The following is a 41,489-nucleotide window of genomic DNA, read 5'->3' on the forward strand; positions in this document are numbered from 1 at the left end:
CAGCAAGATCAGCATAGCTCTGATATCAAAACCTTGGCAAAAGTAAGTGCTGCCAATACTGATCGTATTGCTAAAAACAAAGCTGAAGCTGATGCAAGTTTTGAAACGCTCACCAAAAATCAAAATACTTTGATTGAGCAAGGTGAAGCATTGGTTGAGCAAAATAAAGCCATCAATCAAGAGCTTGAAGGGTTTGCGGCCCATGCAGATATTCAAGATAAGCAAATTTTACAAAACCAAGCTGATATCACTACCAATAAGACCGCTATTGAACAAAATATCAATAGAACTGTTGCCAATGGGTTTGAGATTGAGAAAAATAAAGCTGGTATTGCTACCAATAAGCAAGAGCTTATTCTTCAAAATGATCGATTAAATCGAATTAATGAGACAAATAATCGTCAGGATCAGAAGATTGATCAATTAGGTTATGCACTAAAAGAGCAGGGTCAGCATTTTAATAATCGTATTAGTGCTGTTGAGCGTCAAACAGCTGGAGGTATTGCAAATGCTATCGCAATTGCAACTTTACCATCGCCCAGTAGAGCAGGTGAGCATCATGTCTTATTTGGTTCAGGTTATCACAATGGTCAAGCTGCGGTATCATTGGGCGCGGCTGGGTTAAGTGATACAGGAAAATCAACTTATAAGATTGGTCTAAGCTGGTCAGATGCAGGTGGATTATCTGGTGGTGTTGGTGGCAGTTACCGCTGGAAATAAAGCCTAAATTTAACTGCTGTATCAAAAAATATGGTCTGTATAAACAGACCATATTTTTATCTAAAAAAATTATCTTAACTTTTATAAAGTATTATAAGCCAAAGCTGAGTAATAATAAGAGATGTTAAAATAAGAGATATTAAAACTGCTAAACAATCGGCTTGCGACGATAAAATAAGATACCTGGAATGGACAGCCCCAAAACCAATGCTGAGATGATAAAAATCGCCTCAAAAAAATGACGCATCATAACGATAAATAAATCCATATCAAATCCAAAATAGCCAATTTGTACCATGCTAACCATGGCTTTATAGGCAGCGATTCCCGGCATCATACAAATCAAGCTAGGTACAATCAAGGCTTTAGGTGGCAGGCCATGACGCTGAGCAAAATGTACACCCAAAAAGCTACCCGCCATCGCCCCAAAGAATGTTGCCACAACCAAATGCACACCAAAAATTACCATCACTTGTTTTAAACCAAAACCAAGTGCTGTTACCATCATGCAATGCATGATGTATTGCTTTGGCAATGTAAACATTAAACACCAGCCCACAGTAATGATACATGACAATACAATTGTTTGGATAATCTCGATAATGCCCATCATAGCCCCCAATGTGGAATTCTAAGAAAAATCAAGGTCATCACAATCCCAACACAGGCTGATAGGGTCAGCATGGTTGCAAACATCCATCGACCTACGCCCATATTCATATAGCCTTTTAAGATATCCGATAACGCATTAATAATAGGAAAGCTTGGTACAAGTAATAGCACACTGGCGGCGACAGCAATGTCAGCATTAGTACCTAAATTTAAAAAATATGCCAAAGCTGCCAATAAAGTTGCGGTAAATGCCGTTATCATAGCGACGACAAAAGGATTAAAATGTTGCTTTAAAAGATACATACGCAATCGCATCGCAACAAAACTGGCAATAAAAGTAATCAGAGCAATCACCAATGTTGCACCGTTTAAATAGGCAAAACTGGCACATGATACGCCCACAAAAAATGATACCAAATGATTAGAATAGACAGTTTGGTAGATGGCATCAAACCCTTGTTCTACGCTACTGATACATGCGTCATGGCTTTGGGTGTTTAAACAATGGGATTGATTGGCTTGATGATTTTCGGCACTTAAGATAATTTGTTGAATTTGTACTAAGATACTGACATTAATGCCTTGATGAACGGTATTTCTCACCGTTGTGATACAGCGACCTTGATATAAAGTGGTTAAGGTGACCGCATTAAATGACAAACCGCACTCAACACCATCAATCCCAAGTGCCGCCCCAAGCCGCTTTGTTAAATCAACCACCACCACAGACTCTGCACCATATTGCATGAGTAGTAAAGCACAGCGGATACATAAACGAGTGATTCGTTGTTGCTGAGCATAGTTTAGGCGGCTGGGATGCGTATCAAATAAAATACTGGGCATCTCGTCGGCCAAATTAATCATTGGGTGACTTTTGGTGGCTTGAATGGTTGGCATAAAATCACTTAAATTCTAAATTCAATGAAGCCGATGAAATAGCCAATTTTAGGACGCATTCATTGGCTTTAGCACCCGAATTGGCAAAAAAATACTTGCACCATGCCAGCGGTTTGACACAGCACAGTCGCCGCCTTTTCCTGCCAATCAATGCCAAATAAGCCGTACCATCTTTGGTGTACAGGTATGAACCTTCGCCACGCACAAAACTGATGGGTTGGCGGACATAAGTGGGTATGATGTGACTGTTCATGGCATATCCTTATGTTGACTTGAATGATTAATTAATAGTCTGTAACTTCATGATATTCAGGCGATGGCAGTTCATCACCTGCAATCAAATACTCATCAGACGCCCATGCACCCAAATCAATGAGCTTGCAGCGTTTTGAACAAAATGGACGGTTTGGGTTGTCAGACCATGTGGTTACTGCTTGACATAGTGGGCAAGGGTGGGTTATTTGGTTCATTTAATAGGTATAAGATAAAAATAAATTGTATTTTATCATAATTTGGCAAAACTAAGCAGCCAAATACTCAAGTAACTGATATGATGAGATAAAATGTGTACAAAAGTGTCGCCGAATACCAGTGGTAACCAGACTTGACGCCACTTTTACCATGGATTGTTCTTTTTATATGATAAAGTTCGTAAATAAGACATGACAGAAGTATTAAAGCAAGCTATAATCCCATGTGATTATTTTAAAATAAGACTAAAAACTGCAACAGCAGGTGAATTATCAATAGCAATAATAAGGAGGATATTGTGAGTGATTCAAATCTGGTCACCGATGATAATCATAGTTTGAACAAATCATACCGTGAACTGCATCGCCCTAGCTCAAGTTTTGAAAAACGAGAGGATTATTTAAAGCACGAACTACAAATTATGCAGCCTCGTCGCTGGCGTATCAATTTACCGTTTCGTGATTACCGTTTTGAATTAGAAGATACTATCCCTGCAATGGCAGGCACCATTGGTAAGATTGTGATGGTGGGTGCGATGGCAGCTGCTTTTGCTGCACCGCTAGGGCTTGGCGAGGCATTTGTTTTAGAAAATGTCCGCTATGAGATGATTATTGCTGCATTTTTTGTACTTATTTTCTCATCATTTATCCTACCGACATCTAATTTACCAGGCACGCATGGCCCTCTTCTTCCACTCATTCCCATCGTGGTAGCGGCAGGAGGACATCCACTTGCCTTTGGTGTGCTCATTGGCGTGTTTGGGCTGATTTTGGCATTGGTAAAGGGTGGCAGTCTCATGACTCGGCTTACCAGTAATGGGGTGGCAGGAGGATTGTTGCTCTATCTGGGTTTTGTTGGGCTAATAGGTCAGGTCAAAAAGCTGATAACATGGGCAGATGCCATTGGTCTGCCACACATCGCCTTTATCATTATTTTATCTACCATCATCATGTATGCCCTATTGGAGCATTGGCAAAAACGTTGGCTTGCTGTGCCTATTGGCTGTATGTTGGCGGGTTTTTTGGCATTTATCCTAGGAGCACCGTTTGAGTTTAAGACCGAACCGGGATTGCCTCCGCTTAGCCCAATGTACTGGTGGGGGGAGAGTACAGGTTGGACGCTTGGTCTGCCAGATTTGAAGGCGTTTATCGTGGTATTCCCTTTTGCAGTATTGGCGGTTGCCATGTGGACACCTGACTTTTTGGGACATCAGGTTTTCCAAAAAATCAGTTATCCCAAACACTCAGAACGTACGCATATGAGTATTGATGATACGACCATCACCTGTTCATTGCGTCAGATGGTAGGCTCTGTCCTTGGAGGGGCAAACTTTACATCATCGTGGGGAACATATATCGTACCTGCATCTATTGCCAAGCGTCCGATTCCCGCTGGTGCTGCCTTGACTGCGATTTTTTGTATTGTGGTGGCGGTGTGGGGTTATCCCATGGATTTGGCGGTGTGGCAACCTGTGTTATCAACAGCACTTATCGTGGCGGTATATGTGCCACTGCTCGAAGCAGGCATGGAGATGACTCGTAAGGGTAAGACTACACAGTCTGCCAGCATTGTGGTATTCTCATCAGCACTGGTAAATCCTGTGTTTGGTTGGTCTCTGACCATGATGCTTGACAACTTAGGCTTGATTGGGGATAAAGAACGCAGCCGTCAGTTGGGGCTGTCAGGCAGAGTAATCATTCCTGTCATTGGATTTGTGGTACTTTGCCTTGCTATGGCTTCGGTAGGTATGTTCCCTGGTGTGCCAGCGTTGATACCACAGTTTAGGGTCTAATTTAAATTGGTTTAATCAATCGCTCCACTGGTTTGGGGCGATTGTCATGACTAACAAAAAATAATGTATCGCCATAGTCATTGCAAAATGTAGACAGCTATGCTAAATTGTGCAATTTAAACTACTGATAATTAATCTATTGATAATCAAAGCCTTGGAGATTTTTATGAAACAAAGTGAGCAGACGACTTTTAATATGCGTGTAGATAAGCATTTGGTGGAGCAATTTAAGCAAGCGGCACGAGATAATAACCGTACTGCCAGTCAATTATTGCGTGATTGTATGATTGATTATGTGAAAAAAAACCGCCAAGCAGATATGTTTAAGCGTTAATTTCGTCTGAATTTAAGATGGTGTTTGATGATTGTGGTTGACAGTTACACAGTTTTAGGAGAAATTGATGGAATTTAAACAGGCTGTTGAGTATCGCCGTGCGGTGCGTGATTATGACTCAAATAGACCGCTAGATCCGACATTGGTGATCGATTGCCTAAAGCTTGCACAGCTATCACCCAGCAGCTCAAATATGCAGTTGTATGAATTTTATCATATCACAAACCCCGATATGCTCAAAAAACTTACCAAAGCTTGCCTGTCGCAACAAGCAGCTGCCAGTGCATCACAAATGGTTGTTTTTGTGACACGCCAAGATTTATATCGCCAAAGAGCCAAATCAGCGTTATTATTTGAGCGTGATAATATCAAAACCTACAGCCCACCCAAGCGGCAAGTAGCCAGAATTCAGCGTATGCAAAAATATTATGGCGTACTAATGCCGACAATTTATCGTACAACTTTTGGTGTACCAAGTTTACGCAGTGCGGCATTTTTAGCAATCCAAAAATTTAAACCAACCTATGATCGTGTATCTGTGGCTGATGTGCGTATTATGGTGCATAAAAGCTGTGCTTTAGCTGCTCAAACTTTTATGCTGGCAATGAGTGCAGCGGGTGCTGATACCTGTCCGATGGAAGGCTTTGACAGTAAGTTGGTTAAAAATCTACTCAATTTACCCAAAGAGGCTGAAGTTAATATGATTATCTCATGTGGCTATCGCACCGAAAAAGGGGTTTGGGGTGAGCGATTTCGTGTGCCTTTTGATGAGGTTTATCGGCAGATTTAATCAACCAAATCAAAATCGTTTGTTTGGTAGAGGGTTTTTAATTGAATACTTTTATCAATTGTATTGGCTGATTTATTTGCTTTGTGTTTACAAAGGCTGGTGTCAAAATCTGATTGCCATGACTGATTATAAGACAAAATGATTAATACATCATAACAGCTGTGTGGTATGATGTCATCATTGCCATGCATCCTTAATCCATTTGCTTGGCAATACATGACGATACCATTTGCCACCACCGCCAGCGATGGCATCAGGCGGGTTAATCTCACCATGAAAGATGACAATTTTGGCATTGATGGGCTTTTTGGGTGGTACAAAATACGCCATAGGAATCTTTTGTAGACAGTGGTATTTAAAGCTTACGCACCAAGATGAATCCCAATATTCTAAATGGTGATGTTCTCTGAGATAATTTGATAAAAAGGCTTGTTCATGGCGAACCTCTTTGCGGATTTTCTCAAAATTTTGTTCAAAATATTCCAATAAATGCGGATAAGTATGATATCCGACCTTGAAGCGATACACAGAACTATTACCCACCATTCGCCATGGCTTCTTCCAATCACGAATAATCATCACACTGTCATCATGTTGGGCTTTATGAGTAAAAAAAGCATCAATATTATCAATGATTACAATATCAATATCCAAAAATAGTGCAGTTCCTTTTAGCCCATATAAGTCAGGCTTAAAAGTGGTGAGTTTTTTCCAGCCACGCTCTGGGATATCACTTGGTAAATTTAGCTCTGGGATGGGATAGCAGGTGATTTCATCACGAATGCCTGTGCTGTTGTCGGTTAGACACACCATCGTAAATGGTAAAGTCAGATTACGCTTGACCATATTATATAAGCGATTGACATATTCAGCACCGTATTTGGTACCCCATTTCATACAGATGATGTAGTTGGTATCACTCATAACTATCCTTTGACATGGCTTGAAGCTTTATGGCTATTTTTTTTAGCTCATTTTCATTAAGTAAATAAGGATTATTTAATAGTGGTGTATGCTTGAACCGACGATAGCTCCACATATAATGCAAAAAATGTGGATAAATCATTTGTTCCATCGCACCATTTAAAGCAGTGGTTGCAATTTTGGTATTTTTTGAATAAAGTTGTTCATCATTTAATTCATAACAAAAAATTTCAAAACCATCGCCATCTTCACGCCGAATACAGCTTAAGCCAACAAGAGCACAACCAGTTTTTGCAGCAAGCTTTGACGCCAGCGTACTGGTTAGGGTTTTAATACCAAAAAAAGGAGCAATCTCACCACCTGATGGATCAGGTACATGGTCGGGCAGTATGATACTAAATCCACCTGCTTTGAGTGTTTTAAAAATTGCCTTAACACCACTAGCATCTGTGGGTACAAGGCTGGCATTTAGTCTTTCACGCCCCTGTAAAACAAAGCGATCTACCGCCGCATTTTTGATGGGCTTATACATGATAGTAGGGGAGCCAAAGGTATTGAGCCAAGCATTCATCATCTCCCAAGTGCCGATATGAGGCACAATGGCAAGCATACCACTTGGATTGGCAAGTGCTTTGATTAGGATATCTTCATGATGAACCGTTTTAATTTGTGCGATAGACCATTTTGGTGGCATTGCCCAAGTTTTAAGACTGTCGACTGCACTGATGAGCTGATTTTTTAGGATTTGTTTGGCGAGTTTTTGCCGCTGTGCGTCTGGCATCTTGGGGTGAACCAAGATTAAATTGGCTTGGATGCTGCGATAAATACTAAGCCTGCAATGATAGGAAATATAAGACGCACACGCCGCCAATCCATGCAGGACTGACAGCGGTACATATCTTAAAAAACCAAGCACTGACTATTCTGCTTTTTGTTTTTCACGAATGCGAATGCCCAACTCACGCAACTGGCGATTATCAACTTCAGCAGGTGCTTCGGTCAATGGGCAATCTGCCGTCTTGGTTTTTGGGAAGGCAATCACATCACGGATTGAGCTGGCACCAACCATCAGCATAATCAGGCGATCTAGACCAAATGCCAAACCACCGTGCGGCGGTGCACCAAAACGCAATGCATCCATCAAAAACTTAAACTTAAGCTCTGCTTCTTCTTTAGAAATACCCAAGGCATCAAATACCGCCTCTTGCATGTCAACCGTATTAATACGCAGCGAACCGCCACCAATTTCTGTGCCATTTAGTACCATGTCATAGGCAATGGATAGGGCGGTTTCGGGACTTTGTTTGAGTTCCTCAACCGAGCCTTTTGGGCGTGTAAAAGGATGATGAACTGATGTCCACTTACCATCATCAGTTTCCTCAAACATTGGAAAATCAACGACCCAAAGCGGTGCCCATTCACAGGTAAATAAATTTAAATCAGTACCGATTTTAACACGCAATGCACCCATAGCATCATTGACGATTTTGGCTTTATCGGCACCAAAGAAAATGATATCGCCAGTTTGGGCATCGGTACGCTCAATCAGCTCAATCAAAACCTCATCGGTCATATTTTTAATGATGGGTGATTGTAATCCTGATTCTTTTTCAACGCCATTATTGATATTGCTTGCGTCATTGACCTTAATATATGCCAATCCACGAGCGCCATAAATACCAACAAATTTGGTGTACTCATCAATCTGCTTGCGACTCATGTTACCGCCATTTGGAATGCGTAAGGCAACAACACGGCCTTTAGGATCTTGGGCGGGCCCTGAAAATACTTTAAATTCAACATGTTGCATGATGTCAGCAACATCAATAAGTTTTAAGGGAATGCGTAAATCAGGCTTATCTGAGGCATAATCACGCATGGCATCTGCGTAAGTCATGCGGGGGAAGGTATCAAACTCAACATCCAGCATGGTTTTAAATAAATTTTTGGTTAAGCCCTCGGTGATGTCCATAATCTCTTCATCTGATAAAAATGAAGTTTCGATATCAACTTGGGTAAATTCTGGCTGGCGGTCAGCACGCAAATCTTCATCACGGAAGCATTTGGCGATTTGGTAATAACGGTCAAAACCTGCCACCATCAAAAGCTGTTTAAATAGCTGTGGTGACTGTGGCAATGCAAAAAAGTTGCCTTGGCGAGTGCGTGATGGTACCAAATAATCACGGGCACCCTCAGGTGTGGCACGGGTTAAAACGGGTGTTTCAACATCCAAAAAGCCATGGTCGTCCAAATAGCGGCGAATGGTTGAGGTTGCTTTGGCACGAAATTTCATCCGCTCCTGCATTTCTGGGCGACGCATATCCAAAAAACGATACTTTAATCGCAGCTCTTCTGAGACTGTGATGTTGTCATCATTCAAAGGAAATGGTGGCGTGTCTGATTTGGCAAGCAGTTCAATCTCTTTACCCAAAAGCTCAACTTGACCGCTGACCATATTTGGATTTTCGGTACCTTCATAGCGACGACGCACACGCCCCGTAATCTTAAGCAAATATTCTGAGCGAGCAGCATCGGCGGTCGCAAATGCTTCGGGCGTATCAGGGTCAATCACAACCTGTAACAAACCTTCACGATCACGCATATCCAAAAAGATCACACCGCCATGGTCACGGCGACGATGTACCCAGCCTGCGATGGTAATGGTTTGGTCAATTAGCTCTTCGGTCACTTGACCGCAATAGGTGCTACGCATCATAATTTTGCCCCAAAAATTGCAACCAAATAAAAACAGTTGCAAGAATGATTACATAAAAAGAATGTTAAATTAAAAGGTTTTAAACGCTACATTATGCCTTTTAATTGAATTTCGTGCAAGTATTGCCGTGATAAATTTATGATTTTTGGCAATGATTAGCTTGCTATACTTGATTGATGAAATTGACAAAAATTAGCAAGAAAGTTTTTCTCTATCTATAAAAATAAAGTTACAATTGAATACGGATAAAATTTTTAACGCTTAATCATGGATAAATTGCATAAAAATGGTGATTTTTCAAGATTTTTGATGGTATCTAAAAGGTGGCTATGATAGGATTTGATTAATTTGATGGTGTGAGTTTGAATGGATTTAACATTTAAGTCAATCACTGATACTTAACTTTGTTGTATTTGCGGTAAAATAAATCGCCTTATTTAGGATTGTAAATTATCGATGGTCACCTTAAATATTTTGTATGTTGTTGCTTCATTATTGATATTTGCCAGTATCATGACAAGCACGCTTTCAGCACGCTTAGGCGTACCTTTGCTGTTGTTTTTTTTGGGCGTGGGTATGCTGGCGGGTGAAGAGGGTATTTTAGGCATCGAATTTGCTGAATATAATTTGGCAAACTTTATCGGTCAGGCGGCACTTGCGTGTATCTTATTGGATGGCGGTCTTCGTACTTCAATGCGTTCGTTCCGTGTGGGGCTTAAGCCCGCGGTAACTTTGGCAAGCTTAGGTGTCTTGGTAACGGTGTTAGTGGCAGGTATTTTTACCACTTGGCTTTTGGATGTTGATTGGCGGCTGGGCGTCTTGATGGCGGCGATTGTGGGTTCAACCGATGCAGCAGCGGTATTTAGTCTGCTAAGAAATGGTGGTGTCAAGCTAAACGACCGTGTACAAGCCACGCTTGAGATTGAGTCAGGTGCAAACGACCCATTGGCAATTTTATTGGTTACGGTGATGATTACCTTGAATCTTGATCCGACAAGCCAAGGGATTGGTGACATTATTTTTATGCTCATCAGCCAAATCGGTATTGGTTTGGTACTTGGGTTATTGTCAGGTTGGGCATTATCTAAGATGTTGCCAAAAGTTTACTTGGCAGATGGTATGTATGCCATTTTAATTTTATCTGCTGGCTTGATTGTTTTTGGTATCACAAACCTTTTGGGCGGTTCTGGATTTTTGGCGGTATATTTGGCAGGCGTCGTGATTGGCAATACCAAAGTGCGTGCCACAGAGCATGTACTGCGTGTGATGGATAGTTTTGCTTGGTTATCTCAAGCGGTGTTATTTGTGGTGCTTGGGTTATTGGTACAGCCATCAGGCATCTTAGAGGTGATTCATTACTCATTACTGATTTTTATCTTTTTATTATTCGTCGCCCGCCCAATTGCGGTATTTAGTTCATTGTTGCCGTTTCGTTTTGGCATTCGTGAGATCGGTTTTATTTCTTGGGTTGGTTTGCGAGGGGCGGTGCCGATCACGCTTGCCATTATCCCAGTGACGATGGCGGTACCTGGTGCTGACTTGGCATTTAACATTACTTTTGGCATGGTAATTTTATCCTTATTGGTACAAGGTGCAACCATTCCACTGATGTCTCGTTTATTTCGGGTGTGGGTACCAACCAATAATGAACCAAAAGCTGAGCATGAAATTTGGGTGGCAGATCAGGCGAATATTACTTTATATGAATTTGAAGTCAAGCAGGGTGCATTTGCCATCGGTCGCCATCCTCAATCCATCTCGAGTAAATTTGACGCCCAAGCCTTATCCTTATTTGCATTGGTGCGTCATAATAAGCTTGTTAATGTGAATGAAGATACCATCTTAAAGATGGGCGATGTGGTTTGGTATGCCATGCGTGGCGATGATGCACCAAGTATTGCCAAAATTTTTAATAATTCCGCCACCCAATACCAAAAAAATAGTGAGTTTTATGGCGATTGGCTACTGTCTCCTCATGCACGCATTGCAGATTTGCCATTTTATAATTTGGCAGCACGCTCACTTGCGACCAACTCATCTAGTCGCCTACCAAAGCCTGTTGCCAGTGCGCTTGATATATTCACCGTTCCGCCACAGGTTGGGGTAATGACTGGTATTGATGAAGATTTGGTGAATAAATTGACCGAAGCTAAAAATCAAACTGTCGAAGAATTTATGATGCAGTATTTTAAGACAGAACCTGTCAAAGGAGATGAGGTATATCTGAATGAAACTTGGTCGCTCATCGTGCGTGATGTGGACGGACGAGGTCGCTTGCGTGGCGTGGGTCTAAAAAATAAAATTAAAAAAGAGGTTTAATTGAGTAATGATAAACTTTCGTTTTTGATTTGTGCGATTTTTGTAATCAAGTTATGTTGGGCATTTAAATCATGTATTTTTTCCCCATTTACCACCAAATACGCTTTTATTGATTGATATTTTAAGGCAAAATTATGTTACACACTTCAAAAAAACCCATTGAGCTACACATTACCCATCTAAATAACGCTCAAAAAGATACCAAAAACAAAATCAAAACCATCCAATCTGAGCATCATGGTGCATCACACAAATTCAAAGATAAATTGTGTCAATTATTCAAAGATATTAAAACATTAGACAAAAAATGCCAGCAGTCTACCGACGATCACACACAAAAAGCAGCAATTTATGTCCTTGATTTTGATGGAGATATTAAGGCAAGTGCGGTCGCTCATTTGCGTGAAGAGATCAGTGCCATCATCAGTGTGGCAAATCGTGGTGATGAAGTGGTGCTTCGCCTCGAAAGTGGCGGCGGTCAAGTGCATGCCTATGGGCTGGCTGCCGCACAGCTTGTGCGTATCAAAGAAGCAGGGTTAAAGCTGACCATCTGTGTTGATAAGATTGCTGCCAGTGGTGGCTATATGATGGCATGTACTGCCGATAAAATTATTGCCAGTGATTTTGCGGTCATTGGTTCGATTGGTGTTGTCAGTCAGCTGCCTAACTTTCACGAGTTTTTGAAAAAGCATGATGTGCAATTTGAGCAGTTTACAGCAGGCGAGTATAAGCGTACTGTCACGATTTTTGGAGAAAATGACGATGAAGATCGTGCCAAGCACCAAGCTGATATTGAGCGTATTCACGAGTTATTTAAAGGTTTTATTCATAAATATCGCCCCCAACTGGATCTTGAGCGTGTCGCTACAGGTGAAGTGTGGTTTGGTGAAGATGCTCTAGAGCTTGGGTTGATTGATGAGATTGGTACTTCAGATGCGTATTTGCTCGATCAGCTAAAAGCTTGTGAAGCGTATTTGTTACATTCTCGTAGCAAGCCAACTTTGGCAGAGAAAATTGGCTTGGCTGAGCAACTTGGTAGCAGCGTCACAGATGTGATTGGAAAAACAGGCAATTTACTTGGGCAAGCTTTGGCTAAATTTAGCAGACCTTAAGTGATGACCAAGCGTCTTTAGAAAACTTAAGCTAAATAAATTAATACTGTGATTTTTGGCTTGGCTGCGTTAAAATATGCGATTTAGTCATTTGATGATGCAGATTAGCTTGGTTGTAATTTCTATGAAAAAACTTGAAGAATTGTTTAGTAAAGCCGATAGATTTGGACGCATTGTCGCCAACCGTTTTAATAAAATTAAAGACTTAAATGACATTCGTGGCATTGGGGCGGGTAAGACAGTGCTGATTACAGGGGCAAGCTCGGGTCTGGGTGCGATGATGGCGCGTAAGTTTGCTTTTTTGGGCTATGATTTGGCGATTTGTGCACGCCGCCTAGAAAGGCTTGAGGCAATCAAGGCTGAGCTTGAGGGCGATTATGGCATTACGGTACATATCAAACGCTTGGATGTGACGGATTACGAGCAGATTTTTGAAGTCTTTGGCGAATTTACCAAGCAAATTGGTCAAATTGATAAAATCATCGTCAATGCAGGCGTAGGCGACAGTCGTGTGATTGGGCATGGTCGATTTAATATTAACCGTGCGACCGCCGAAATAAACTTTATTGCCGCCATTGCCCAGTGTGAAGCGGCAATGCAGATTTTTCGCCGTCAAAATAGCGGTCAATTGGTGGTTATCTCAAGTATGTCTGCGGTGCGAGGGTTACCGCGTCATTTGACAACTTACGCCGCCGCTAAGGCTGGTCTCGCTAGACTTGCTGAGGGCATTCGCGCCGATATGATCAAAGAAAAGTTACCGATTACGGTATCGACCATTTACCCAGGTTATGTACGCACAGATTTAAATATTGGGGCGAAATATCTGCCTTTTGAAGTTGAAGAAGATGAAGGTGCTGATGTCATTATCAAGGCCATTGAAGCCAAAGTTGATGAAGCTTATGTGCCACTATGGCCATGGTTACCTATTGGACTTGGTATGAAATATTTGCCATTAAGACTAATTACTAAGTTTATGTAATTAATTGATATAATAAATAATAAAATTATTTGTTAGGTTTTTGCCATAGGTAAGATAAGTATCTAGACTTGGCAAATAGACTTAAAGGTTATAAAAATAGAATTGATGGAAAAGTCATGAGTCAAAGTAATAAAGTAGCCAACAGCGAGTCTAATACCGTTGTTCGTACAGTCGCTGATACCGCTGAAACAGCCAAAGAGGTTGTGACAGATGCAGCAAGGCTGACGAAAGATACCCTTGAGCATGGTGCCAATGATACTTTACAATTTTTGGGCGTACCAATTGATATCAATACACTAACCCAGCTGGCAATTGACTTTTCGGGGCGTTTGGTATTGGCATTGCTGATTTTCTTTGTAGGTCAATGGATTGGTAAACGCATCGTTGGCGTTGCCAAACACATTATGGTAAAAAGCCGACTGGATCGCACGGCTGCCAACTTTTTGGGTAATTTGTTATATGGTTTGATGTTGGTCACGGTCATTTTGGCATCCTTGAATAAATTGGGCGTCAATACCAATTCATTTGTTGCTGTCTTGGGTGCGGCAGGTGTTGCAATTGGTGTATCGCTCAAAGACCAGTTATCAAACTTAGCGGCAGGTGTTTTGATTGTGATTTTTAGACCATTTGGGCGTGGTGATTTGGTTGAGATTGGCGGTAAACTTGGCACAGTACTTGATATTAGCTTAGTCAATACCCGTATTCGTACCGCCCATAATCACGAGATTATTATCCCAAATGGTGATATTATGACCTCTGCTAGTATCAACTATTCCTCCTTGCCAAATCGCCGTGTAGATGTTGAGGTGGGTATCGGTTATAATGCAGATATTCGAGAGGCACGCAAGGTAATGATTGGTCTTGCCGAAGCCCATCCAAATGTTTTGGATGACCCAAAACCAACTGTCATTGTCACAGCATTGGCCGATAGCTCTGTGGATTTGGTGCTGAGAGTATGGACCAATAATGACGATTGGTTTATGACGCAAGCAGATTTGCTTGAGCAGGTGAAATATGCGTTTGATGAAGCGGGCATTGATATTCCCTTTCCGAATCGTACGGTACAGATTGAAGGGCTGCAGATGGATAAAGTTAAAACAATTTTTGAATCAAATGCCAAGCATCCTGAGCCTAATTCATCCAATCTATAAACAGCCTAAGTAAATTTAATCAATCCATATATTTAAGCCCTGCGTATCTATGATGATACAAGGGCTTTTTGCGAAAATCACAATCAATCAAATGATCATTTACCATGCCAACTGCTTGCATAAAGGCATAGCAGGTCGTTGAACCGATGAACTTAAATCCTTGCTGTTTTAGGGCTTTTGCCAATCTTGCCGAGACTTCATTTTGGGTGGGTATGTCGGCAAGTGTTTTGGGGTAGTTGATGACGGGTTTGCCATCTGGTGTTGCAATCCCCCACAGATAGTCACTAAAACTTTGATGCTCTGTGATGGCAAGGTAGGCTTTGGCGTTATTGATGATGGCGTTGATTTTACCAAGGTGGCGGATAATACCCGTATTTTGCATTAATGCTTCAATCTTAGCTTGATCATACTGAGTAATTTTTATGGCATCGAACTCATTAAAGGCATGATAATAATTATCACGCTTTTTTAAAATCGTAATCCAGCTTAAGCCTGATTGCATTGACTCTAGGCAAAGTTGAGCAAATAGCCTCTGGTCATCATAAATGGGCTTGCCCCACTCATGATCGTGGTAGTGAATGTAAAGTGGATCGGACAAGCACCAACTGCAGCGATTGACTGTTTTTGCGATTGGATTTTTCATATCAAATGTGATAATCAAGCTCTAAGCCTTCGCCATCAAAAACATCCAAATCATCTTTGCACAGTGATTTTATGCTTTGGGGGTTGAAATTTGGATCTAGTTTTTTGACTGCGGCGGTGAGTTCACAGATTTGCTTATCACGCTCTTGGATATGTGCCAATAAAGCTGCAATACTTGATGCAACAGGGTCTTTGGAATCAGGTTTTAAGCCATAAGCGTTAAACAGCTCCTTAGATTGTGCGTGATGTTTGGTGGATATTTGTTCTTGTTTGTGCTTGACGACCATGCGGGCGGCACTACCGACCATCGTGGCACCAGCTGGCACTGCCTTTACGACAACAGCATTTGAGCCAATCTTGGCATCATCACCAACACGAAAGCCACCCAAAATCTTAGCACCTGCACCAACAACCACATTGTTGCCAAGGGTCGGATGGCGTTTGGCACCTTTTTCCCAAGAGACACCACCTAAAGTGACACCATGATACAAAGTAACATCATCACCAATTTCGGCAGTCTCGCCAATAACGACGCCCATGCCGTGATCAATAAAAAAACGCTTACCGATCTTAGCGGCAGGGTGAATTTCAATGCCTGTTGTGCAGCGACTAAAATGAGAAAGCGCTCTGGCCATAAACTTATGGTCCAAATTCCACAAGTAGTGTGCCCCTCGGTGCATGATACGCGCATGAATGCCAGGATAGGTTAACAGTACTTCCATTTGGCTGCGTGCAGCAGGGTCTCGTGCAAGCACAGCTTTCACATCATCTGTGATGGTGTTTTTTAATTTCAACAGTTTTTTTAGCATGTATTTTTCCTAAAATTTCTCTCATCATATGGCTGAATGTGAGATTTATCAAATCAAGCCTAGTATACCGATATGATTGAATGAACGGCGATGCCACCCAAGCTAAGGCAAATTCTGATTAATCTTAGCAATCAAAGCACGGACTAAGGCGTATTCTTTTTGGTCTAGTTGCAAGCGACGATTCAAGCGAGATAAGCGATTTGGTAGGTGCTTAAGATCATCGTCGTGTGCAAGATTGAGCCGTTGCATCAATGTGATGATGGCACTTTCAAGATTGGCTGACTGTGCTTGAGTGATCGCAGGCTCATCCCAGTCGCTGCGTATGTGTATGGGCAGCGAGTATTCCTCTTTTGGCATGCCTTGTATCTGCTTGGTACTAACAAGAGAAGATGGTGTAAGCGTACTGGCAAATTGATCAAAAAAGGTAGCTGTGATGACTTGTATGGCACTGGCAACATTGAGTACAGGATAATTCAAATTGGCAGGAATCTGGATATGATAATCAGCCAATGACAGCTCTTCATTGGTCAAACCTCGGTCTTCACGCCCAAATAAAATGGCAATCTTGGGCAAGGTATTAACCAAATCATCAGCTGATTGATTCATATGATCCAAAGATGTCGCCAAAGTATTTTTTGAGACAGTCTGTGATAATTGCTTAAGTGCAACTTGTGCAGCCATGCTTGGCGTCAGCACAGGCCTAGGCATTTGGCGTGATCGGGCACTGGCTGCAAAAATGAGTGTGCAATCACCAATGGCATGTTTGATATCTTTTGTGATGCAAGCTTTGTCCAGTAATATGCCTGCACCTGCTGCATTGGCATAACTGCTGTCATCAATCGGTAAGCGTGGATTGACGACCACCAAATCATCTAAGCCCATGGTATGCAGTGCACGCGCCGCCGAGCCGATATTGGCAGGTAGGGTAGTACCAACCATCACGATGCGAATGCGTGATAGCCAAGATTTGAGTAAATCGTTCATCATTATCGAAACACCAAATGATCATCAGTGATATGATTTTTTAATTGAGCAATATTGTGGTCGCTGGGGTATAGCCGTAATCGGTCATTGGTTTGGATGCGTGCAACACTGCATTCATCATATAAGTATAATGATAAAGGTACACATAAATCGCCCACTTGACTGATGTCTATATCATCATGCTCTGAAGTTGGGTGAGAGCCTCGTTTGATTAGCTCAGGCGGTGGGCTATTTTCTTTTATCACACTTAAAATCCCCTCAAGTGCTTGAGTGTCATCACAAGCAAGCTTTAGATGAATTTCCTTTAGTCGGCGAATCCGAGCATTTTCGATAGACTCAATGTGATGTAGGCGAGTAAAAATCCGACCATCATCATTTTCTCGGACGCTGATTTTGGCGATGACGATATTTGCAATGGTCATATTTGCACGCTCACCTTTGGTGTATAACGGTTTGTATTCTTCATCAATACCAAGCACACGCTTACCTGCGGTCAAAACTTCTTTAAATTGATTAAAAGTCTCACCATAGCAGCTCATTTCAATGCGACCTTTGCCATCGTCAAGCTTGACGACAATACGCTCCCCAAAAAATGCCACATCATAAATCAAGCCTGCAATCCATGCAAAGCCTTTGGCGGTATCTTTTAAATCAACGACACTTTTAACAGTAGTATATAAGGGTAGCTCACTGCGATATTCATCCAAAGGATGACCAGTTAAATACAGCCCAAGCGTCGCTTGTTCATAGCGTAAGCGATCTTGTGGCTGCCAGTAGACATCTTCAAGTGGCGGTGCGACAAATAGTGAATCATCGACATCTGTAAATAAATCCATCGTCCCAATTAAGTGGTTTTGGCGGTTTTGGTCGGCAGCTGCCATTGCTTCGGGGAGCTGCCGCCACAAGCCACGGCGAATTTGGTAACTGCAATCTGAGTGATCGGTGATATAGTGTGGTTTTAAGGTTTCGGCTAAAATATCAAAACAGCCTGCTTTAATGAGTGCTTCTAGTGAGCGTTTACCCACTTTTTTGATGTCAACACGATTACAAAAATCGTATAAATCCTTAAAAGCACCGTCCTTGCGTGCAGCGACAATGCTATTAACCGCCTCTTCACCGACGCCCTTGACAGCACCAAGCCCATAAACAATTGTCTTGGCATCTCTGACCACAAATTTCCATTGGCTATGATTGACACTGGGTGGGATGATAGTTAACCCAAAATTATCACGGCAATCAGACAGTAAAAAAACCACCTGGTCGGTATCATCCATTTCAGATGTTAAGACCGCTGCCATAAATTCAGCTGGATAATAATGTTTTAGGTAAGCAGTCTGATAAGCAAGCACACCATAGGCTGCCGAATGTGATTTATTAAAACCGTAGCCTGCAAATTTTTCAACCAAATCAAAAATTTGTGCCGCCAAACCGCCATCGATATTTTGCTCAATCGCACCCTCCACAAAAGTACTACGCTGCTTGGCCATCTCTTCGGGTTTTTTCTTGCCCATGGCACGCCTTAGCATATCTGCACCACCTAAGGTATAACCTGCTAAGACCTGTGCAATCTGCATGACTTGCTCTTGATAGACGATGACCCCATAGGTTGATTCAAGAGGTGGTTGCAGCAGTTCATGCTGAAACTGAGGATGGGGATAAGCCACTTCTTGAATACCATGCTTTCTGTCGATAAAATCAGACACCATACCAGACTCAAGCGGGCCGGGTCGATATAAAGCACACATCGCAATGACATCTTCGATATTTGAGGGCTTAAGCTGTGCTAAGTATTTTTTCATGCCGCTACTTTCTAGCTGAAATACCGCACTGGTTTTGGCCTCTTGAAGTACTGAAGTGTATACATCGGCGTCATCGAGTGGCAAGGTTTCTAAATCAATTGAGGATTGACCTTGAGCTTGACGAGTTTGGTTAATGTTATCAACAGCGGCTTGAAGTACGGTCAAATTTCGAAGTCCTAAGAAATCAAATTTTACCAAGCCGACAGCTTCAACATCGTCCTTATCATATTGGCTGACAGGATGACCTTCACCATCACAATAGATGGCCGAAAAATCACTGATGCTATTGGGTGCGATGAGTACGCCGCCTGCATGTTTGCCGACATTACGGGTGAGACCTTCAAGCTTTTTGGCCATCTCCCATATCTCAAGAGCCAATTCATGGTCTGGTGCATCTGGATTGGTCAGCAGCTCTTTGAGTTGAGGTTCTTGATCAAAGGCATCTTCAAGCTTAATACCAGGTGTTTTTGGAATCATCTTTGAGATGCGATCACCCAGACCAAAAGGCTTACCCTGAACACGGGTGACATCACGAACCACCGCACGCGCCGCCATCGTACCAAAGGTGATGATTTGGCTGACTGCTTGGCGACCATATGTTTGTGCCACATAGTCAATCACACGGTCACGCCCTTCGATACAAAAATCGATATCAAAGTCAGGCATTGAGACACGCTCAGGGTTTAAGAATCGCTCAAATAACAAATCATAGCTCAAAGGGTCAAGATCAGTAATATTAAGCGAATAAGCAACCAAAGAGCCTGCACCTGAGCCACGACCAGGACCGACAGGTACGCCATTGGCTTTTGCCCAGCGGATAAAGTCCATGACAATTAAAAAATAGCCAGGAAAACCCATCTTAAGAATGATATCAAGCTCATAGTCAAGCCTTTCATCATAAGGTTTGCGTACTTTATCCCAATCATCATCTCGCTGATCAACAGGATAAAGTTTCTCAAGCCGTCTGTTTAAGCCATCAGCGGATACTTTTTTAAAAAAAGTCTCAATGGTCTCACCTTTTGGGATGGGAAAATCAGGCAGAACATTAATCCCAAGCGTGATAGTTACATTACATCGACTGGCGAGTAGGCGTGTATTTTTAATTGCTTGGGGCAAATCAGCAAACAGCTCGGCCATCTGCTTTTGGCTTTTGAAATATTGAAGTTCGGTGTATTCTCTTGGGCGTCTGTCATCTGCTAAGGTATAGCTATTTGCGATACACACACGAGCTTCATGTGCATCAAAGTCTGTACTGACGGTATTATTTTTGTCATTTGTCTCAGTTGGGCTTGCGTGAATAAAGCGTACATCATTATGTGCAATGATAGCAATGCCAAGCTTAGCAGCTTGAATGATGGCACTTTCATTAAACTTATCATCGCTGGCTTTGACTCGGCGAATGCCAATGTAGAGCCTATCGCCAAAAATATCTTGCCATGTTTGTAAAATAGGCAGGGCATTGTCAGGGTTATTGCCAAGTAAAGGCTGAGCAATCTCTGAGCGATGTGTTAAGATGGCGATTAATTCATCGGAATATTCAGCCAAAGCCGCTTTGGTGATGACGGGTGTTTCAAACTCTACCGAACCATGATTATTCATTGGGCGGTTGGTATAAGCATCTGAAATCAAACGCATCAGGTTTTGGTAGCCATGATGGCTCATCGCATAAAGGATGACGCTGTGGCGTGCATCAGCTGCATCTTTATCACTATGCTCACCAACCACCACCTCAGCCCCAATGATTGGCTTAATACCAGCGCCGATACACGCTTTATAAAACTTGACTGCTGCAAACATATTATTCCAGTCAGCCAAAGCAAGTGTATCTTGACCATCAGCGACGGCGGCTTTGACCAAATCTTTGATACGGACAATTGAGTCTATAATGGCGTATTCGCTACGAATACCTAAATGTACAAAGGACATAATCTTCTAATTTTGAGTTAAGCTGACTGTGCCTAAAACACAGAAAACCACAGGAATGGGATTGACATTGTCTGAATGATGATTTTGGAATTGACCAAACACATATGCACCAATCAACAAAAGGATCATAAATAGCATCAGCATACGAATGACGCTTAACATAATATTAAACCAAAATCATATTAAACCAAAATCAGCCAATTATCATTCAGCCACTGGCTAAGCCAAGGCAGATTTTGTAAATTGGCGTCTTCGGCAGTAATGGCATCACCGTGAATCAAATGCTTAAGATATGCTCGTTCATCATCTGACAAGTCAACTTTTTCGCCATTGATATACCACACATCACGCACATGGACAAAGCGGCAGGCAGGGTTTAATACCAAGCACTCACCATCTTCAAGGCGAGTTTTGAGTGTATCAGCATCAAGCTCATCTTCAAACGCAAGTAATTCATACTGGCGTTGACTGACCAGCTCGCCGATGGCATCTGTCAATAACGCATCGCCTTCTTTGGAATTTAGCAGGTTAATTAGCTTATCTTTGAGTGCTTGAATGCTATCTTGGCTAAGCTCATAGGCATCTGGCTGGTCAGCTTGCGGTAAGGTTAGGACATGAAACAGATTGGCGTGATTGGTGGCGACATCTGCCAGCTCGTCCATAATTTGTACAAGATTGGGTCTGCGAAAACCAAATGAAAATGTCAAGCAATCATTCATCGCAATCCCATGATGGCTAAGCCTTGGCGGTACATAAAGCACATCACCTGCTTGCAAGACTTCATCAAAAATAATCTTACCCATGTCATCTAAAAGGCGTATTGGTTGATTAGGCACAAAAGGGGTATCAGAAGTACACATCTTGCCCAACTGCCATCGACGCGCACCATAACCTTGGGCAAGAAATACATCATATTCATCATAATGTGCACCCACCGAACCGCCTTTTGGAGCAACAGATACCATGATATCATCTTGTTGCCATTTGGGAATAAAATCAAAATGCGACCAAAGCTCACCAAGCTCAGGCGACCATTGCTCAAGATTTTGTACCAAGATTGTCCAAAGCTTGGGGGTTTGATAGATATCGTCTTCATCAAGCGGAGCAGATTTTAGCGACCATTGATTGATATTTTTATCACTTTGGCTGATCAATCGAGCAGACACGCCTTCTTCAAGTGCCAAACCAAGTATATCTTCAGGCTCAAACATCCCTATCAAGTCAGGCAAACCCCCCTTAATTAGCAGCGGCTTTTTTTGCCAATATTCTGCCAAAAAAGTCTTATGGCTCATGCCTTTGGGTAGGCAAAATCTTATATTATCGGTCATGATGGTCTCAAAATTAATCAAAAAATGCGATAAAATTTGGCATACTTTATGCTTAATATAAACCTTTAGTTTAACAATTTTTTGGTTTAAAACCAATCACATTCACCAAATTTTAGTATTTTTGTGGTTTTTATTGAATAAGATTGTACCAAGATTTTGGTTGGCATGATGAAAACAGTGGCAAATTTGTGCTAAGTTGATTATAATAAAAATTATTTAAATAGCACTGTGACAGGGCATGACGAAAAGGCAGCTTGATGACAATTGATACCCACTTTGACGCCACCGATTTGGCGGAATATGACTTTGATTATACGATGAATGAAAATGGTCAGCTCACCCAAGCGGAGATTGCTACATTATATACCGAGCTTGGTGAAGCTGAGCAGGCATTGGTAACCATTCGTGATTTTATCCGCTTTGTGGTGACCAAGCTTCGCCAGTATGATGTCGTTGTGGCACAAGGGACGACAGATGAGTTTGCTGAAGCGGCGGCAATTGTTTTGCATTCTTTATCGCTTGAATGGTCGGCAGATGAGCAGATTTTGGCGTGTAAGCTGACTCCCAGCGAAAAGCAAGAAGTCTTGACCTTATTATCCGAGCGTATCATTCAGCGTAAGCCTTTGTCTTATTTGATTAATTTGGCGTATTTTTGTGGGCTGCCTTTTTATGTTGATGAGCGTGTTTTGATTCCACGCTCTCCGATTGCCGAGCTGATTAATCAGCAGTTTTATCCATATTTTGATGTCGATGATGTACGCAAAAACTCATTTTTTAGCCACGGTTTAGAAGAGTCGCAGTTGGCAGCACCTGAGCGTATTTTGGATTTATGCACAGGTTCTGGTTGTATTGCCATTGCACTTGCTAAGGCATTTCCTGATGCCAATATTGATGCCACAGATATTGATAAAGATGCCCTAGAAGTGGCATGGACAAATGTTGAGCATCATGAGCTTGCTCATCAAGTCAATCTACTTGAATCAAATTTATTTGCCAAACTGCCCGCTGAAAATCAGTACGAGCTTATTGTGACTAATCCGCCTTATGTGGATGCAGCGGTAATGGCAGAGCTGCCACCTGAGTTTTTGCATGAGCCTGAACATGCACTTGCAGCAGGTCAAGATGGCTTAGATTTGGTACATCAAATTTTATACCACGCACCTGATTATTTGACCAAAGATGGCTTGTTGGTTTGTGAAGTTGGTGATAGCGAGTGGGCGCTACGCCAAGCTTATCCTGAAATTCAGTTTGATTGGCTAACCTTTGAAAAAGGCGGTAGTGGTGTTTTTGCCATCACATGCGAAGAGCTTTTGGAATACCGAGAAGATTTTGCCAAACAAGTTGAGCGTGTGCAAGGTTTGACCCACTGATACCGTTTTATGATATGTTTAATAAAAAGCAAATGGAACATCCGTTTGCTTTTTATTATCTGTATCTGATTATTATCTATATCTGAGTGCATTAGCATGACTTTGATGCAAAATTTTAGTATAATAATGGGTTTAATTAAATACTTGTATAGAGTGTACCGTGAATAAAATTCCTGTCATCACCTCCGCTGAGCAGTCCGACCAAGCAGCCAAGAAAGTTAATCTTTTAGGTATGTCAAAAGATGAATTATCGGCATTTTTTGTGTCTTTGGGCGAAAAGTCGTTTCGTGCAACGCAGGTGATGAAGTGGATTTATCAATTTGGTGTGACAGATTTTTTTGAGATGACAAATATTTCAAAAAAACTTCAGCATAAGCTACATGAGGTAGCTTGCGTCGTGCCGCCGACTGTGAAATATAAAGAATTTAGCCAAGATGGTACACGCAAATGGGTCTTTGAGGTGGCGGGTGGTTCGTTGGTTGAGACAGTCTTGATTCCTGCCGATGATGGTAAGCAATTTGGGCGTAAGACTTTATGCATTTCATCGCAAGTGGGCTGTGCGTTGGATTGTTCGTTTTGTAGTACAGGTAAGCAGGGTTTTGAGCGAGATTTAACGCCAAGCGAAATCATTGGGCAGCTTTGGGTCGCCAATCAGTCTTATATGGAAAATGTGCCGCCAACCGAGCGAGAAAACCGTGTGACCAATGTCGTCATGATGGGCATGGGTGAACCGTTATTAAACTATGATCCTGTGGTGGCGTCCATGTCACTTATGCTTGATGATCATGCATTTGGCTTATCCAAACGCCGTGTCACACTTTCAACCTCAGGCGTTGTTCCAAAAATGTATGATTTGGCCAAAGATATTGATGTGGCACTTGCCATTAGCTTACATGCACCCAATGATGAGCTTCGTAATGAACTTGTGCCGATTAATAAAAAATATCCTTTAAAAGATCTTATTAAGGCTGCCAAATCTTATGTGTACGATGAAAATCCTCGCCACAAAAAACACATTACCATCGAATATGTTATGCTGGCAGGTGTTAACGATTCTGATGAACACGCACATCAGCTGGTTGATTTGCTAAAAGATTTGCCGAGCAAAATTAATTTAATTCCGTTCAATCCATTTCCGCACGCACCTTATGGGCGTTCAAGCAATAATCGGATACATGCTTTTAGTCATATTTTAAACCAAGCAGGATTTGTTTGTACAATTCGCCAGACTCGTGGTGATGATATTGATGCTGCTTGTGGGCAGCTGGTCGGTCAGGTCGCTGATCGTACACGCCGTGCCAAAAAATGGCAAGAAAGTATCCAAAAACGCCAAAGCCATCATGAATGAATTGATGCATCTATTTACTAATGATATCAAAGCCTGATAGAATGGACGCTACATGAAAATCCGAGTAAAGTGGCCTATGGTAATGGCGATGGGGCTGGTTTTAAGTGCCTGTCAAAGTACACCAATACCGCCTAAAAATAATCCGCAATTGGCACAAATCCGAACCCAAATTGCAATCTCGCTACTGGACATGGGTAAGCTTGATCAAGCCAAACAGCAGTTGGATGCTGCTTTATCGGCTGATCGGCAGTTTGCACCTGCCTATCGCACCTTGGCAAAGATTTATCAAGCTTCGGAGGATGCCACTCACCAAACCAAAGCTCAACGCTTGTTTGAAAAGGCGATTGAACTAAATCCTAAAGATATGCAAAGTTATATGGATTATGGATTTTATTTGGTGCAGATGGGGGACTTGTCAGGTGCGTTGATTTATTTTGATAAACCTAGCCGAGCCATCGGTTATGAAGGGCGTGTGGTAGCCATCGAAAATATGGCATATATTTATTATCATCAATATGAAGCTGCCAAATCACCAACAAAAGATGACTATAATAACGCCAAATCAGCACTTGAGCGTGCGTTAACTTCAGGCACTCAACATGATGAAATCAAAAAGTCTTATGACAAATTATTAAGTGATTATAAATTATTAAGTGATTATAAATAGTTTATGATGATTATCACGCCATGTATTTGGTCAATTGAACAAGAATAACGGTAACACCATGTCAATACACAATCCGATTAAACGCCGCCCTACCAAAAAAATCTATGTTGGCAATGTCGCCATCGGCGGCGATGCACCCATCAGCGTGCAAAGTATGACAAATACAAACACCTGTGATATTGATGCAACAGTTGCACAAATTCAGCGATGCGTGGACGCAGGTGCGGACTTGATGCGTGTATCGACACCAACGATGGAGAGCGTCGCTGCCTTTGCTGAGATAAAAAAACGCGTATCCATTCCACTCATTGCCGATATTCATTTTGATCACAAAATCGCCATTGCAGTGGCGGATGTGGGTGCAGACTGCCTGCGTATCAATCCAGGTAATATTGGCAATGATCAAAAAGTCAAAGAAGTGGTTGCAGCGGCACGCCATCATAATGTGCCGATTCGTATCGGTGTGAATGCAGGCTCACTTGAAAAGGATTTACAAAAAAAATATCGAGAACCGACAGGTGAGGCGATGCTAGAATCAGCGTTACGCCACATTGATATTTTAGAAAATCTTAATTTTCAGAATTATAAAATCTCAGTCAAAGCCTCCAATGTATTTTTAACCCTTGATGCGTATCGATTGATTTCAGCACAAATTGATAATCCATTGCATCTTGGCGTTACCGAAGCGGGTGTATATCGCACTGGCACGGTTAAATCTGCCATTGCTTTGGGCGGTTTGCTACTTGATGGCATTGGCGATACCATGCGTATCTCTTTGGCGGCAGCACCAGAAGAAGAGATTAAAATCGGCTTTGACATTCTAAAATCACTGGGTATTCGTAGTAATGGCGTCAATTTTATTGCTTGTCCAAGTTGTAGCCGTCAAGAGTTTGATGTGATCAAAGTGATGAATGAGCTTGAAGCTCGCTTAGAGGATGTGCGTGAGCCACTGGATCTGTCAGTTATTGGCTGTAAAGTCAATGGGCCAGGTGAAGCCAAAGAAGCGACGATCGGTGTCGTGGGAGCCAGCCCCAATAGTTTGGTTTATAAACATGGTGCAAAAAGCCATCTGATTGATACCAAAAAATTGGTAGATGAGATTGAGGCGATGGTGCGTGCTCAAGTCAAAGACATTCAAGATAAACGGGCAAATGAGATTATCCGTATAGGCTAAATGTATGAGCGATCAGGATAAATTGGGCTTTTTAGATTTGGCGGTGCATGCGATGAAAATGGTCAATCGACCAATGACAACGATGCAGCTGTGGGAGTTTGTTCTTAAAAATAAATTGCATCGTCGGTTAAGATCTTATGATGTTTCCACCGAATCTTTCATTGGCAAATCACCAGAAAGAACATTTGGTAGTTCAATTACTCGCAATAAACATATCTTCAAGGAAGTTCCAAATACAAATACCAAGCCAAAACAATATATTTTAAAATCTCAGCAAACAAAGTTAGAGGTGATAAAAAATCTTGATCAAACCACTCATCGCTTAGCAAAATATCATGAGCGAGAGTTGCACCCTGTCTTGACTTATTTTTTGAAATTTGATAAATATTTTCAAGCTTATTCAAAAACCATTTTTCATGAAATCAGTCCAAAAGGAGCAAAAGGTGAGGATAAATGGCTGTATCCAGATATGGTGGCGGTGCATTTTGAATACGCCAATTATCAAAAAAACCATGTACTTGGTTTTATTACGAAATTTAATAAGCCACCAATAAAAATCTATTCATTTGAGATTAAAAAAGAGCTAAATTTTAGTAATTATAAAGAAAGCTTTTTTCAGGCAGTCAGTAACTCAAGTTGGGCAAATGAAGGTTATTTGGTGGCGGCACAAATCCTGCCTGACGGTCAATTTATTGAGTCGCTCAAAAAACTTAGCCAAAGCTTTGGGATTGGTATCATTGAGCTTAATAGACACAATGTGAAACAAAGTAAGATTTTATCACCTGCCAAATTTAAAGAGATGATGGATTATTCGGTGGTTGATGAATTGGCGAATAAAAATGACAATTTCTCACAATTTTTAAAAACCATTATCGATTTTGATGTTAATCATCCTCATCGATATGACAGCGAGTTTGACAAAATCTTAAACCTATATGAACCGAATGACAGCAATCATTGATTGTATATAATTAAGGAATATTTATGAATAAAATTACCGCTATCCGTGGCTTTAATGATGTGTTGCCCGAGCAAACACCAGCATGGCGTGCAATGGAACGAACATTAATTGAGGTGATGGATAGCTATGGCTATAGCCAAATCCGTTTGCCTTTGGTTGAAGAAACTCAGCTATTTGCACGAGGTGTCGGTGAAGCGACAGATATTGTTGAAAAAGAAATGTTTGGCGTTGTACATGGCGGAAATAAGGGCGATGAAAGATCTTCTTTTACTTTACGCCCCGAAGGTACTGCAGGATGTGTACGGGCAATTGTTGAGCATAACTTAACTCGTGGCGATACACCAAAATTATGGTACTTAGGCCCGATGTTTCGTTATGAACGCCCCCAAAAAGGTCGCTATCGCCAATTTCATCAATTGGGCGTAGAGTATTTTGGCGCTGAGTTGCCTGATGCTGATGCTGAGTTGATCGCTATGACTTATCATATGTGGCAAAAACTGGGTATCGGTGAGCATGTGACACTCCAGCTAAACACCTTGGGCGAGACCGATGAGCGTGTTGCATATAAGTCAGCACTGGTTGAATATTTGACAACACACCAAGAGGCTTTGGATGATGATTCAAAACGCCGTTTAAATACCAATCCACTGCGTATTTTGGATTCCAAAGATGAAAACACTCAACAAATCCTAAAAAATGCACCTAAGCTTGGTGAGTTTTTGGGTGAGGCATCGTTGGCTCATTTTGAAAAAGTACAAAACTATTTGTCCGCATTGGGTATTTCGTTTGAGATAAACGATAAATTGGTGCGTGGCTTGGATTATTATAACAAAACTGTTTTTGAATGGGTAACTGACAAATTAGGTTCACAAGCGACCGTCTGTGGCGGCGGTCGTTATGATGGCTTGGTGGGTATTATCAAAGGTAACGCTGAGCAGTCAGAGCCTGCGGTTGGGTTCGCTATGGGTCTTGAACGCTTAATGCTATTGATTGATGCCGTTAATCCTTATCAGGTTGCATCTTGGTGTGATGTTTTTGTGATTGCTCACCCTGATTATTATATTGATGGCTTAAAGTACGCCGAATCACTTCGCTTGCGTCAGGATAATTTACGCGTCAAAATGGCAAGTGCAACAGGCTTAAAATCACAAATGAAAAAAGCCGATAAATCAGGTGCAGCTTATACGGTCATCATCGCAGAAGATGAGGTAAATGCCAACCAAATCACCATTAAGACAATGGCAACTGGTGAACAACGCCGTGCACCCATTGATTATCAATTTATACGATAAAATATGCATGACTTATGCGATAAAATCTATATGGATAAAAACCGCATGAAAATGGTTGTGTGTGATATAATGCATGCAATTTTCAATTAGAGTTTGATTATGATTGACACTCCGAAAAATGATAATAATTTTACTGATCAAAAATCTTTAAATGCCTTAAAATTGCATGGCGAAAAGATTATTTATGCCGTACTTTTGGTATTGGCTGTCTTTTTTGGTTGGCAGTATTATCAAAAAAATTATGCCAAGATAGATACGGTCGCTGCAGATACTTATACTTCAATTTCGGTGCGTGATGAGCGACTGGTGCAAGCTTATTTAAATCCACAATTAGATGAAGTGGCTAAGCAGGCATTGGCGGAAGAAGAAAAGCAGTTATTTGGTGATATTGATGCACTTGTTGCAGCACATGGTAACACTGTTTACGCTTGGCAAGCATTGATGATCAAGGCACGCCACCAGACCAATAATAACGATCTTGACGGTGCGGTCGCAACGCTCAGCCAAGCCACTTCAATCAATCTTGACGATGACGGTTTGACAGCAATAGCCAAAATACGCCATGCACGAGCCATGTTGGCAAATGGTGATACAAACGGTGCGTTATCGATTGCCAATGAAGCCATGCCGACAGCTTTTGAAGCATCACGCCAAGAGCTTTTGGGTGATATTTATCATGCCAAAAATGAAATTGACAATGCCAAATCTGCTTATACTAATGCATGGGAGGTGCTCCGTGAGCGTCAAGAAAACCGTGCGGTATTGGCTTTAAAATTACAGTCACTTGGGGTGAATGTTGAACCAATCGAACCTACGCCATCAGTGGTATCGATACCAAATACTCAGCCAGTCATTGAAGGTGGCGAGATATTTGAGATGATTGAGCATGATTCGGCAGTGGCAGACACACAAAACCCACACACTGGCAATTAGTGCTTACAAAAGATTCGTTAATCATGGTCAAATAAACTTAATTAAAAATAGCAAAGTAAGGATATTTTTATGTATCAGCGCTTTATCAATACCGCATTGGTTGCAGCTTTGGCGGTAACTATGGCAGGTTGTGGCACCAAAGCCATCAAGCCAACCGAACGCAAGCCTGCCAAATTGGTTAATATTCAGACGCCAGTCGCTGTATTAACACAGGTATCAAGTATCCGCTTGGATCAAGGTCGATCTGGCTTTAGTCGTCGTAATACCAACCTAAGAAAGGATGTTATTGATTTACAAATTGCACCGTTGGCAGATGGTATGATTGCAGCAAGTCGCAGTGGTATCGTCAGTGGTTACATGGGTGAATCGATTGCTTGGCAATATAATGCTGAAGATGTGATCACTGGCGGTGTCGGTATTGATGATCAAGGTAGTGTGGCGGTCATTGGTACGCGTTCAGGGAAATTAATTGCATTAGATGCTCGCACAGGTGCAGCACGCTGGGTAGTAGAATTGGCTTCTTCTAGTTTGGCACCAGCATTGATTAGTGGTGATAAAGTGATTGTCATCACTAACAGTGGTACGATTTTTGGATTGGATATTAATGGTGGTGCGACAGTTTGGCAGTATGCCACTCAGGTACCAAATACCAGTGTGCGTGGTATGGCAAAGCCTTTGGCGCTTGATGCTCGCACGGTATTGATTGGTGGTGCTGATGGGCGTATTCATGCACTAGATACCATGACAGGTGCACCAGTGTGGACTCGCCGTGTGGGACTGGCGATGGGTTCTGGAGAAATTGATCAGCTGCGTGATATTGATGGGACACCGACCGTCGTAGATCATTATCTATACGCTGCCAGCTACAGCGGACAATTAGCTGGGTTTGATATGACAACAGGGCGTACCATGTTTGTCAGCGAGCTATCTAGCACCAAAAAGCTGACCACTTTGGCTGATGCTGTCATCGGTAGTAGCACTGATGGTGATGTGGTTGCCTTTAACCGAATGACTGGCGAGAAGCTTTGGGAAAATCATGATCTAAAATATCGTGGATTGACCAATCCTGTAACCATCGGCACTTATATTGCTGTTGGGGATGCAGATGGTGTGGTACATATTTTAAATCATCAAGGTCAAATTATCAGCCGAGCCAATACCAAAGGTGCTTTGACCAACTTAACTGTGATCAATAATCGCTTATATGCCCAATCAGCAGATGGCGTTGTGACTGTTTGGCAATTTTAAATAATCAATAAAATCAGCATCCTTTGTCATGATATCGGTGGCAAAGGTTTTGCTGTTTTGGTTGAATGATGATTGATGCCTGATCATCCAAATCCTCATTGCGACAGATTCAATTTTAACGATATTAAGAGTAAAACATGAGTATAAAACCTGTGGTCGCCTTGATTGGTCGCCCTAATGTCGGTAAATCGACTTTATTTAATCAGTTAACAAAGAGTCGTCAAGCATTGGTGGCGGATTTGGCGGGTCTAACCCGTGATCGTCAGTATGGTGATGCACATTTTGAAAACAAGTCATTCATTGTCGTTGACACTGGTGGTATCGGTGAGATGGATGATGGTTCGGGCAATATTGATGATTATATGGCGACTCAGTCATATACGGCGATTCATGAAGCGGATATTGTTGTTTTTGTCGTAGATGCTCGTGCAGGATTGATTGGTGCAGATAGTGAGATTGCACATTTTTTACACACCTTGGGTAAGCCTGTATTTTTGGTAGCAAACAAGATGGATGGCGTTCATGAAGCGGCATATGCAGAGTTTTTTGCTTTAGGTTTTGGTGAACCGTATGCTACCGCAGCCAGTCATGGTAGAGGCGTTACCAATTTGCTTGAGTCTTTGACGGCGGATATGCCTGAAGATATGCCCAAAGATGAGCTTGATAGCAAAACCTTAAAGCTTGCCATCATTGGTCGCCCCAATGTCGGCAAATCAACCTTAGTCAATCGCTTGCTGGGCGAAGATCGTGTGGTGGTCTTTGATATGCCAGGCACAACGCGTGACAGTATTTATATTCCTTTTGAGCGAGAAGGGCGTAGCTATGTCCTCATCGATACAGCGGGCGTGCGTCGCCGTGGTCGCATTGATGAGAAAGTGGAAAAATTTTCTGTCGTCAAGACGCTACAAGCCATTAAAGATGCCAATGTCGTGGTGCTGGTCATTGATGCCAAAGAAGGTATTGTTGATCAAGATTTGCATATGCTTGGATATGCACTAGACGCAGGGCGTGCCATTGTCGTGGCAATCAATAAATGGGATGGCTTAAGCCAAGACCAAAAAGACTTTGTCAAAATTGAAATTGACCGCCGTTTTAATTTTGTGCCTTGGGTAAAAATTCATTTAATTTCTGCTTTATATGGTAATGGTGTGGGTAAACTTTATCCTTCTATTCATAAAGCCTATGAAGCATCAATGTTTAAGGTTTCAACCAATCAGCTGACACGAATTTTAGAAGATGCTGTTGCCAGCCATCCACCACCAATGGTGGGTGGTCGCAGAATTAAGCTAAGATATGCACATTTGGGTGGGCATAATCCTCCTGTCATCGTCATTCATGGCAATCAAACGAGCAGTCTGCCAAAAAGCTATCAGCGTTATCTTGAAAATGTTTTTCGCAATATCTATAAACTCGAAGGGACACCACTACAGGTAGAATTTAAGCAAAATGCCAACCCATATGAAGGCAAGAAAAATCCTGTCGTTAAAAACAAAGCCAAGTTGATGCGTGAGAAAAAACGCATTCAGCGGTTTAAGCGTGCCGAGAAAAAACGATAAAAGCAGGTAATATGCACTTTATTAATTGGCAGTCACTGAGCTGTTATGTGCTTAATTATCTTTATTGCTATGAATGCCAATAGTTAGAATTAATAAATCCTTGATTGTATAATTCACGAATCGGTGAGAAGCTACGCCGATGCTCAGGTAAAATACCATATTCTAAGATGGCAGCTTTATGCTTGGCGGTCAGATAGCCTTTATGTTTATCAAGCAGATATTCAGGATAAGATTTGGCATGCTGAATCATCAAACGATCACGATGCACTTTAGCCAATATGCTGGCACAAGCAATACTGCTATGAGTAGCATCTCCTTTGATCATGGCATAAATCTGATGAAAGTGTTCGCCCAAACTGCCATCCATTGAAGGTAGCTGATTGCCATCTATCAAAATAGTTGTGTTTTTTTCATTTAAATTATTCTTAATAATAATTGTCTCAATGGCAATTTTCATCCCAAGCATCGTTGCTTGATAAATATTAATCTGATCAATAATAGTGCTTGGTACATCAACAATCGCATAATCAAGTGCCAAATCTGTGATGATGTCAAACAGTTGTTCTCGCCGTTTTTCGCTCAGCTTTTTACTGTCATTTAATAAAGAAATTTTAGTATTTGTTAAATCTATCTCATCAAAGCGGCCGCTGAGTTCATTGGGCAAGATAACCGCACCGACAGTCATATTGCCAAATAAAGTGCCCCGTCCAACCTCATCGATACCGACGATTGGGGCATGACTTGATAAAACCGCATTGGGTTTAGTGAAGATGGTACAATCATTCATAAGCTTTGGTGATATGGTGTGTGTCATATGATTTTTTAGTACTCATAAAATAATGATCCAGCACGGCTTTGGCGGAGTTTTGGTGACTTTGGCTGCGTAGCCACGCTGAAATATTGCTAAGCTGTTTGGTTTGTTTGTTTGGGTGGTGAATAATCCCTAATGCTTTGGTGCTGACTTTTTCGGCGGTGGCGTCAGATTGTAGTAGTTCAGGTACGATTGGATGACCAAGATACTGCTTGGCCAAGATATTGGGCAATGACACATAAGGAATTTTAACCAAACGCTTGGCAATCATAAAAGTAAGCGGATTGACTTGATAGACGACAACCATAGGACGCTCAAGTAGTAAGCATTCTAGCGTTGCTGTACCTGATGCCAAAAGTACCACATCACTGATGGTCATACACGCATGACTGATCGCAGGTTGGTTTTGTTTTTGAGACCGATTGTGATCATCCAAAATATGTACGCAGTTGACCAAATTGGCATGATGAGTGTGCAAAATTTCATGCACTAATCGTGCATGCTCAGCACTCACGACTGGCAGCACAAACTGCACGGTTGGTATTTGCTGATGAATGTTTTGTGCACTTGTTAATAATAGCGGTAACATGGCTCGGATTTCAGAGGTGCGTGAACCTGCCATCAGACAAATAATATGACTTGCTTTTATGAGTGTTGTTACACCATGATGGTGATTATGATATTGGTGAATAAAATTTTCCAAACGCACCTTTGGGCTATCCTGATGGGCGTGAAGTTTATTTAAAAGTGGATGTCCAACGCAGATGGCAGGATGGGCATATTTTTGATAAACACCCAGTTCAAACGGAAACAAGCACAGCACCAAGTCTGTCGCTGCTTTGATGTGATGAATGCGACCTTCTCGCCACGCCCAAATCGAGGGGCTGACATATTGGACACAAAAAACACCTTGGGGCTTTAATATTTTACCGATTCGAAGGTTAAAATCGGGTGCATCAATACCAATAAACAGATCAATCTGATGCGTTTTAAACGCTGTGATGATTTGCTTTTTGGCTTTTAACAAATCAGGTAAATGCATCATCACCTCTGCCAAACCCATCACCGATAAGCGTCCCATATCAATCACTGAGCTTAGCCCCTGTGCTGCCATTGACCGCCCACCGACGCCGACCCATCGAATATTTGGGTGTAGGGCGTTCATTTTCTGCATAAAATCACCGCCAAGTGCATCTCCTGAGACTTCCCCTGCCACGATGCCGATCGTAAGTGACGATGTATTTGTCATAATTTTCTCAATACTAATCAGTAAATTTATTAAAAGATTGGCTGTATTGTCATGCCAGATTCAAATACTTGCCATAAAAGTCATAAAAATAGGTCAAAAAATTGACCTTTTAAAGATGCGATTGATGTTAAGTAATTCGGGGTAAAATAATAAACATATATTTTGTGATAACACTATTTTATTGTTAAGTGATCACAATCGCATATACAACCATCACGACTGGACGACTTTTTTGAGTAATACCAATACTGAACCATTGCCCCCGTCTTTAGCAGGTGCAGAAACAAACGCCATGACCTCTGGCATTTGGCGTAACCAGCCATTAACGTAGGTTTTAAGAATGGCATCTTTACCTTTGCCGTGTACAATTTTGACCACAGTTTCACCATGATTGATGGCTTGGCTGATGAGTAATAAGACAGCCTTGCGTGCGTCATCAATGCTTGAGCCGTGTAAATCTACCGCATCATACCACCGTAGTTTGCCTTGTTTTAACTGCTCAAAGACTTTATTTTGTAAGGTGGGATTTTTGTAAGATAAAAAAGCCTCACTTGCCACAGGATTTAATAACGCTTGCATATCAGACAAAACACCTTTAATTGGCTCATCGCCTTCAGCTGACGCACGGCGACGCAACATATTTTCATCGGTTTGGGTGGGTTTGGTATGGCTGACGACAGCATCGGTTTTTAACGGTATGACGCCACTCATCGCCTGCATAAATAGCACGGTATCATCATTGATGGCATCATGATTAAAACGCTTCACTTCATGTAAAATTGCCTTTGAGCTGGGCAAATTGACCGTCTCGTTAGGTTTATCACTTGCCATTTCAGGTTTGGTAGAAGCCTTGGTCATTTGCTTTAAATCTTCTTGTAGAGATTTTGATAACAAATCTTTAAAACTTGGATTACTCATAACAGTATTGCTCTTATATATGTTGTTATCTGTGATTGCTGTCTTTGATGCTTGGGGGTTAACACTTGTTGGTTTTGTGCCATCATATATCCAAACTTAAAAAACAGATGGCATAAAAACCAACAAAAATCAACCTATTTTAAAAACCATCAGCGATTTTGTAGATGTGCTTTCACTGTTTTAGCGAAGGTGCGTAAGGTTTCAACGGTTGCCTCCCAGTCCAAACAGCCATCAGTAACGGATTTACCATATTCTAAATCATCTAAATTGACAGGAATATTTTGGCGACCACCTTTCAGATGGCTTTCAATCATGAGTCCCATAATAGATGAATTGCCATTTTGGATTTGGCTTGCAACATTTTGGATAACCATGGGCTGAAGATAGGGGTCTTTGCCACTGTTGGCATGACTGGCATCAATCATGATTTTACCGTTTGTTTTACCTTTAGCAAGCTCATTTTCAGCGGCAGCAACAGCGGTTTCATCGTAGTTTGGCTTATCATTACCACCCCGTAGGACAACATGAGCGTAGCGGTTGCCTTTGGATTTGATGATAGATACTTGACCATCGCCAGACAATCCCAAAAAGCTATGACCTGACTGTACTGCTTGCATGGCATTGACGGCAACAGTCATACTGCCATCGGTACCGTTTTTAAAGCCAACGGGGCAAGATAAGCCAGAACTCATTTCACGATGTGTTTGGCTTTCGGTTGTGCGTGCACCAATGGCAGACCAGCTGATTAAATCTTGCATGTATTGAGGCGTATTGGGATCAAGTGCTTCGGTGGCGCAAGGCAGACCCTTTTCGTTTAATTCAAGCAAAAGCTTTCTTGCGATATGTAGGCCTTTTTCGATATCAAAGCTGTCATTCATATCAGGGTCATTGATTAAGCCTTTCCAGCCTGTTGTGGTACGAGGTTTTTCAAAGTAAACACGCATCACAATAAAAAGCTCATTTTTAAGCTCTTCTGACAGTACTTTAAGTTTGTCAGCGTATTCATGTGCTGCCACAGGATCATGGATAGAGCATGGTCCAACAACAATCAAGATTCGCTTATCAATACCATCTAAAATATTTTGAATGGTTTTTCGTCCATTTAGAACGGTATGATAAGCCAACTCCGACAGTGGCAGCTCGCTTTTTAGGCAATTTGGGGTAATTAGCGGAATGAATTTTTCGATATTCACGTCATCAATTTCTTTATGTTGCGTAATGGGATTGTGCGTCATTGGGTGGCTCATAATTGCTCCCTGTTTTATTTTAGATGTGCCAATAAGCTTATCAAGATAAGCACAAATCAGAACCCACATTATGCCTATAGTTGGTTTGATTTACAAGCGTAAAAAGTCATTTATCCGCCAAATTTGTCTTTATAATGATGAAAATTTGTTTTAACCAAAGCAACCGATTGAAGGGAAAAAATTCAGATTAAGTGATTAAAAAAGCCAAACGCTGTTTTAAGTTGCTTTGATTTTATGCTATGATAGCGTTTTTGATTTTAAGACAGATTTATCAATCATGAATAACGCTCAGCTGACTTATGCCGATATCCAAGCCATTGTTTCTGAAGATTTTGCCATTATGGATAAGCAAGTTTTTGGCAGTTTAAATTCCAAAGTGCAGTTGGTGATGAGTGTGTCTAAGCATGTCATTGACGCCGGTGGTAAAAGAATGCGTCCTTTAATCACGCTACTGACCGCACGCATGTTACATGATGAACAAAGCCAGCAAGCCATGCAACTGGCAGCCATTACAGAGATGCTTCATACCGCAACTTTGGTGCATGATGATGTGATTGATGCATCTGGTTTAAGACGAGGCAAGCCAACTGCGAACGCCACTTGGGATAATCCGACAGCGGTTTTGGTGGGGGATTATTTGATTGCTCGTTCATTTAATTTGTTGGTAGGATTTAATCATTTGCCCTTATTAAAGCTATTTAGTGATGGCACTTGTGATATTGCTGAAGGGGAGGTATTACAGCTACAGCATCAACACAACCCAAAAACTTTAGAATCTGATTATTTGCAGATTATTGATGGCAAAACCTCCAGATTATTTATGATGGCGACAAAAGGCGCTGCACTGCTACAAGGGCGTGAGGAGTTTTTGGATGATTTGGGTGCATTTGCGTATCATTTTGGTAATGCATTTCAAATGATTGATGATGTGCTTGATTTTAGTGGCGATGCTGCCATCATGGGCAAGAACTTAGGCGATGATTTGGCGGAAGGTAAACCGACTTTACCCATTATCAAGACTTTGGAGTTTTTAGAACATAGCAATCCAGCCATGTATGATAAATTGCGTATTGCGGTGCAAACGGGCAAAGTAGTAGATGATGTGCAAATGCTTATCAAGCTTGTTCAGTCTTCAGGTGCACTTGATTATTGTAAGGCACGCGCGCTTGAAGAAACTAAAAACGCTCAACACGCCCTTAATAATCTACCCAACAACCGTTATCGTGAGGGGCTATATCTACTTACCGAGCTTGCCAGTTCTCGTCTTGTATAGATTTTAATCTAACCAAGATGCGATCAATGATGATGACATTTTTATAACAAGTTAAATCCCACAAAATGATGTCATCATGCCCTTATGGCGTATTTAATGAAGCCTAGAAAACCCCCTAGATTGCCTGCATGTCGGCACATGATTTAGCTTGCCAAGCCTTTGGTGCGGATAAAAGCCCGTATGTGCTTGGCTTAAAAAATCAGACAATCCATGGTTTAACAGCGGATGATTTAAGTAAATTCATCACATCCATCAGCCCAAATGGGTACAGCATCATTTGATCTTGGGTAAGTAAGATGGGAATGTATACGCCAAGTGCGTCAATCAATGCTTCATCTTGACTATCTGCTAAATCCAAAACACGAAAAACAATCGGCACGGCAGTCATTGCCAAAGCATGCTCAATGATCGCTTGGATGTTGTGGCATAAATGACAGCCTTCTGTACCAAGCAAATACCAACCCTTATTTGTTACACCCAAGGTCGCCAAAATTTGTGCGTAAATGTGCTGATAAGTTTCTTTGGGTAATCTTGATAGAGCATGGCGATCATCCAAAAGCTGATCGAGTGCCTTAAGTGTCTGTGAGCTAAGATAATTTGACATAAATTTGCAAGGCTATACAACCAAGTGCTGATAAGGTATGATAAGCGTATTAATTAACAGATGAGTATTTTAGCGTGTTTCGCACATTTTTTAAATGGATTCTGACACCTTTATTGATGCTATTTTTTAGTTTTCATATGATGGTGATGGGGCTGTTGGTGGTGTGGGGGAATTTGCCTGTTCAAAATTCTGCTTTTATGCTTTGGCATAGGTTATCAGGCGGTCGTGTTACCCAAATTTGGGTAGATTATGATCACATTGCCAAGTCTGCCAAGCAAGCTGCCATTGCCAGCGAAGATGGTAAATTTGTTGCCCATTATGGATTTGATTTTGACAGTATACAAAAAGCCATGCACCGTAACGAGAGTCAGGGTGCGGTATCGGTAGGCGGCTCAACCATCAGTCAGCAGCTGGCAAAAAACTTATTTTTGACATCGCATCGCTCTTATGTCAGAAAAGCAGAAGAAGCCATCATTGTTGTGATGATGGAAACCTTATGGTCAAAGCAGCGTATTTTGGAGGTATATCTCAATGTTGCTGAATTTGGCGAAGGGATTTATGGTATTGAAGCTGCGTCACGGCATTATTTTGGGCGTTCGGCAGCAAATTTAAGCCGTGATCAGGCAGCTTTATTAATCAGTTTGTTACCAAATCCTAAATATTATGGTAAAAGACCCAATGCCAAGCGTCTTAAAAATAAGCAAAGGATTATCATGCGGCGGATGAATGGTGTGCAGATTCCTTGAGACTGTTTGGCTATATATTTGCTTCATGTGTCATGCAATTATCATTAATTTTTGGTATTTTAATAAAGATGCTTAAGCACTCACATGGCAGTAGGGCAGCCAGTTATGAGTTAGTTAATATAAATAATAACTTAATTTTTAATCATTAAAATTTAACATGAATCATCAATTTCGCCTTCAGGTATTATACACATCTATCCGCCAAATTTTAGCAACTTTTAGGGAATATGCCATGATTAACACTATGAATGATGTCAATCAAGCCAATCACGCTGATCATACCAACCCAATGACGCAGATTGATCATTTATTTGACGAACAAGGTGCTTTTACGCCTAAATGCTATATTAACCGTGATTTATCAGCGTTAAGATTTCAGCTTAGAGTATTGGCACAAGCTGCCAACCCAAATCATCCTTTGCTGGAGCGTATGTTCTTTTTGACCATTTTTTCCTCAAATTTAGATGAGTTTTTTGAGATTCGTGTTGCAGGCTTATTGCAAAAAATGAAACAAGGCGATCAGGTGAGTAGCTTAGATGGTCGAAAGCCCAGCGAAATCTTGCAAATCATCAGCGATATTGCTCATGGTGCTGTTACGCAGCAGTATCAGATTTTAAATGATGAAATCTTACCGCAGCTTGCCAAGCATGAAATCCGCTATTTGCGTCGTGATGAGTTGAATGCCAAGCAGCGTGCATGGCTAAAAGACTATTTTGTCAGCCAAGTCAAGCCAGTATTGACACCCATCAGTATTGACCCTGCGCACCCATTTCCAAGACTGGTGAACAAATCTTTGAACTTTATCATCAGCTTAGAAGGCAAAGATGCCTTTGGGCGAGATATCAATCGTGCGATTGTGCCAGCACCTCGTTCATTACCTCGTGTTATTCGCTTGCCTGATGAGATTACTGATGGCAAGGAGCATCATGTGATGCTCTCAGCGGTCATTCATGAACATATCAATGAGTTATTTTTGGGCATGAAAGTAACGGGTTGCTATCAGTTTCGCCTAACACGCAACGCAGATTTGGCACTGGCTGACGATGTTGATGATATCGCCAAAGCGTTAGAAGGGGAGCTTGATAATCGCCGCTTTGGTCATGAAGTGCGATTAGAGGTTACCACAAATTGCCCTCAAGACATTTGTGATTTTTTATTAGATGAATTTGAGCTTGATAAATCTCAGCTGTATCGTGTCAATGGTCCTGTGAATTTAACACGGCTTTTGACCAGCTTTGATAGACCTGAATTAAAATTTAAGCCCTTTACGCCCGCCATGCCAAAGGCATTTCGTGATATAGATATGGGTAGTGCAGGCTCTATGTTTTTGGCAATATCACGCCAAGATGTGCTTGTTCATCATCCATTTCATACCTTCAATCCAGTGATTAACTTACTGTGGCAAGCAGCAAGCGATCCCAATGTTCTTGCCATTAAGCAGACCATTTATCGCTCAGGGGTAAACTCTGAGATTGTACAAGCACTTGCCGCCGCCGCTCGAAGCGGTAAAGAGGTGACTGCGGTCATTGAGCTACGTGCTCGGTTTGATGAAGCGTCAAATATCGCTGTCGCCAATATGCTCCAAGAAGCGGGTGCTGTGGTTGTTTATGGTATCGTAGGCTACAAGACACATGCCAAGATGATGCTGATTGTACGCCGTGAAAATGGCAAAATTCGCCGCTATGTGCATTTGGGTACGGGTAACTATCATGCAGGCAATGCCAAGGCGTATACAGATTATGGGCTGTTTACCGCTAATGCTGAGGTTACCGAAGATGTGGCAGGTG

At 41.7% G+C, this 41,489-nt stretch carries 38 protein-coding genes; 20 read left to right on the forward strand and 18 right to left on the reverse strand.

Annotation, left to right across the window (positions count from 1 at the left end):
• Nucleotides 1-720 (forward strand): YadA C-terminal domain-containing protein (locus tag HMPREF2573_RS02720; protein ID WP_210383685.1); only part of this gene is annotated, 720 nt, incomplete at its 5' end.
• 148 nt (nt 721-868) lie between these two features.
• Here HMPREF2573_RS02720 and HMPREF2573_RS02725 read toward each other — a convergent pair.
• Genes HMPREF2573_RS02725 through HMPREF2573_RS02740 form a run of 4 tightly spaced genes read right to left on the reverse strand, consistent with a single transcriptional unit; the run spans nt 869 to nt 2,699 of the window.
• Nucleotides 869-1,330: a threonine/serine exporter family protein gene (locus HMPREF2573_RS02725; RefSeq protein WP_003664728.1), complete on the reverse strand. Its 462-nt coding sequence runs from the start codon at nt 1,328-1,330 to the stop codon at nt 869-871.
• Nucleotides 1,330-2,229, reverse strand: a complete 900-nt coding sequence (locus HMPREF2573_RS02730) for a threonine/serine exporter family protein (protein WP_003673236.1) — start codon at nt 2,227-2,229, stop codon at nt 1,330-1,332. Before HMPREF2573_RS02730 ends, HMPREF2573_RS02725 begins: the two co-directional genes overlap by 1 nt.
• Before the next feature lie 4 nt (nt 2,230-2,233).
• On the reverse strand, nt 2,234-2,482 hold the full coding sequence (locus tag HMPREF2573_RS02735; protein ID WP_003657409.1) for a hypothetical protein: 249 nt from the start codon (nt 2,480-2,482) through the stop codon (nt 2,234-2,236).
• A 31-nt stretch (nt 2,483-2,513) separates the two neighbouring features.
• Nucleotides 2,514-2,699 (reverse strand): DNA gyrase inhibitor YacG, encoded by a 186-nt coding sequence (locus tag HMPREF2573_RS02740; protein WP_003673235.1) that lies wholly within the window; start codon nt 2,697-2,699, stop codon nt 2,514-2,516.
• A 299-nt stretch (nt 2,700-2,998) separates the two neighbouring features.
• Here HMPREF2573_RS02740 and HMPREF2573_RS02745 point away from each other — a divergent pair, with 299 nt between their 5' ends.
• The 3 genes from HMPREF2573_RS02745 to HMPREF2573_RS02750 all read left to right on the forward strand — a co-directional run bounded on the left by HMPREF2573_RS02745 (nt 2,999) and on the right by HMPREF2573_RS02750 (nt 5,616).
• A complete protein-coding gene (locus HMPREF2573_RS02745) occupies nt 2,999-4,492 on the forward strand; it encodes a DUF3360 domain-containing protein (RefSeq protein WP_003657413.1) in 1,494 nt (497 codons plus the stop codon).
• A 166-nt stretch (nt 4,493-4,658) separates the two neighbouring features.
• Entirely contained in the window at nt 4,659-4,826 is a 168-nt protein-coding gene (locus tag HMPREF2573_RS09295; protein WP_003657415.1) for a hypothetical protein, read from the forward strand.
• A gap of 67 nt (nt 4,827-4,893) precedes the next feature.
• Nucleotides 4,894-5,616, forward strand: a complete 723-nt coding sequence (locus HMPREF2573_RS02750; RefSeq protein WP_003671197.1) for a nitroreductase family protein — start codon at nt 4,894-4,896, stop codon at nt 5,614-5,616.
• A gap of 177 nt (nt 5,617-5,793) precedes the next feature.
• On the opposite strand, the gene HMPREF2573_RS02760 is transcribed toward HMPREF2573_RS02750, so the two are convergent.
• From HMPREF2573_RS02760 to aspS, 3 genes are read right to left on the reverse strand one after another with little or no spacing between them, the layout of a single operon-like run.
• Nucleotides 5,794-6,540, reverse strand: a complete 747-nt coding sequence (locus HMPREF2573_RS02760; RefSeq protein ID WP_003664718.1) for a hypothetical protein — start codon at nt 6,538-6,540, stop codon at nt 5,794-5,796.
• Nucleotides 6,533-7,456, reverse strand: a complete 924-nt coding sequence (locus HMPREF2573_RS02765; RefSeq protein WP_003673233.1) for a lysophospholipid acyltransferase family protein — start codon at nt 7,454-7,456, stop codon at nt 6,533-6,535. Before HMPREF2573_RS02765 ends, HMPREF2573_RS02760 begins: the two co-directional genes overlap by 8 nt.
• 3 nt (nt 7,457-7,459) lie before the next feature.
• Nucleotides 7,460-9,256: an aspartate--tRNA ligase gene (gene aspS / locus HMPREF2573_RS02770; RefSeq protein ID WP_004463137.1), complete on the reverse strand. Its 1,797-nt coding sequence runs from the start codon at nt 9,254-9,256 to the stop codon at nt 7,460-7,462.
• Nucleotides 9,257-9,712: 456 nt separating this feature from the next.
• Here aspS and HMPREF2573_RS02775 point away from each other — a divergent pair, with 456 nt between their 5' ends.
• From HMPREF2573_RS02775 to HMPREF2573_RS02790, 4 genes are all read left to right on the forward strand, one after another.
• Complete coding sequence (locus HMPREF2573_RS02775; RefSeq protein WP_070472486.1) at nt 9,713-11,575, forward strand: potassium/proton antiporter; 1,863 nt, start codon at nt 9,713-9,715, stop codon at nt 11,573-11,575.
• Nucleotides 11,576-11,709: 134 nt separating this feature from the next.
• Entirely contained in the window at nt 11,710-12,687 is a 978-nt protein-coding gene (sohB, locus tag HMPREF2573_RS02780; protein WP_081278231.1) for a protease SohB, read from the forward strand.
• Nucleotides 12,688-12,811: 124 nt separating this feature from the next.
• On the forward strand, nt 12,812-13,666 hold the full coding sequence (locus HMPREF2573_RS02785) for an SDR family oxidoreductase (RefSeq protein ID WP_003669459.1): 855 nt from the start codon (nt 12,812-12,814) through the stop codon (nt 13,664-13,666).
• Nucleotides 13,667-13,782: 116 nt separating this feature from the next.
• Entirely contained in the window at nt 13,783-14,817 is a 1,035-nt protein-coding gene (locus HMPREF2573_RS02790; protein WP_003660181.1) for a mechanosensitive ion channel family protein, read from the forward strand.
• A gap of 19 nt (nt 14,818-14,836) precedes the next feature.
• Here HMPREF2573_RS02790 and HMPREF2573_RS02795 read toward each other — a convergent pair whose 3' ends face one another.
• The 6 genes from HMPREF2573_RS02795 to HMPREF2573_RS02815 all read right to left on the reverse strand — a co-directional run bounded on the left by HMPREF2573_RS02795 (nt 14,837) and on the right by HMPREF2573_RS02815 (nt 22,305).
• The gene (locus HMPREF2573_RS02795; RefSeq protein WP_070472489.1) at nt 14,837-15,478 is read right to left on the reverse strand and encodes a DNA-3-methyladenine glycosylase I; all 642 of its coding nucleotides are present in this window, start codon (nt 15,476-15,478) and stop codon (nt 14,837-14,839) included.
• Complete coding sequence (gene cysE / locus HMPREF2573_RS02800) at nt 15,462-16,268, reverse strand: serine O-acetyltransferase (protein WP_003660178.1); 807 nt, start codon at nt 16,266-16,268, stop codon at nt 15,462-15,464. The genes HMPREF2573_RS02795 and cysE overlap by 17 nt, the downstream gene beginning before the upstream one ends.
• 102 nt (nt 16,269-16,370) lie before the next feature.
• Nucleotides 16,371-17,255 (reverse strand): RNA methyltransferase, encoded by an 885-nt coding sequence (locus HMPREF2573_RS02805; protein WP_003671209.1) that lies wholly within the window; start codon nt 17,253-17,255, stop codon nt 16,371-16,373.
• Entirely contained in the window at nt 17,255-20,977 is a 3,723-nt protein-coding gene (gene dnaE / locus HMPREF2573_RS02810) for a DNA polymerase III subunit alpha (protein ID WP_070472492.1), read from the reverse strand. The genes HMPREF2573_RS02805 and dnaE overlap by 1 nt, the downstream gene beginning before the upstream one ends.
• A gap of 6 nt (nt 20,978-20,983) precedes the next feature.
• Nucleotides 20,984-21,139 carry a hypothetical protein gene (locus tag HMPREF2573_RS09300; RefSeq protein WP_003660174.1) on the reverse strand — a complete coding sequence of 52 codons (156 nt, stop codon included), beginning with the start codon at nt 21,137-21,139 and terminating at the stop codon, nt 20,984-20,986.
• A 20-nt stretch (nt 21,140-21,159) separates the two neighbouring features.
• Nucleotides 21,160-22,305, reverse strand: a complete 1,146-nt coding sequence (locus HMPREF2573_RS02815; protein WP_063454249.1) for a ribosomal protein uL16 3-hydroxylase — start codon at nt 22,303-22,305, stop codon at nt 21,160-21,162.
• 257 nt (nt 22,306-22,562) lie between these two features.
• Between HMPREF2573_RS02815 and prmB the strand changes: the two genes are divergently transcribed.
• The 9 genes from prmB (at nt 22,563) to der (ending at nt 32,854) form a co-directional block, all read left to right on the forward strand.
• Nucleotides 22,563-23,675, forward strand: a complete 1,113-nt coding sequence (gene prmB, locus HMPREF2573_RS02820; protein ID WP_070472495.1) for a 50S ribosomal protein L3 N(5)-glutamine methyltransferase — start codon at nt 22,563-22,565, stop codon at nt 23,673-23,675.
• 160 nt (nt 23,676-23,835) lie between these two features.
• Complete coding sequence (gene rlmN / locus HMPREF2573_RS02825; protein WP_003662538.1) at nt 23,836-25,023, forward strand: dual-specificity RNA methyltransferase RlmN; 1,188 nt, start codon at nt 23,836-23,838, stop codon at nt 25,021-25,023.
• An 88-nt stretch (nt 25,024-25,111) separates the two neighbouring features.
• Nucleotides 25,112-25,690, forward strand: coding sequence for a tetratricopeptide repeat protein (locus HMPREF2573_RS02830; protein WP_042510547.1), 579 nt, complete (start codon nt 25,112-25,114; stop codon nt 25,688-25,690).
• 58 nt (nt 25,691-25,748) lie between these two features.
• The gene (gene ispG, locus HMPREF2573_RS02835; protein ID WP_003662542.1) at nt 25,749-26,864 is read left to right on the forward strand and encodes a flavodoxin-dependent (E)-4-hydroxy-3-methylbut-2-enyl-diphosphate synthase; all 1,116 of its coding nucleotides are present in this window, start codon (nt 25,749-25,751) and stop codon (nt 26,862-26,864) included.
• Nucleotides 26,865-26,868: 4 nt separating this feature from the next.
• Entirely contained in the window at nt 26,869-27,825 is a 957-nt protein-coding gene (locus HMPREF2573_RS02840) for a hypothetical protein (RefSeq protein ID WP_003666483.1), read from the forward strand.
• Between the two features lie 23 nt (nt 27,826-27,848).
• Nucleotides 27,849-29,117, forward strand: coding sequence for a histidine--tRNA ligase (gene hisS, locus HMPREF2573_RS02845; protein ID WP_042510379.1), 1,269 nt, complete (start codon nt 27,849-27,851; stop codon nt 29,115-29,117).
• Between the two features lie 99 nt (nt 29,118-29,216).
• Entirely contained in the window at nt 29,217-30,050 is an 834-nt protein-coding gene (locus HMPREF2573_RS02850; protein WP_003660166.1) for a YfgM family protein, read from the forward strand.
• Between the two features lie 69 nt (nt 30,051-30,119).
• Complete coding sequence (gene bamB / locus HMPREF2573_RS02855; RefSeq protein WP_042510378.1) at nt 30,120-31,298, forward strand: outer membrane protein assembly factor BamB; 1,179 nt, start codon at nt 30,120-30,122, stop codon at nt 31,296-31,298.
• Between the two features lie 137 nt (nt 31,299-31,435).
• Nucleotides 31,436-32,854 carry a ribosome biogenesis GTPase Der gene (gene der, locus HMPREF2573_RS02860; RefSeq protein WP_042510377.1) on the forward strand — a complete coding sequence of 473 codons (1,419 nt, stop codon included), beginning with the start codon at nt 31,436-31,438 and terminating at the stop codon, nt 32,852-32,854.
• A 67-nt stretch (nt 32,855-32,921) separates the two neighbouring features.
• Here the strand turns inward: der and HMPREF2573_RS02865 are convergent, their stop codons facing one another.
• From HMPREF2573_RS02865 to HMPREF2573_RS02880, 4 genes are all read right to left on the reverse strand, one after another.
• A complete protein-coding gene (locus HMPREF2573_RS02865) occupies nt 32,922-33,641 on the reverse strand; it encodes a ribonuclease HII (RefSeq protein ID WP_038519343.1) in 720 nt (239 codons plus the stop codon).
• Nucleotides 33,634-34,914, reverse strand: a complete 1,281-nt coding sequence (gene lpxB, locus HMPREF2573_RS02870; protein ID WP_070472497.1) for a lipid-A-disaccharide synthase — start codon at nt 34,912-34,914, stop codon at nt 33,634-33,636. Before lpxB ends, HMPREF2573_RS02865 begins: the two co-directional genes overlap by 8 nt.
• A 213-nt stretch (nt 34,915-35,127) precedes the next feature.
• A complete protein-coding gene (locus HMPREF2573_RS02875; protein ID WP_070472500.1) occupies nt 35,128-35,832 on the reverse strand; it encodes a Smr/MutS family protein in 705 nt (234 codons plus the stop codon).
• A gap of 149 nt (nt 35,833-35,981) precedes the next feature.
• Nucleotides 35,982-37,079, reverse strand: a complete 1,098-nt coding sequence (locus HMPREF2573_RS02880) for a 3-deoxy-7-phosphoheptulonate synthase (protein WP_003660154.1) — start codon at nt 37,077-37,079, stop codon at nt 35,982-35,984.
• A gap of 226 nt (nt 37,080-37,305) precedes the next feature.
• Here HMPREF2573_RS02880 and HMPREF2573_RS02885 point away from each other — a divergent pair, with 226 nt between their 5' ends.
• Entirely contained in the window at nt 37,306-38,352 is a 1,047-nt protein-coding gene (locus HMPREF2573_RS02885) for a polyprenyl synthetase family protein (protein ID WP_003660152.1), read from the forward strand.
• Nucleotides 38,353-38,551: 199 nt separating this feature from the next.
• On the opposite strand, the gene HMPREF2573_RS02890 is transcribed toward HMPREF2573_RS02885, so the two are convergent.
• Entirely contained in the window at nt 38,552-38,956 is a 405-nt protein-coding gene (locus HMPREF2573_RS02890) for a thioredoxin domain-containing protein (RefSeq protein WP_003664685.1), read from the reverse strand.
• Between the two features lie 74 nt (nt 38,957-39,030).
• Here HMPREF2573_RS02890 and mtgA point away from each other — a divergent pair, with 74 nt between their 5' ends.
• Together mtgA and ppk1 are read left to right on the forward strand one after the other, a co-directional pair.
• The gene (mtgA, locus tag HMPREF2573_RS02895; RefSeq protein WP_003662558.1) at nt 39,031-39,702 is read left to right on the forward strand and encodes a monofunctional biosynthetic peptidoglycan transglycosylase; all 672 of its coding nucleotides are present in this window, start codon (nt 39,031-39,033) and stop codon (nt 39,700-39,702) included.
• Nucleotides 39,703-39,934: 232 nt separating this feature from the next.
• A partial coding sequence (ppk1, locus tag HMPREF2573_RS02900) for a polyphosphate kinase 1 (protein WP_070472502.1) occupies nt 39,935-41,489 on the forward strand: 1,555 nt, incomplete at its 3' end.

This window comes from Moraxella sp. HMSC061H09 (assembly GCF_001809255.1).
GTDB classification, from domain to species: domain Bacteria; phylum Pseudomonadota; class Gammaproteobacteria; order Pseudomonadales; family Moraxellaceae; genus Moraxella; species Moraxella catarrhalis.

Excerpts from the sequence above, each read along its gene's own strand:
- sohB (WP_081278231.1), top strand. The coding sequence starts at position 11,710 with ATGTTACACACTTCAAAAAAACCCATTGAGCTACACATTACCCATCTA.
- dnaE (WP_070472492.1), bottom strand. The coding sequence starts at position 20,977 with ATGTCCTTTGTACATTTAGGTATTCGTAGCGAATACGCCATTATAGAC.
- HMPREF2573_RS02760 (WP_003664718.1), bottom strand. The coding sequence starts at position 6,540 with ATGAGTGATACCAACTACATCATCTGTATGAAATGGGGTACCAAATAC.
- HMPREF2573_RS02740 (WP_003673235.1), bottom strand. The coding sequence starts at position 2,699 with ATGAACCAAATAACCCACCCTTGCCCACTATGTCAAGCAGTAACCACA.
- bamB (WP_042510378.1), top strand. The coding sequence starts at position 30,120 with ATGTATCAGCGCTTTATCAATACCGCATTGGTTGCAGCTTTGGCGGTA.
- HMPREF2573_RS02730 (WP_003673236.1), bottom strand. The coding sequence starts at position 2,229 with ATGCCAACCATTCAAGCCACCAAAAGTCACCCAATGATTAATTTGGCC.
- HMPREF2573_RS02830 (WP_042510547.1), top strand. The coding sequence starts at position 25,112 with ATGGGGCTGGTTTTAAGTGCCTGTCAAAGTACACCAATACCGCCTAAA.
- HMPREF2573_RS02725 (WP_003664728.1), bottom strand. The coding sequence starts at position 1,330 with ATGGGCATTATCGAGATTATCCAAACAATTGTATTGTCATGTATCATT.
- HMPREF2573_RS02805 (WP_003671209.1), bottom strand. The coding sequence starts at position 17,255 with ATGATGAACGATTTACTCAAATCTTGGCTATCACGCATTCGCATCGTG.
- HMPREF2573_RS02840 (WP_003666483.1), top strand. The coding sequence starts at position 26,869 with ATGAGCGATCAGGATAAATTGGGCTTTTTAGATTTGGCGGTGCATGCG.
- cysE (WP_003660178.1), bottom strand. The coding sequence starts at position 16,268 with ATGCTAAAAAAACTGTTGAAATTAAAAAACACCATCACAGATGATGTG.
- HMPREF2573_RS02790 (WP_003660181.1), top strand. The coding sequence starts at position 13,783 with ATGAGTCAAAGTAATAAAGTAGCCAACAGCGAGTCTAATACCGTTGTT.
- HMPREF2573_RS02890 (WP_003664685.1), bottom strand. The coding sequence starts at position 38,956 with ATGTCAAATTATCTTAGCTCACAGACACTTAAGGCACTCGATCAGCTT.
- HMPREF2573_RS02775 (WP_070472486.1), top strand. The coding sequence starts at position 9,713 with ATGGTCACCTTAAATATTTTGTATGTTGTTGCTTCATTATTGATATTT.
- HMPREF2573_RS02785 (WP_003669459.1), top strand. The coding sequence starts at position 12,812 with ATGAAAAAACTTGAAGAATTGTTTAGTAAAGCCGATAGATTTGGACGC.
- HMPREF2573_RS02850 (WP_003660166.1), top strand. The coding sequence starts at position 29,217 with ATGATTGACACTCCGAAAAATGATAATAATTTTACTGATCAAAAATCT.
- ispG (WP_003662542.1), top strand. The coding sequence starts at position 25,749 with ATGTCAATACACAATCCGATTAAACGCCGCCCTACCAAAAAAATCTAT.
- hisS (WP_042510379.1), top strand. The coding sequence starts at position 27,849 with ATGAATAAAATTACCGCTATCCGTGGCTTTAATGATGTGTTGCCCGAG.
- aspS (WP_004463137.1), bottom strand. The coding sequence starts at position 9,256 with ATGATGCGTAGCACCTATTGCGGTCAAGTGACCGAAGAGCTAATTGAC.
- der (WP_042510377.1), top strand. The coding sequence starts at position 31,436 with ATGAGTATAAAACCTGTGGTCGCCTTGATTGGTCGCCCTAATGTCGGT.
- HMPREF2573_RS02880 (WP_003660154.1), bottom strand. The coding sequence starts at position 37,079 with ATGAGCCACCCAATGACGCACAATCCCATTACGCAACATAAAGAAATT.
- HMPREF2573_RS02815 (WP_063454249.1), bottom strand. The coding sequence starts at position 22,305 with ATGACCGATAATATAAGATTTTGCCTACCCAAAGGCATGAGCCATAAG.
- HMPREF2573_RS02750 (WP_003671197.1), top strand. The coding sequence starts at position 4,894 with ATGGAATTTAAACAGGCTGTTGAGTATCGCCGTGCGGTGCGTGATTAT.
- prmB (WP_070472495.1), top strand. The coding sequence starts at position 22,563 with ATGACAATTGATACCCACTTTGACGCCACCGATTTGGCGGAATATGAC.
- HMPREF2573_RS02865 (WP_038519343.1), bottom strand. The coding sequence starts at position 33,641 with ATGAATGATTGTACCATCTTCACTAAACCCAATGCGGTTTTATCAAGT.
- HMPREF2573_RS09295 (WP_003657415.1), top strand. The coding sequence starts at position 4,659 with ATGAAACAAAGTGAGCAGACGACTTTTAATATGCGTGTAGATAAGCAT.
- lpxB (WP_070472497.1), bottom strand. The coding sequence starts at position 34,914 with ATGACAAATACATCGTCACTTACGATCGGCATCGTGGCAGGGGAAGTC.
- HMPREF2573_RS02735 (WP_003657409.1), bottom strand. The coding sequence starts at position 2,482 with ATGAACAGTCACATCATACCCACTTATGTCCGCCAACCCATCAGTTTT.
- HMPREF2573_RS09300 (WP_003660174.1), bottom strand. The coding sequence starts at position 21,139 with ATGTTAAGCGTCATTCGTATGCTGATGCTATTTATGATCCTTTTGTTG.
- HMPREF2573_RS02875 (WP_070472500.1), bottom strand. The coding sequence starts at position 35,832 with ATGAGTAATCCAAGTTTTAAAGATTTGTTATCAAAATCTCTACAAGAA.